The organism is Caenimonas terrae (assembly GCF_042655405.1).
In the GTDB taxonomy this organism is placed as follows: Bacteria; Pseudomonadota; Gammaproteobacteria; order Burkholderiales; family Burkholderiaceae_C; genus Ramlibacter; species Ramlibacter terrae_A.
Genome location: NZ_JBHSMF010000002.1, coordinates 220,567 through 273,965, shown reverse-complemented (window position 1 = coordinate 273,965; position 53,399 = coordinate 220,567). Strand labels below are relative to the sequence as shown.

Here is a 53,399-nt window from a genome sequence, read left to right as displayed (position 1 = left end):
CCGGAGTCGTCCACCCGGACCGTGCTGGCAGCGCGGGCGGCGGGGGCTGCGGGCAGCAGCAGTGCAGCCGTCGCGAGGGCCGCCAGGACCCGGCGGCGCGCTCCGATCCGCGGCGAGCCGGTCATGGCGCTGTCAGGGAGTACACCACTTGCTGGGTGTAGGTTCCCGCCGGAAGGACCGCTGCGTTCGCGTAGGTGAAGGTCAGGCAGCTCTCGAACCAGTAGTTTCGTGCGATGGTCAGCAGCGTTTGCGTGGTTCCCGCCGCGAACGTGCCGCTCGGAATCGTGGGTGTTGCATCACTCGCTCCGGCCGACACCCAGGAAATGGTATTGAATGACAGCGTGTTGGCTCCGCTGACCAGGTTGGCGGGCGACGTGACCGCCAGGGTCGCGCTCCCGGTGCCGCTGGAAGCGCGATAAAAGCCGCCGACGTAGACCGGAGCCGGGTAAGGACAGAACGCGTAGTTGTCCCAGGGACTGTTGACCACGATCACGTCGGGGGTCATACCACGAGGGCCGGTGCCCACGCTGGCAGCCGGTACGTTCACCGACACGGTGTTGACAGTCGCGTTGTTGCCTGGGGTGCCGCCGCTCTGGAAGGTGCCGCCGGTCATGGTGCCGGTGCCCACCTGCAGGAAGATCGACTTGGTGCCCGAAGTGATGGAAACCAGATAGGCGTGGCTGGAGACCGGGACGAGCAGCAGGAGGGGGGCTGCGAGGCAGGCGATGCGCTGGATCACGCGGCTGCCCGAGCGGGGGGACGGCTGAGGCGGCACAAGACACATGATGAGCTCGTATTGTCCACGCTGCGGAGGGGTTCGGAAACTGAAACAAGCGCCGGATGGCGCTTGTTGTTCCAACCCCACTGACTACGCCGGGAGTATTTCGGTTCGGATCAAAGGGCGGTGGCCGTGTAGGTGACGACGCCGTTCTTGGCAACGGTGCCGCCGTAGGTGCCGGCCGGGTAGGCACCGGTGTTGGCGTAGCTGAAGGTCCACTTGCCTTCCTGGCGAACGACCTTGCTGGCGGCAGTCAGGGTGACCAGGGTGCCAGCGCCGCCGGCGGCGCCGTTGTTGAACGCGGGGTGCGTGATGCCGGTGTTGGTGTAACCGGTGGTCGCGGTCGCCAGAGGTGCGGCTGCGACGGCGATGTCCGTCCACGGGATCGCGTCGCCGGCAGCATTGAGCATCTGGCCCGACGTGCTCGAATTCAGCGAAACGTTGCCGGTGGCTCCGCCGACGTTGCTGAAGACGCGAACGGTCACGGCGCCGGAGCCGATGTCGCCGCCGGTGGTAACAACCGACGTCGTGCCGGCGCCGATGCTGGCAGCGGGGACGGTGAAGAGCAGATTGTCGACGGTGGTGTTGGCGGCCATCGTGGTGTTCGTGCCCACTGCGAGATACAGCACCGAAGGAATGACGACGCTGAAGTTGAGGCGGGCCGTCACTGCGCTGCCGGTGACGGCCGCGGTGTTAACGTTGGATTCGGCGCGGGACAGAACGGGAGCGAGCAGCGCGGCCATTGAGACGGCGATGAGTAAAAGCTTTTTCATGATGGGTCCTTTCGGTGGAAAGAGGGGTTGGGTGGCTCGGTCTATGGAATTGAATGTAACCACTTGTGCGTACTGTTTCAAGTTGTTTCTTACGTATGTGGCAAGAAACATCTCGGTTTTTGACGCAAAACCGCAACAACCGTGAAGAACATCACGTAGAAAGCGTGGTGTCGGAGGGAATGGCTTAGGACGCCGGGCCGGAAGTGTGTTTCCGCAGATACAAAACCCGTCGCATTGCGCGGCAGGCCGGTCGGCCGCTCAGGGCCGACGGGGGCAAACGGGTCCCGCCGGGACGGGTTAGCGCTCTTCGAAGCCGCCCGCCAGCCGCTGGCGGGCATTGGCTGGGGCCGACAGCAGCTCCACCAGTGCTTGGGCAGCGGCGGGATTGGCCGCGCGGCTGCAGACCGCGGCCGTGTAGACCGTGGCCAGCTCGAATTCAGGGGGCAGAACCCCGACCAGCGTGACGCCGGGCGTGTAGAGGATCTCCGTCACCTGCGTGCAGCCCACCAGTCCGGTTCCGGGGGCGGCCGCCATCTCCCGCATCGCTGTCGCCCCGTTCGGGAACGGCCTCAGGCGTTCGGCAAGCTCCTGGTCCACGCCAAGGGCCTTGAGCACCTTCATGAAGTGGATGCCGGCCGTCGCCTTCACCGGGTCGGGGAAATAGATGCCCTTGGCACTGCGCAACAGCGCTTTCAGGGCGTCGGGCGTGGCCACGTCCGGCATGGGCTCACCGGCCTTGACCGCGACGCCGGTGCGCACGACGCCCAGCGGCCGGGCCGATCCGGGTTGCACGTGGCCCTGTTGTTCCAGCTCGGCGATCAGGGCCGCCGTGAGGATGATGACGTCGCAAGGCGCGCCAGCAAGCAGCTTGTCCTTCATCAGGCCGACCGCGCCGAAGGTGCCGTCGGGCTTCAGGCCATGGGCCGCGCTGAAGCTGTCGCTCAACTGGGCGACCAGGCCTTGCGCCGCGCCGCCGCTGATCACATGCAACGCCTTCATCACTCCGCCTTGATGTTTGCCGACTTGATGACCTTGGCCCACTTGGCGATGTCATCCTGCAGGTATTTGTCGAATGCGGCGGCGTTCATCACCATCGGCGTCGCGCCCTGCCTGCCCCACGCCTGCTTGACGTCGGGCTGGCTGGCGATGCGCGACACGGCCTCGTTCAGGCGCTCGACGATGGCCTTGGGCGTTCCCTTGGGCGCCATCAGGCCGAGCCAGATGGTGGCTTCGTAGTTGGGAACACCCGACTCGTTCACCGTCGGAACGTCAGGCAGCACGTCGGAGCGCTGGCGACCGGTGGTGGCGATCGCCTTCACCTTGCCCGACTTGATCTGGTCCACCATGGTGGTGACGGCGTCGAACATCATGTCCACCTGGCCGCCGATCACGTCGGTGCGTGCCCCCGAACTGCCCCGGTAGGGAATGTGGACCAGGTAGACGCCGGCCATGCTCTTGAACAGTTCGCCGGCCATGTGGTACGGCGTGCCGACGCCGGAGGATGCGTAGTTCAGCTTGCCGGGCTGGGCCTTGGCCAGCTTGAGCAGGTCCTTGATGCTCGACGCCTTCAGCGCCGGATTGGCCACCAGCACCAGGTCCGAATAGTTGATCGGCGCGATGCCGACGAAATCCCGCATCAGCGCGAACGGCTTGCCGGGAACCAGCGTTTCGTTGACGGTGTGGGTATTGGACATCAGCAGCAGCGTGTAGCCGTCCGGCGCCGCCTTGGCGACCACGTCGGTCCCGATCACCGAGCCGGCCCCCGGCTTGTCCTCCACCACGAACGGCTGGCCCATCGCCTCCTGCAGGCGCTGCGCGATGAAGCGCGCATAGATGTCGGCCGGGCCGCCGGCGGCGAAGGGCACGATGATCCGCACGGCCCGGGTCGGGTAGGCCTGCCCGAAGGCCGGCGCCGCCAGCAAAGCCCCCGCCAGGCCGAGCGCCAGCAGCAGGGAACGATTGAGATTGCGACGTGTTGCCATGATCACTCCACCCTGCCGATCTTCTTGACAACTTCGGCCATGCGGCGGGCGTCGGCCTGCACGTACTTGGCGAATTCCGGCGTGTCCTGGTAAAGGATCGGGCTGCCGGCGTTGAGGATCACGTCCTTCACCTTGGGATCCATGGCCGCGGTCCGGGCCGCCGCGCGCAGGCGCTGCGCGATCGGTTCCGGCGTCGCCGCCGGAATGAACAGGCCCGACCACTGCGCGTATTCGGCGTCGTAGCCGGCGGACTTGAGCGACGGAACGTCCGGCAGCGCATCCAGCCGGCTGGTGCCCCAGTGCGCCAGCACCCGCAGCTTGCCTGCCTTCACGTGCTGCAGCACCGTTGCCGGGCCGGACGACACGGCGTCGATCTGGCCGCTCAGCAGCGCGACGACGGCGGGACCCGCGCCGGTGAAAGGCACGTGGGTCATCTTGATGCCGGCGTTCTGGGACAGGATCTCCATCGGCACGTGCATCGTCCCGTAGTTGCCCGACGAGCCGAAGTTGATGGCGCCGGGCCGCTTCTTCGCGTCCTCGACGAAGTCCTTCACCGTCTTCCACGGGGCGTCCGCCCGCACGGCCAGCACCGTCGGGTCGGCGGTGAAGCGGGCGATCGGCCGCAGCGAATTGAGCGCGTACATCTGCTGGCGCCCCAGCACCACGTCGGCTTCCGGCAGCACCGTCAGCGAGGAAAGCGACATCAGCACCGTGTAGCCATCGGCGGGCGCCCGCGCCACGAAGGCCATGCCGATGCCGCCGCCGGCGCCGGAGCGGTTCTCCACGACCACCGGCTGGCCCAGCTCGCGCGACATCGCTTCGGCCACCGGCCTGGCGACGATGTCGGCCAGGCCGCCCGGGGGGAACGGAACGACCATGGTGATCGGCTTGGTGGGCCAGGCGGCCTGGGCGGCGGCCAGGCCAGCGGCGGTCAACAGGAAAGCTGCGGCGAGCGCGGAACGGCGAAGCATCGGGAATCCTCCTTTTTCGTTAGCATGCTAGATCAACCCCATAACGCGTAGAGCGTTTTCCCGGGGCGCTCAGGCCGAGAGCGGCGGCTGCGCCATCGCGTCGATCTGTTCCTCCAGCATCTGAACTTGACCCTGCCAGTAATCGCTGGTGCCGAACCAGGGAAAGGTCGGCGGAAACGCCGGGTCGTCCCAGCGCCGGGCCAGCCAGGCGCTGTAGTGGATCAGGCGCAGCGTCCGCAGCGGCTCGATCAGCGCCAGCTCGCGCCGGTCGAATTCGCGGAACTGCTCGTAGCCGTCCACCAGCGCGCCGAGCTGCTGGGTGCGCTCGCGCCGCTCGCCTGAGAGCAGCATCCACAGGTCCTGCACGGCGGGGCCGGTGCAGGCGTCGTCCAGGTCGACGAAGTGCGGGCCCCGGTCGGGCGTCCACAGGATGTTGCCGGGATGGCAGTCGCCGTGCAGGCGGATCCGCCGCACCGGATGCTCCAGCACCGCCGCCTCGATCATGGCGATCGCGGCGTCGCATTGCTTGAGCCAGCTGCCCTGCACGTCGAGCGGGATCGCGTTGTGGGACAGCAGCCAGTCGCGCGGCTCGAGGGCGAACGACTGCACGTCCAGCTGCGGCCGCGAGACGAAGGGCCGGGCGGCGCCGACGCTGTGGATCCGCGCCAGGAAGCGGCCGATCCATTCCAGCACCTCCACGTCATCGAGCTCGGGCCGGCGGCCGCCGCGGCGCGGGCTGACGCTGAAGCGGAAGCCGGCGTGCTCGTTGAGCGTGCGGCCGGCCAGCAGCAGCGGTCCGACTGCGGGGATCTCCGCCGCCATCAGTTCGGCCGAGAAGCTGTGCTCCTCCAGGATCTGCTCGTCGCTCCAGCGGCCGGGCCGGTAGAACTTGGCCACCACGCTGTCGTTGCCTTCGTACGGGTCTTCGAGCTGCACCTGGTAGACGCGGTTTTCGTACGAGCTCAGCGCCAGCAGCCGCCCGTCGCCGTGCAGGCCGACCGAGGACAGGGCGTCGAGCACGACGTCGGGCGTCAGGTGCTCATAGGGATGGGAAGACATGGGGCGATTGTCGCCCGGGGGAGGCAATCAGCTTCTGGACAGCGACAGGATGTGGCCGAGCGCGGGGTCGCCCTGGCCGGCCAGGACCTGCGCATAAGCGGCCTGGACCGCGGCGGCGCCGTCGTGGTGCACGGCGGCCAGCCACGGCGCGTCAGGGTTGCCCACGCGCGCCAGCAAGCGCTGCCAGTCCTGCGCCAGCCGTCGCCCCAGTTCCGCTGCGCCCCAGTCTCCCTGGCGCTTCTTCACCTGGGCCGGGGCGAAGAACAGCACCGGCCGCGGTCCGGCGAGGTCCTTGCCGCCGCCAAGCTGGTCCACATGCGTCCCGCCCACCGAGCAGCTGTATCCGAGTTTGGGAAAGCGGCGGTGGATGTCGCGCCGCAAGCCGGCGTTGCCGGCGAAATCGACATAGACCGCATGCAGGTCGGACGGCAGCTGGTCGAGTTCTTCATAGGCGAGCACCTTGCTGTAGCACCCCAGCCGCTGGCAGAACGCCTTGTGGCGCGCCGATGTCAGGCCGACCACCTGCAGGCCGGATCGCTGTGCCAGCTGGTTCGCCGTCCCGTACCCCGTCTTGCTCGACGCGCTGGACAGCAGCATGGTGTCGGCGCCGAAGAAGGCGTTGTCGGCCAGGAAGTCGTCGATCAGCCAGGAGGTGGTGAACAGCGGCCGCAGCAGCGCCTGCACATCCTCGCTGTCGGCGCTGTAGAACGGGTCGGCACTGCAACGCAGGTACTGGTTGTAGACGCCGTGCAGCTCGCGCCGGTGCGCCGCCGCGTCGCTGAAGCCGGCGACCGACAGGCGTGACGGCTCGAGCACGGCGTGGTCGGCCATCGGCCAGTAGCCGTACAGGCGCTCGCCTGCCGCGAGGCCGGGATGCAGCGACTGCACGACGTCGGCAAAGCCCCACACCGGCACCACGCCCCATCCCTCCTGCGCCGTGGGAAAGAACTTCCAGTAGTTCATCGCCTCGCCGAAGGCGGCGTAGGTGATGTTGTTGGACGTCAGCGCGAAGCGGTCGATGCGCACGCGCACCTGGCCATCGGCCAGCGGCAGGTCGGGGGTCTCGACGATCCGGGTCTGGTCGAGCCGGTCGCGGCGCACGAGAAGGGTGGTGGTGCTCATCGCGGCACCGTAAACCAAACGGCCCGCCCGTTCAACACGGGCGGGCCGCCTGGGCGACAGCCGCGGGGCCGTCAGACCACGTTGAGCGTCACGTCGATGTTGCCGCGCGTGGCGTTGGAGTAGGGGCAGACCTGGTGGGCGGCGTCGACCAGCTTGCGGGCGGCTTCGCGCTCCATGCCCGGCAGGCTGACGTTCAGTGTCGCGGCGATGCCGTAGGCCTGGCCGACCTTGCCCAGGTCGACGCTGGAGTCGATCGCCAGGTCCGCCGGCAGGGTGATCTTCTGCGTGCCGGCGACGGCCTTGAGCGCGCCGATGAAGCAGGCGGCATAGCCGGCGGCAAACAGTTGCTCGGGGTTGGTGCCGTTGCCGCTGGTGCCGGGCGACGACAGCTTGATGTCGAGACGGCCGTCGTCGGTGCGCGAGGCGCCGTCGCGGCCCCCGGTGGTGTGGGCCTTGGCGGTGTACAGGACTTTTTCGAGCTTGGCGGTCATGGTTGCTTTCCAGGTGGGGGTTGATGAATTCAGGAGGTGAGGCGCTCGCGCAGGGCTTGCACCTGCCGGGTGAGCGAAACGATGTCGGGCAGCGGGCACTGCACGGCCTCGACGATGCAGCCGGGCACCTTTGCTGCGCGGGCCTTGAGCTTGCGGCCGGCGGCAGTGAGCGTCACGTGCACCCGGCGCTCGTCGTCGAGCGCACGGATGCGGGCGATCAGGCCGGCGGCCTCCAGCCGCTTGAGCAGCGGCGTCAGCGTGCCGGAGTCGAGGAACAGCCGCTCGCCCAGTTCCGACACCGTCAGCCCGTCGCGCTCCCACAGCACCAGCATCGCCAGGTATTGGGGATAGGTGAGCCCGAGCTCGGACAGCAAGGGCTTGTACAGCTTGGTCATCGCCAGCGACGCCGAGTACAGGGCGAAGCAGAGCTGGTTATCCAGCCGGAGGAGCCGGTCTGCGGGGGGCGGATGCGATGCCATGCCGCAATTGTAGCGTGCAATTCAATTGTGTGCAATTCAATTGGTGCCGCGGCGGCGACGTGGCCGGCTGGCGGTCCTCAGGCCTGGGTCACGAGCACGGGAGGCGCCGGCTTGGACGTCAGCACGTCGTCGAGGATGGCGTCGAGCAGCAGCATGTCGCGGTAGATCCCCAGCGCGAGCTGCGGCGGGCCGCTGCTCTTCTGGCGCGACTGCGCGTCGCCCAGCATCCAGCGCAGGAAGAACAGGCGGGCCTCGCGCTGCGGCCATCTGCGCAGCAGATCGCCGCACAGCTGCCGGTCCTCGGCGATCTCCGCGCCGGCCGTGGACGGGGCATTCCACTGCGGAGCGTTCTGGCCGAAGCGCTGGCGGAAGGCGTCGCGCACCAGCTCCCACTCCTCGCGCTGGTCCAGTTGCTGGTGCAGCTCGCGCAGCTCCAGGAAGACCCATGGACTGGTGTAGCGGAAGTCGTACAGGTGCTGCTCGAGCAGCTCGGTCGCCGCCGGCATGTTGCGCCGCAGGTTCTTCAGCCGGGCGTTCAGGTCGTGCAGGTCGACCAGCGTCGCTTCGCGCCGCGACGGCGTGTCGCCGATCACGGAGACATAGACCGGGCGCGCCGCGTCGGTGATCTCGCCGTCTTCGGGGAAGGTCTCGTCGACGCCGGGCACGGCCGCGGCCGCAGTCGCCGGTTCGCGGCGCATCGCCGCGGGTGTCGGCCAGGCCTCGGGAGCGCGCTCCACGTCCAGCTGCAGCCGGCGGCGCCGTTCGTAGATCCAGCCCGCGCTGGCCGCCAGCGCCAGGCTGGCCAGCGACCAGGTGATTTCCGGCGGGGGCGCGGCGACCAGTTGGCGGGGCAGCGCCATCGCGGCCGGCAAGGCCGCGGTGTCGAACCGCGCCAGGCGACCCAGCGAGGCGGAAACGTCGGCGCGGACGAGGGCAGGTGAATTCGTGGCCGCGGAGGTTCCAGACGCAGCCGGATCGCGTTCCGGCGGAACCGTCTGCAGCTCCGAGCTCGACCGTAGCATCATCGCCGAGGCGTCGGGATCTGAATCCGGCGTCGGCGTGGCAACGGTCTCTAGAGTCAAGACGTCGAACCTCAAAAGGCTGTCGTGTGCGAATGTTACAAGGGGCTCAGCCGTTTGCCTAACGCACTGTGGCATCGATGCCTAAACGAATCCGGTGCAGCGGGCGCGTTTAAGGAGCGCCCTTCGTCCTCCACCACGCTGCCGATCGCCCGCATCGCGCTGGGCCGGTTGGCCAGGTCGCGCGAGCCGACGATCACCGACACCCCGCGCGCCATCAGTGCGAGGAGGTGGGGCGGCGCAGCCATTCAGCTCCTGAAGCGCCGGCGGGTGAGCGCTAGCGCCACCCAGAACGCGATGACCGCGTACAGGGCCAGCACCACGCCGTGGCGGACGGCGTGCTCGGGCCAGCGGTCCATGAACAGCGGCCGCACCAGCTCCACCGCATTGGTCAGCGGCAGCCAGTCCGACAGCCAGCGCAGCGCAGGCGGCAACTGGTCGCGCGGAAAAAACACGCCCGACAGGAACATCATCGGCGTCATGAACAGGGTGAAGTAGTAGGTGAAGAAATCGTAACCCTTGGCCAGCGCATTGAAGATCAGCGCTATGCAGGAGAACGTGATGCCCGCGGCGGCCAGCACCGGCCACGCCACCAGCAGCTTGGGGCTGTGGCTGATGTCCAGGGCCAGCATCACCGCCAGGATCGCCGTGACCGTGAAGGCCGCCTTGAAGGCGGCCCACAGCATCTCCGCCAGCACCACGCTGTCAAGGCTGATCGGCGCGTTCATGATGCCGTCCCATGTCTTCTGGACGTGCATGCGGGAAAAGGCGGAGTACAGCGCCTCGAACGAGGCGGCGTTCATCGCGCTCATGCAGATCGAGCCGCTGGCCAGGAACAGGATGTAGGGCACCTGCGCGGCGCCGCCCGCGCCTTGCACCGTCACCCGGCCCACCAGCGCGCCCATGCCGTAGCCGAAGGCGACCAGCCACATCAGCGGCTCGGCGATGTTGCCCACCAGGCTGGGGATGGCCAGCTTGCGCCACACCAGCAGGTTGCGCAGGAACACCGGCCACCAGCGCAGCGACAGGTCGGGAACGCGCCAGATGCTCTGGTTCATGGTCAGCCTTCTTCCCGGATCTGCCTGCCGGTCAGCTTGAGGAACAGGTCCTCCAGGTTGGCCGGCCGGTGCAGCGTGCGCAGTTTGGGATGGGTGGCGAGCGCGTCGAGCAGCGGTTTCGCCTGCTGCGTGTAGAAGAACACGGTCTCCCCGCTGACCTCGACCCGCGCCGCCAGCGCCTTCAGCGTCGACTGGGGCAGCGCCATCGCGCCCTCGCCGTAGGCCTCCACCACGTCCGGCTCCAGGTGCTCGGCGATCAGGTCGCGCGGCCTGCCCTCGGCGATCTTGCGGCCGTGGTCCAGCACCAGCAGGCGGGAGCACAGGCGCTCGGCTTCGTCCATGAAATGGGTCGTCAGCAGGATCGACTTGCCCTGCTGCAGCAGCAGTTGCAGCCGCTCCCACATCAGGTGGCGCGCCTGCGGATCGAGGCCCGTGGTCGGCTCGTCCAGCAGCAGCAGCTTCGGGTCGTTCACCAGCGCACGGGCCAGGCTCAGGCGCCGCCGCATGCCGCCCGAGAGCTCGCCCGGCTTGGCGTCGGCCTTGTGCGAGAGCGCCGCGAATTCCAGCAGCCGCGGAATGCGCTCCCGGACCTGCGCGTCCCTCATGCCGAAGTAGCGGCCGTACACCAGCAGGTTCTCGGCGCAGCTGAAGTCCGGGTCCAGCGTGTCGAACTGGGTCACCACGCCGACCTGCGCCTTGATCGCCAGCGCGTCGCGCGGCATCGACAGGCCCAGCGCCGCGATCTCGCCGCGGTCGGGCGCCGTCAGGCCCAGGCACATGCGGATGGTGGTGGTCTTGCCGGCGCCGTTGGGCCCGATCACGCCCAGGCATTCGCCCGCTGCGATCCCGAAAGAGAGGTCCTGCACCACGGCCGCATCGCCGTAGCGCTTGCTCAGGTGGCTGGCCTGGAACAGGAGCGTCATCGCCAGATTGTGTCGCAGCCCCGCGCAGGCGGCCCCGGTAGCCTAGAATTTTCGGTTCTGCAACTTCTGGTGAACGATGTGCCTGATCGCCTCGCGGTGACAACCCAATACCTGTTGCCAAAGAGGCTGCTCACCATGTTCGCCGGCGTTGTCGCCGGCTGGCACGGTGGCCCCGTGACGCAAGCCATCATCCGCAGGTTCGTCGACCATTACAGCGTCGACATGGCCGAAGCCGCCAACCCGGCGATCGACAGCTACGCGACCTTCAACGATTTCTTCACCCGTGCGTTGCGCGACGGCGCGCGCCCGATCGCCGACGTGCCGCTGGTGTGTCCGGTGGACGCCGCGATCAGCCAGTTCGGCCCGATCGAGCACGACCAGATCTTCCAGGCCAAGGGCCACAGCTACTCGACGCGGGCCCTGGTGGGCGGCGACCAGGCGCTGGCGCACCGGTTCGACCATGGCCACTTCGCCACGCTGTACCTGGCGCCCAAGGATTACCACCGCATCCACATGCCCTGCGAGGGACGGCTGACGCGGATGATCTACATTCCCGGCGACCTGTTCTCGGTCAACCCGGTGACGGCGCGCCATGTGCCCAGCCTGTTCGCGCGCAACGAACGCGTGGTCTGCGTGTTCGAGACGGCGTTCGGCCCGTTCGTCAACGTGCTGGTCGGCGCCACCATCGTCGGCAGCGTCGCCACCGTCTGGCACGGCGTGGTGAATCCGCCGCGCACCCGCGAGGTCCGCGAGTGGCGCTACGACGACCAGAACATCGTGCTGGCCAAGGGCGCCGAGATGGGGCGCTTCCTGCTCGGCTCCACGGTGGTGATGCTGTTCCCGAAGAACGTCGTCACCTTCACCTCCGACTGGGCGCCGACCCGGCCGGTGAAGCTGGGCGAGCCGATGGGAACGACCGCGTAGGCGCTACTGGAACGCCACTTCGTCGAAGCTGCGCAGCTTGCGGCTGTGCAGGCGCTGGCTGCCCTCGCGCCGCAGGATCTCGATGGCGCGCATGCCGATGCGCAGGTGCTGGTCGACCCGCTCGCGGTAGAACTGGTTGGCCATGCCGGGCAGCTTGATCTCGCCGTGCAGCGGCTTGTCGCTGACGCACAGCAGCGTGCCGTAGGGAACGCGGAAGCGGAACCCGTTGGCGGCGATGGTGGCGCTCTCCATGTCCAGCGCCACCGCCCGGCTCTGGCTGAAGCGGCGCTGCGGCATGTTGCCCGGCAGCAGTTCCCAGTTGCGGTTGTCGGTGGAGGCGACGGTGCCGGTGCGCATGATGCGCTTGAGGTCGGCGCCGTTGAAGCCGGTCACGTCCGCCACCGCCTGCTCCAGCGCCACCTGGATCTCGGCCAGCGCCGGGATCGGCACCCACAGCGGCAGTTCCTCGTCCAGCACGTGGTCCTCGCGCACGTAGGCGTGGGCCAGCACGTAGTCGCCCAGTTGCTGGCTGTTGCGCAGGCCGGCGCAGTGGCCCAGCATCATCCAGGCGTGCGGCCGCAGCACCGCGATGTGGTCGGTGATGGTCTTGGCGTTGGCCGGCCCGACGCCGATGTTGACCATGGTGATGCCGCCATGGCCCTGGCGAATCAGGTGATAGGCCGGCATCTGCGGCAGCCGCGGCGGCGCCGTGCCGGGCGCGGCTTCGGGCAGGGCGCCCAGCGGGTCCAGCGGGTGGCCTTCCATGCCAACCCGGCGCGTCACCACGTTGCCCGGCTCGACGAAGGCGATGTAGTCGCTGGACGGGTTGGCCATTTCCTCGTGGCCGAGCCGGATGAATTCGTCGATGTAGAACTGGTAATTGGTGAACAGCACGAAGTTCTGGAACCACTCGGGCGCCGTGCCGGTGTAATGGCGCAGCCGGTGGAGCGAGTAGTCCACCCGCGCCGCGGTGAACAGCGCCAGCGGCTGCGGCTCGCCCGGGTGATGCTCCCAGGTGCCGTTGGCGATGCCGTCGTCCATCGCGCCCAGGTCCGGCAGGTCGAACACGTCGCGCATCAGCGTGCGGCGCGCGGGACTGAGCGAGCCTTCGATGTAATCGTTCTCGGCGAACGAGAAGTGCACCGGGATCGGCTGGGTGCTGGTGCCCACTTCCAGCTCCACGCCGTGGTTTTCCCGCAGCAGCCGGAACTGCTCCAGGTAGTAGTTGGCATACAGGTCCGGCCGGGTCAGCGTGGTCTCGAAACGGCCGGCGCCGGCCACGAAGCCGTAGCTCAGGCCGGCGCTCTCCAGCTCGTTCTGCCGCACCACCGTGTCGGTGTGGATGCGAACGAACGGATAGCACGCCCGGACATGCCCGGGCAGGCTTTCCCCGTTGACGAAACGCTGCATTGCGTCGCGCAGGTGGCCGATCTGCTGGGCGTAGATCTCGCGCACTTGCGCCAGCGCGCTGGCGGGGTCGGAATGCCGGCTCGGTGCGATGAAAGGGGGCATGTAGGGCATGCGTCCTATTGTGCAACGCGCCCCGACAGGCGGCAAAAACGCCGGGTTGCGCGTGAGACAAAGTCCTACACGGTGTAACGAACTCACCTGACTCCTGCCGAGCTAGCCGGGTTTTTAAAGTTGACCCATCGAAACAAAGTCCACGGCTACAGGAGAAAGCGAATGAGAGCAGAAACGATGGCAGCCAATCCGTTTGAATTGATGATGGATCCGGAACGGGTGCGTCAGACGATTGCCAAATCGGAGTCGCTGAGCAAGTTGAGCCAGCGCCAGTGCCATCCGCTGGACCGCGCGGTGATCCGCAGCGCCAGCGCCGAACTCGCCGCCTACGATGCCAAGATCGACCGCACGACGATCTACCTGCCGCCGGAAGACCCGAAGCCGGCGCCGATCGTGCGCGCCTACGCCGAACCCCTGAACTGACCTGCGGCCGGGCCGGCGCTAGCCGGCCACGGCCGGATGCGCGACCGGCTCGCGCATCGTCACGAATTCCTCCGCAGCCGTCGGGTGGATCCCGATGGTGGCGTCGAACACGGCCTTGGTGGCCCCGGCCTTCAGTGCCACGGCAAAGCCCTGGACCACCTCGCCGGCATCCGGACCCACCATGTGCAGCCCGACCACCCGGTCGCTGGCGCTGTCCACCACCAGCTTCATCAGCGTGCGCTCCTTGCTGCCGCTCAACGTGTTCTTGAGCGGGCTGAATTCGCTGCGGAACACCGTCACCTTGCCGAACTTCTCGCGCGCCTGCGCCTCGGTCATTCCCACCGTCGCGATGTTGGGGTGCGTGAACACCGCCGTCGGGATGAAGTCGTAGCCCATCTTGCGCTTGCCGTCGCCGAACAGGTGGTCGACCAGCGCCATCGCCTCGCCCAGCGCCACCGGCGTCAGCTGCACCCGCGAGGTTACGTCGCCGATCGCGTGGATCGACGGGACCGACGTCCGGTACAACTCGTCGACCACGATCGCCCCGTCCTTGCCCTGCTTCACGCCGACCGCCTCCAGCCCCAGCCCGTTCACGTTCGGCACCCGGCCGGTGGCATACAGGACGGTATCCGCCAGCACCGTGCGGCCGTCGGTGAGGTGGGCGCGCAGGCCGTGCGCCGTCTTCTCGATCGACCGGACGTCGGCCGAGGTGTGCAGCTCGACCCCGTGCTTGCGCATCTCCTGCTCGATGAACACCCGGATGTCGTCGTCGAAGCCGCGCAGCACCCGTGCGCCGCGGTAAAGCTGCGTCACCTTGGCGCCCAGGCCATTGAAGATGGACGCGAATTCGCAGGCGATGTAGCCGCCGCCGACCACCAGCAGGCGCGCCGGGAACGGGTCGAGGTCGAACATGCTGTCGGAGCTGACCACCAGCTCGCAGCCGGGGAAGAAGGGCACGGTGGGCGTGCCCCCGGTGGCGACCAGGATGTGGCGCGCCTTGAACAGCCGGTCGCGGCTTTCGGTCGCCACCTTCACCTGGGTGGCGGCGACCGGCTCGGCCCAGCCCCGCACCAGCTCCACGCCGGCGCCCACCAGCAGCTTTTCATAGACGCCGTTCAGGCGCAGGATTTCCCTGGCCCGGTTGGCCTTGAGCCGGTCCCAGTCGAAGGCCGGTTCGGCGATGCTCCAGCCGAAACCGGCGGCGTCCTCGATCTCCTGCGCGAAATGGGCGGCGTAGCTGTATAGCTTCTTGGGGATGCAGCCGACGTTGACGCAGGTGCCGCCGAGCGCGGCCGCTTCCGCCAGCACCACGCGCGCGCCGCGCTGCGCCGCCATGCGGGCAGCGCGCACGCCTCCGCTGCCGCCGCCGATGACGAACAAATCGCATTCCGTGATTTCCATCGTTGCTCCTGCCCGCAGGGGCGTTGCGTTCCATTCTAGGAGCGAGCCCGCCGCTGCGTGCACGGCTATCATCGCGCGATGTCTTCCCCCGGCACCTGGACCCAGGCCCTCGCCAGCATCGGCGCGCTGCCGGTGCGCTGGCTGGCGGGCTGGTGGAAGATCGTCGAGTTCGGCGCCGTGGTGCTGGTGCTGGCGATATCGCCGTCGTCCTACCGGGCCGGCATCGGGCCGGCGCTGGCCCGCCACGTCTATCTGGACACGGTGCCGATCCTGGGCTGGTTCACCACGCTGTGCGCGCTGCTCACGCTGGTGATCACCCGCATCGTGGTGGTGACGGCCTACAGCTACGGCCTGTCGCAGTACGCGCTGGAGATGGTGATCCGGGTGCTGGTGCTGGAGCTGATTCCGCTGACCGCCGCCTTGTTCGTCGCGCTGCGCTGCACCATTCCCAACGGCGCGGCGCTGGGCGAGATGCGGCGGCTCGGCCGCTTCGAGGCCTTGCGCCGGCAGGGCCTGGACCCGGTGGCGCGCGAGGTGCTGCCGCGCGTGCTGGCCGGCATCTTTTCCGCCATCACGCTGGCGGCGCTCAGCTGCGTGGTGGCGCTGGTGCTGGCCTACCTGGCGGTGTATGGCACCACCACCGCCGGCATCGCCGGCTACACCCGGATGTTCGGCCACGTGTTCAATCCGGCGGTGGCGCTGATCTTCGTGCTCAAGACGCTGTTCTTCAGCCTGGCGGTGTCGGTGATCCCGATGGCGTCCGCGCTGTTCGACCTGGAGGGCGACGGCTCGCGCGAGAGCGCCGCGCTGCAGGGGCTGGTGCGCATGTTCGCGGTGCTGCTGCTGATCGAGTCGGTCTCCCTGGTGGGCAACTACTATTGATGCAATGAGCGCAGCCCCCGACCCGCAAGACACGCCGGTTCTGAATTCGGAACCGGTGGCCCACCAGGCCGTCCCCCACCTGGAATTGAAGGCGCGGCTGCTGCTGCTGTTCACCGCCTTGCTGATCGTCGCCGCCGCGCTCTACCTGCTGCATGCGCGCGGCGTGTTCGAGCCGACCCAGACCCTGGTGCTGGCCACCGACGATTCCGAAGGCGTGGTCGCCGGCATGGACCTGACCTTCTCGGGCTTTCCGATCGGCCGGGTGCGCCGGGTGGAGCTGGCGCCGGACGGCAACGTGCGCATCGTGGTCGACGTGGCCAGCAAGGACGCCCACTGGCTGCGCACCTCCAGCGTCTTCACCATGGTCCGCAGCGTGGTCGGCGGCACCAACCTGCGGGCCTTCTCCGGCATGCTGAACGATCCCCCGCTGCCCGATGGCGCGGAGCGGCAGGTCCTGCGCGGCGACGCGTCGGCCGAGATCCCCAAGGTCATCGCCCAGGCGCGGGAAGTGCTGGAGAACATCAACGCCATGACCGGGCAGGACGCGGCGCTGCGCAGCACGCTGGCCAGCGTGCAGGAGGTGGCGGAGCGGATGAAGGGGCCGCAGGGCGCCCTGCGCGTGCTGTTCGGCAACGAGGCCGACGCCAAGAAGCTGGTGACGGCGCTGGACCGCACCAACACCCTGCTGGCGCGCATGGACCAGCTCGCGGCGCGGGTCGACGGCCTGGCCGGCAAGGCGGACACGCAGGTGTTCGGCCAGGAGGGCCTGGTGCGTGACGCCCGCACCACCATGCGCCAGCTCGATGGCCTGCTGGCCGACACCCGGGCCAGCCTGAAGAAGGTGGATGCGGTGCTGGTCGAAGTGCAGGGCGTCGGCGCCAACGTCAAGGCCGCGACTGCCGACCTCGGGCCGCTGCGGGCCGACGTCGAAGCCAACCTGCGCAAGATCGAAGGCCTGATCAACGAGATCAACCGCAAGTGGCCGTTCGCCCGCGACACCCAGATCAAGCTGCCATGACCCGAAGTTCTTTCCTTGCGTTGACCGTCGCGGTGCTGCTGCTGGCCGGCTGCGCCAGCAAGCCGAAGGCGCCGGACTGGGAGCTGGAAGCCCACGGCTCGCTGGAGCGCTACGTCCAGGCCTTCATGGCCGCCGACGCGCGCGTCGAGTCGTCGGAGTTCCTGCGCGCGCGCGAGCAGCTCACGCGCACCGGCGACGCCGGCTTGGTGGCGCGGGCCGAACTCACCCGCTGCGCGCTCAGCGTGGCCAGCCTGGTGTTCGAGCCCTGCGTCGGCTTCGACGCCCTGCGGCCCGATGCCCCGGCGGCCGAGCGCGCCTATGGCGACTACCTGGCCGGCAAGGTGCTGCCGCCGGACGTGGCGCTGCTGCCTCCTGTGCATCGGGCCGTGGCGGCCGCCGGTGCCGATGCCGGCGCCATCCGCGCGATCGGCGATCCGCTGGCGCGCCTGGTGGCGGCGGGCGTGCTGTTCGAGACCGGCCGCGCCAGCCCCGAGGTGCTGCAGGTGGCCGTCGACACCGCGTCGGCGCAAGGCTGGCGGCGGCCCCTGCTGGCCTGGCTGGGCGCCCAGGCGCGGCGCGCCGAACTGGCCGGCGCCCAGCAGGAAGCCGAGCGGCTGCGGCGCCGGATTGCGCTGGTGCTGGGCGAGCTGAAATAGCTGTGCTTGCCGGCAGGCAATAATCGGCCATTGCCTTCAAGGAGATTCCTGTGCGATTGATCCTGTGCGCCGCGGCGCTGTCCCTCGTTGCCTGCGCCACCCCGGCCCAGGGCCCCGTCACCACCAAGAGCGGCCTCGTGTACCAGTCGATCAAGGAAGGCAGCGGCGCGCCGCCCGCGTCCACCGACACCGTCAAGGTCCACTACCGCGGCACCTTCCAGGACGGCAAGGAATTCGACAGCTCCTACAAGCGCGGCGAGCCCACCGAGTTTCCGCTCAACCGCGTCATTCCCTGCTGGACCGAAGGCGTGCAGATGATGAAGCCGGGCGGCAAGGCGCGCCTGACCTGCCCGCCGGCGATCGCTTACGGCGAGCGCGGCGCCGGCGGCGTGATCCCGCCGAACTCCACGCTCAACTTCGAGATCGAGCTGGTCTCCGTCAAGCGCTAAGCGCGCCGGCCCGCGGTCCTGAAGGTGACCGAATAGCGCAGCGCGCCGGTCGGCGCCACGCTGTGTTGCCAGGCCCAGCGCGCCGCTCCGCGCAGCAGGTAGATCGAGCGCGGCGCGACGGCCAGCTTGAGCACCTCGGCGCGCTTGCCGACCTGGTGCGGCCAGGGCCGGAACCGCAGCACGGCTTCGCCCAGCAGCGAGACGCCGACCACGTCCTCGAAATCGGGGACGTCGCGGTGCCAGCCCAGCGGCGTGCCCGCGCTGTACTGCGCCACCAGCACCTGGGTGAATTCCTGCGGCGCCAGGCCCAGCCAGCCGGCGACCTTCGCCCGCAGCGGCTGCAGCTGCGCGGGGATGGGAAGCCCCTCGCGCAGCCGGTTGGCGTCGAAGTCGTACTTGCCGCCGAAACTCAGCACCCGGCGCCGCGCCGTGTAGGCCTTGTAGCGCATCGCTTCCAGCGGCCAACCCTCGATCAGCGCGAGCAGCAACCGCTCTTCGCCGGCCGACAGGAAGTCGGGCTGGTAGACCATGCCGGGCGGCAACGCCGGCGCTTGCGGCGGCGGTTGTTCGAACAGGCTGGCCTGCGCCTGCCGGTCTTGCTCGCGTCCCATGGTCAGGGCGCCGCCATGGCGTCTTGCATGCCGGCGTTGTTGGCCAAGCCGGACAGCCGGATCCCAAGCAGATCCGGGCGGCGCTCGGTGCGGCACAGGCTCAGCGGGTGGTCCGGCAGGTCGCGGTGCGGAGTCATTGGAGTGGGCGAGGGCGTTCCCGGTGATTTTGCGACCTGGCGCGGCGGCCGTGGTCCCGGGGTGACAAATTCCGGCCTTGTCCCGGCTGGGCCAGCCGTTGGGCCAAAGAAAAAGCCCGGCACCTTTCGGTGCCGGGCTTGAGTAGCGTGAACGCTACTGCTGTCCTCAGGGCTTGCTGGCCGTCGGAAAAGGCCAGGCCGCCTGCGGGTTCAGAGTGGTCTGAGCCGCAGGCGCAGCGGTGACGGCAGGAGCCGCCTTCGCTACGGGCCGGGGGGCAGCAGGCTTTTTCGCTGCTTTCTTGGCAGCGGGCTTCTTCGCTGCCTTTTTCGCGGCCGGGCGCTTCTTGGCGGCCGGCTTCTTGGCCGCGGCCTTCTTCGCCGTGGCCTTCTTCGCCGTGGTCTTCTTCGCAGCTGCCTTCTTCGCAGGCGCCTTCTTTGCTGCGGCCTTCTTCGCCGGTGCCTTCTTCGCAGCCGACTTCTTCGCAGCCGGACGCTTGGCAGCGGCCTTCTTCGCCGGTGCCTTCTTGGCTGCTGCCTTCTTCGCAGGAGCCTTCTTCGCAGCGGACTTCTTCGCTGCCGGACGCTTCGCCGTGGCTTTCTTAGCCGTAGCTTTTTTCGCAGTTGCCATTTCTATTCTCCTTGATCAAGTTGATCAACATCAACTAAAGAAGCACTCCATGCTTGTTGGTTGCATGAAGCGATCCATGGAGTTGGGCTCGTGCCCAGCTCCATGAACACCGGTGTCCGGACCGTCTCCCGCTCTTGCGGCGTGGTCGTCGGTCCAGACGAATCTCGGGCTCATCCCGTCTTGTCGATCTAGTCCCAGCTCAGCGCGCCGCCGGACTGGTACTCGATCACGCGGGTTTCGAAGAAATTGCGCTCTTTCTTCAGGTCAATCATTTCGCTCATCCAGGGAAACGGGTTCTCCTCGTTGGGGAACAGCGCTTCCAGGCCGATCTGCGTGGCGCGCCGGTTGGCGATGTAGCGCAGGTAGCCCTTGAACATGGACGCGTTCATGCCCAGCACGCCGCGGGGCATGGTGTCTTCGGCATATTTGTATTCGAGCTCCACGGCTTTCTGGAACAGCTCCTTGATCTCGGCCTTGAAGTCGGCCGTCCACAGGTGCGGGTTCTCGAGCTTGAGCTGGTTGATCAGGTCGATGCCGAAATTGCAGTGCATCGATTCGTCGCGCAGGATGTACTGGTACTGCTCGGCGGCGCCGGTCATCTTGTTCTGCCGGCCCAGCGCCAGGATCTGGGTGAAGCCGACGTAGAAGAACAGGCCTTCCATCAGGCAGGCGAACACGATCAGCGACTTGAGCAGCGTCTGGTCGTTCTGCGGCGTCCCGGTGTGGAAGTTGGGGTCCATGATCGCCTCGATGAAGGGGATCAGGAACTGGTCCTTGTCGCGGATCGACTGCACCTCGTTGTAGGCGTTGAAGATCTCCGCCTCGTCCAGGCCGAGCGATTCCACGATGTACTGGTAGGCGTGGGTGTGGATCGCTTCCTCGAAGGCCTGGCGCAGCAGGAACTGGCGGCACTCCGGGGCCGTGATGTGGCGGTAGGTGCCCAGCACGATGTTGTTGGCGGCCAGCGAATCGGCCGTCACGAAGAAGCCAAGGTTGCGCTTGATGATGCGGCGCTCGTCCTCGGTCAGACCGTTCGGGTCTTTCCACAGGGCGATGTCGCGGTTCATGTTCACTTCCTGCGGCATCCAGTGGTTGGCGCAGGTGGCCAGGTACTTTTCCCAGGCCCACTTGTACTTGAACGGCACCAGCTGGTTGACGTCGGTCTGGCCGTTGATGATGCGCTTGTCGGCGGCGTTGACGCGCCGGTGCGCGGTGGCTTGCACGACGCGCGCCGCGACGCTGCCGGCGGCCGGGCGCGCTGCGCCGTCGTCGAGGGTGCGCGTGACAGCAGGGGAAATTTCGGAGGGAGCTTGAGAAAGAGGTGAATGGCTCACCTCGCGGCTCTGAATGAAGCCGCTGTTCAATTGCGTTGGCGGTGTGGGCTTGACTTCTTCGTCCCAGGTCAACATAAGTTTTCCAATGCTCGGATGATATGAGCAGTGATGCGGAATGAAAAGTGTTCGTTCACATCACTGCCCGATTGTGTTGCTCAATTGCATCGGTGTTTTGTCAGAGAACACCGACACTTTTCTCACTGGCAGGCTTCGCAGCCCGGATCGTCGATCGCACAGAACTTGATGTCGGTCGCCGGCGATGCATCGAGCTGCGCACGCGCCGCGACTGCAGCGGCATCCAGCGCGCTTATGCCGCCCTGCGCCTGTCCGCCCGAGGACACCGCGTTCAGCCGGCCCGAGGTCACCGTCGACTTTTCGGTCTGCGTCGCGCTGATCGTGCGCAGGTAATACGTGGTCTTCAGGCCGCGGATCCACGCCAGCTTGTAGGTGTCGTCCAGCTTCTTGCCGGACACGCCGGACATGTAGATGTTGAGCGACTGCGCCTGGTCGATCCACTTCTGCCGGCGGGCCGCCGCTTCCACCAGCCAGGTGGTTTCCACCTCGAAGGCCGTCGCGTACAGCTGCTTGACTTCCTGCGGCACGCGGTCGATCGGACGCAGCGAACCGTCGAAGTGCTTCAGGTCCATGACCATCACGTCGTCCCACAGGCCCAGGCGCTTCAGGTCGCGCACCAGGTAGTGGTTGATGACGGTGAATTCGCCCGACAGGTTGGACTTGACCGACAGGTTGCCGAAGCACGGCTCGATCGAGGCGTCGACGCCGATGATGTTGGAGATGGTCGCCGTCGGGGCGATGGCCACGCAGTTGGAATTGCGCATGCCGTCCTGGGCGATCTTCTTGCGCAGGGCGTCCCAGTCCAGGCTCGTCGAGCGGTCCACCTCGACGTAGCCGCCGCGCTGCTGCTGCAGCAGGTCCAGCGTGTCCAGCGGCAGGATGCCCTTGTCCCACAGCGAGCCCTTGTAGCTGGAGTACTTGCCGCGCTCGCGGGCCAGCTCGGTCGACGCCCAGTAGGCGTGGTAGCAGACCGCTTCCATCGAGCGGTCGGCGAACTCCACCGCCTGCTCCGAGGAGTAGGGGATGCGCAGTTCGTACAGCGCGTCCTGGAAGCCCATCACGCCCAGGCCCACCGGCCGATGCCGCAGGTTGGAGTCGCGGGCCTTCTTGACGGCGTAGTAGTTGATGTCGATCACGTTGTCGAGCATGCGCATCGCCGTCGTGATGGTCTTCTTGAGCTTCTCCTGGTCCATCGCCCCGTCCTTCAGGTGCTGGAGCAGGTTGACGGAGCCGAGGTTGCAGACCGCGGTCTCGGTGTCCGAGGTGTTGAGCGTGATCTCGGTGCACAGGTTCGACGAATGGACCACGCCGGCGTGCTGCTGGGGCGAGCGCACGTTGCAGGCATCCTTGAAGGTGATCCAGGGATGGCCGGTCTCGAACAGCATCGTCAGCATCTTGCGCCACATGTCGGCGGCCTGGACCGTCTTGCTCGGCTTGATCTCGCCGCGCTTGGCCTTCTCTTCATAGGCGACGTAGGCCTTCTCGAAGGCGATGCCGAACTTGTCGTGCAGGTCAGGCACGCTGGACGGCGAGAACAGGGTCCACTCGCCCTTTTCCATCACCCGGCGCATGAACAGGTCCGGGATCCAGTTGGCGGTGTTCATGTCGTGGGTGCGGCGGCGGTCGTCGCCGGTGTTCTTGCGCAGCTCCAGGAACTCCTCGATGTCCAGGTGCCAGCTTTCCAGGTAGGTGCAGACCGCGCCCTTGCGCTTGCCGCCCTGGTTCACCGCCACGGCGGTGTCGTTGACCACCTTCAGGAACGGCACCACGCCCTGCGATTCGCCGTTGGTGCCCTTGATGTGCGAGCCGAGCGCGCGCACCCGGGTCCAGTCGTTGCCCAGGCCGCCGGCGAACTTGGACAGCAGCGCGTTTTCCTTGATCGATTCGTAGATGCCGTCCAGGTCGTCCGGCACGGTGGTCAGGTAGCAGGAGGACAGCTGCGAGCGCAGGGTGCCGGCGTTGAACAGCGTCGGCGTGCTGGACATGAAGTCGAAGCTGGAGAGCACTTCGTAGAACTCGATGGCGCGGGCTTCGCGGTCGATCTCGTTGAGCGACAGGCCCATGGCCACGCGCATGAAGAAGGCCTGCGGCAGCTCGATGCGGGTCTTGCGCTCGTGCAGGAAGTAGCGGTCATACAGCGTCTGCAGGCCCAGGTAGTCGAACTTCAGGTCGCGTTCGGCCTTCAGCGCGCCGCCCAGCTTCTTCAGGTCGAATTGCAGCAGCTTCTCGTCCAGCAGTTCGGCATCGACGCCGCGCTTGATGAAGCCGGGGAAGTAGTCGGCGTAGCTGCCCGCCATGTCGGCCGGCGGCAGGTCGCGGCCCAGCACCTCCTTGAAGATGGTGTGCAGCAGCAGGCGGGCGGTGGCGTAGGTGTAGTCGGGATCCTTCTCGATCAGCGTGCGGGCCGCCAGGATCGAGGCCTTGTAGACCTCGTCCATCGGGACGCCGTCGTACAGGTTGCGCATGGTCTCGGCCATGATCGGGTCCGGCTTGACGTCGGCGCCCAGGTTCTGGCAGGCCGAATTGATCAGGCCCTTGAGGTGCTCCAGGTCCAGCGGGATGCGCTCGCCGCCGTCCAGCACGTGGATGATGGGGGCCTTGGCGGCGGCCGGGGCGGCCTGCTTGGCGCGCTCCTGGGTGCGGCGCTCGCGGTACAGCACATAGGCGCGGGCGATCTCGTGGTGGCCGCCGCGCATCAGGCCCAGCTCCACCTGGTCCTGCACGTCTTCGATGTGGAAGGTGCCGCCGCCCGGGCGCGAACGCACCATGGCGCGGATCACCGCCTGGGTCAGGCCGTCGACGGTTTCGCGCACGCTGGCCGAAGCCGCGCCCTGGGTGCCGTGCACCGCCAGGAAGGCCTTCATCATCGCGATCGCGATCTTGTTCGGCTCGAACGGGACGACGGCGCCGTTGCGGCGGATGATCTGGTAGTGGGCCAGCGGATTGGCGGCGGCGCCGGCCGCGTTGTCGTTGGCCGGGCCGGCGGCAAAGCCTCCGGCGCTGGAAATGGATTGGGTGTTTACAGCGGTTTGCATGGTTCCTCGTGACGCGTTCTTGGGGTTGCTCCAGCCCTCGTGGGTCCCGGATAAAGCTTTTTTCCTGCGCTTGCGGACACTATATCTAGTGCTTTTCGCCTTTACAAGCACTATAGGTAGTGGTTTGCCGGTGGGCAGGCAGTGCAGATGCTGTGGAAAAACTGTTGACGGCCGCATTGAAGAGCGATGGCCCGCGTGCGGCCGTGGGGCGCATTCGCAGTGCGAGCAGCGGCGCGGGTTTGTGCGCCCTTTGGTCCCGGCTGCGGCGCCAGCGTTGACGCACATCGCAGCAGCGCTCTCTGGTCGCCCGCAGTTGCCGATCGCAATTTACCGTGCCCACCGGAGCGAAATCCGCTTCACCGTTGCCGCACCGCAACTCCCCGATGCGCTATATGTGGGGGTTCCTCCCCCGAAAACCACTACCTATAGCGTATTTTGCACCGCCGCCGGGAAGCGCCCGCCGGCCCATCCGAGGGCGTTGCGCAGCGCCCTCCAGTCGAAGCCGGCGCCGGGATCGAGCTTGCGTCCGGGCGCGACGTGCTCGTGCCCGGCCAGGTGTTCGATCGGGTAATGCTGCGCGACGGCGGCGCACAGGCCGGCCAGGGTCTCGTATTGCGCAGGCTCGAACGGCTCGCCCTCCAGGCCCTCGAGTTCGATGCCGATCGAGTCGTCGTTGCAGTTGTCGCGGCCGCGGTAGTGCGAGGTCCCGGCATGCCAGGCGCGATCGTCGCAGCTGACGAACTGCCACAGCTCGCCGTTGCGGCGGACGTAGAAGTGCGCCGAGACCTGCAGGCCCTCGATCTGCTTGAAATAGGGATGGGCGTTCCAGTCCAGCGTGTTGGTGAACAGCTGCTGCACTTCCTGGCCGCCGAACTGCCCGGGCGGCAGGCTGATCGAGTGCACCACCACCAGGTCGACCAGCGCGCCGGCCGGCCGGGGGCCGAAATTGGGCGACTGCAGGCGGCGCGCGTAGCCGTACCAGCCGGCGTGCCAGAGTGCGCCTGCGGGCCCGGCCTCAGGCGCGCTCATCTTGCGGCTCGTCCCCGCCCGGCGCGGCGATCGCCAGCCGCGCGATGCGGTAGCGGATCTGCCGCAGGCTCAGGCCCAGCCGCTGTGCGGCGGCCGTGCGGTTGAAGCCGCTTTCCTGCAGCGCCTTGACCAGGATCTCGCGCTCCTGTTGGTCCAGGTACGCCTGGAGGTCGCCCGGCATCACGTTGGCCGGCGCGGCGGGCCGCGCCGCGGCCGGCTCCGGCGCACTGGCTGCGGGGGCCGCCGGCGGCACCGACTGGGTCGGGGCGAAGTCCACCTGCAGTTCCTCGCCGTCGCTCAGGGCCACCGCCCGGTGCAGCAGGTTCTCCAGTTCGCGCACGTTGCCGCCCAGCGGATGGGCGCACAGCTGCGCCAGCACCGACGGCGAGAGCACCGGCACCGGCATCCCGGAATCCTGCGCGATCCGCGCCAGCAGCGCTTCGCACAGCACCGGCAGGTCGTCGCGGCGTTCGCGCAGCGGCGGCACCAGAATCTCGATCACGTTCAGGCGGTAGTACAGGTCCTGCCGGAACCGGCCTGCCAGCACGTCGGCCGCCAGGTCCTTGTGGGTGGCGCTGACGATCCGCACGTCCACCGCGTCTTCCTGGGTCGAGCCGAGCGATCGCACCTGGCGCTCCTGGATCGCCCGCAGCAGCTTGGACTGCATCGCCAGCGGCAGGTCGCCGATCTCGTCGAGGAACAATGTGCCGCCGCGCGCGGCCTGGAAATAGCCTTCCCGATCGGCCGTCGCGCCGGTGTACGAGCCCTTGCGCGCGCCGAAGAACTCCGCCTCCAGCAACTGCTCGGGAATGGCGCTGCAGTTGACGGCGACGAAGGGGCCGTCGGCCCGGTGGCTGCAGGCGTGCACGGCGCGGGCGACCAGTTCCTTGCCGGTGCCCGACTCGCCGCGCACCAGCACCGGCGCCATGCTTCGCGCCACCTTGGCGATCCGTTCCTTGACCTGCTGCATCACCGCCGAATCGCCCACCAGCCGGTCCAGCGCGGCCCGGCCGGCGGCCGGGCGGTCGCCGCCGCCCGGCGAGCGTGCCGGCGCGGCCCGGCCGGTGCGCTGGGGCGACTCCTGGATGGCCGCAGCGACCACGTTGCGGAACTGCTTGAGGTCCACCGGCTTGGTCAGGTAGTCGAAGGCGCCGGCCTTGAGCGCCTCCACCGCGTTTTCGGCCGAGCCGTAGGCGGTCATCACGATGCAGCGCTCGGGCCGCTGCTGTTCCAGCATGCCGTGCAGCAGCTCCAGCCCCAGGCCGTCGGGCAGCCGCATGTCGGTGATGACGGCGTCGAAGCGATGCGCCTGCAGCTGCTGCCGGGCTTCGGCCAGCGTGCCGGCCGCCTCCACACGATAGCCTTCTCGCAGCAGCGTGAGCTCGTACAGCGTTCGCAGGTCGGGCTCGTCGTCGACCACGAGCACGTGCGCGGCGGATGCGGATGCGGAAGGTGCGGCCATCAGGCGGCTATTGTGTCAAATGGGGAATTGCCCGCAAGCGCCGGCCCCTGGGGGCGGAACACCACGAAGAATTCGTTGCCGGGGCGCGGCGCGCCGCCGGGCCCGGTGCTGCGCCGGTAGCCGATCTGGGCGCCGTGCCGCTCGCACAGTTCGCGGCAGATGTACAGGCCCAGCCCGCTGGAACGGCTTTCCGAGGAGAAGAACGGCTCGAACAGGTGCTGGCGCACGGCGGCCTCCAGCGGCGCGCCGTCGCTCCACACCCGCAGCGTGGACTCGTTGCCGATCCGCTGGGTCAGCACCCGGATCGAGGCCGGCTCCTTGCTCGCGTAGCGCTGCGCGTTGTCCAGCAGGTTGATCAGGATGCGGCGCAGGTGGTCCGACTCGAACTCCACCGGCACCGCGCCGCCGGCCAGCGACAGTTGGAGCCGCTCGCCCACGCCGCTCTGGCGGGCCCAGTCGGTGCAGGCTTCGGTCACCGACTCGTCCAGCGCCAGCCGCGGGGCGTTGCTGTGGGGACCCTGGTGCTGCACCCGCGAGATGTTCAGAATCTCCTCGACGATGCCGGCCAGCCGCTGCGCGTTCTGCCGCACCAGCGCGCTGAGCTGGCGCTGGCCGGGGTCCACCAGGTCTTCCTCCAGCAGGGCGTTGGCCTGGGCGATGGCCGCCAGCGGGTTGCGGATCTCGTGCGCCACGGCGGCCGACATCCGGCCCATCGCCGCCAGCTTCTCGGTGCGCAGGCGCGCCTCCAGCTCGCGCAGGTCCTGCAGGAACATCACGCACAGGCTGTGCGCCAGGTCGTCCTGGGCGGCCGTGAGCCTGGTGCGCACCTGCATCCGGCGCGGGCTGCCGACGCCGTCGTCGATCGCCACGTCGGCGCGCTGGGACAGCTCGGTGGTGAAGGTCAGCCGCGCCAGCTCCGCCAGCGGCTGCCACGGTGCGTGGGCGGTCAGCATCAGGGGCTGGTCGCCGGCCGTGGCCACGCTTCCCAGCTGCTTGCGGGCGGCCGGATTGGCGGCCCGGACGCGGCCGTCGGCGTCCACCACCAGCACGCCGTCGCCCAGGTTCTCGATCACCAGCTCGTTGACCTGGGCCTGCACCCGCGCCATCTGCCGGCTGTTGCGCGCGGCGGCCTCCTCGCGCGCGAGGCGGGCGGCCAGCTGGTTGACCAGCACGGCCACGGCGAAGTAGCCCATGCCCGTCAGGCCGGCCTGCAGGAAGCGGGTCGCCAGCTCCTGCGGCAGCTGCAGCACCATCACCCAGGCTTCGGCCAGCAGCAGCAGCGTGACCCCGGCCGCCGTGCCCAGGGCCAGCAGGCTGGAGCCCAGCACCGCCGCCATCAGCACCGGCAGCGCGAACAGCGGGCTGTAGTTGATGTTGCCGGCCTGCAGCAGCTGCAGGGTGGAGAAGGCGACCAGGTCGACGCCGATGGTGGACACCCACTGCGGGTCGAAGGCGCTGCCGGGTGGCTGCGGCTTGGCCAGCAGGCGCACCGCCAGCGTCGCCACCAGGTAGGTGGCTGCCAGTCCGACCAGCCAGTCGCTGATGCCCAGCACCCCGCCCATCATGTAGAGGGTCGACAGCAGCCCCAGCAGCACCAGGGCGATGGTCACCCGCGCCGTCATGAAGCCGCGCCACAGCCGGTCGAAGGGCGTGTCGCCCATCAACTCGAGCGTCGACTCGGCCCAAGGGATCGAGATCGTGTTGGCCATCAGCTGCCGGCGCGCAGCCGGTGTTCCTGGCAGCAGTAGAGCCGGCCGTCCGGCCCCGGCAGGGCGTCGGTGCGTGGCAGGTGCACCGAGCACACCGGGCAGCGCACCATGTCCTGCGCTTGCGGCAGCGGCGTCTTTTTCGCGGCCGCGTGCCCGTCCCTTTCCTCGCGCCGGTTGTTGCGCCACACCCAGACCGCGATCAGCACGACGGCCAGGACCAGCAGGTACTTCACGGCGCCCTCCGCAGCACCACTTCCAGCACGAAGCGCGAGCCGACGTAGGACAGCAGCAGCAGCAGCGCGCCGATATAAAGGAAGCGCACCGCCTTGCGGCCGCGCCAGCCGAAGCGCGAGCGGCCCACCAGCAGCAGCGCGAAGGCGATCCAGGACAGCACGGAGAACACCGTCTTGTGGTCCCACTTCCAGACCTTGCCCTGGCCGTACAGCGTTTCGGTGAACAGGAAGCCGGCCGCCAGGGTGGCCGACAGCAGCACGAAGCCGGCGCCGACGAAGCGGAAGGTGAGCCGCTCCAGCGTCAGCAGCGGCACGCCGGCATGGGGCTGCGCCGCCTGGCGGATCTCGCGTTCGGCCCGCGTCATCAGCCAGGCATGCACCACGGCCACCGCGAACAGCCCGTACGAGGCGATCCCCAGCGCCAGGTGCAGGGGCAGCCAGGGCGAATCGGCCGCATGCAGCGGCGTGCCGGGAAACAGCAGCGCCAGCAGCACCGCGGCGGCCCCGAGGCCGGCCAGCGCCCAGCGCGCCTGCAGCTGCGGGAAGAACTGCTGCTCCACCGCGTACACCGTCAGCACCAGCCAGGCGGTGACCGAGATCGCCGGCGCGAAGCCGAAGCGCGGCGGGTTCCCCAGCAGCCCCAGTCCCAGCACGATGGCGTGCAGCAGCCAAGCGGCCAGCAGGGCCAGCCGGGCCGCATGGTCGTCGAGGAAGCGGGCGGCCGCCGCTGGTGCCGCATAGGCTGCGGCGGCGGCCAGTGCCAGCAACATGCTCACCGGAGAGGCACTGGCTAGAATCATGGTTCACAGTTTAGCCCCTCGCTTCGGCCCCTCGAAGCACCACTGGCAGCGCCGAAGTACCCTTTCCCCATGGCCTCCGCTCTCTCCGACAAACTCTCCCGCCTGGTCAAGGAAATGCGCGGCCAGGCCCGCATCACCGAAGACAACGTCCAGGACATGCTGCGCGAAGTGCGCATGGCGCTGCTGGAAGCCGACGTCGCCCTGCCGGTGGTGCGCGACTTCATCGCCCGCGTCAAGGACAAGGCGATGGGCCAGGAGGTGCTGGGTTCGCTGTCGCCGGGCCAGGCGCTGGTGGGCATCGTCAGCCGCGAGCTGGCCGCCACCATGGGGCAGGGCATCAGCGACATCAACCTGCAGGCGCAGCCGCCGGCGGTGATCCTGATGGCCGGCCTGCAGGGCGCCGGCAAGACCACCACCACGGCCAAGCTGGCCAAGCACCTGATCGAGAAGCGCAAGAAGAAGGTGCTGACGGTCTCGGGCGACGTCTACCGGCCGGCCGCCATCGAGCAGCTCAAGACGGTGACCAAGCAGGCCGGCGCCGAATGGTTCCCGAGCACGCCCGACCAGAAGCCGGCCGACATCGCCCGCGCCGCGCTGGACTACGCCAAGCGCCAGTACTTCGACGTCCTGCTGGTGGACACCGCCGGCCGGCTGGCGATCGACGAAGTGCTGATGCGCGAGATCAAGGAGCTGCACGCCATCCTGAACCCGGTGGAGACACTGTTCGTGGTCGATGCGATGCAGGGCCAGGACGCGGTCAACACCGCCAAGGCCTTCAAGGAGGCGCTGCCGCTCACCGGCATCATCCTGACCAAGCTCGATGGCGACTCGCGCGGCGGCGCGGCGCTGTCGGTGCGGCAGATCACCGGCGCGCCGATCAAGTTCGCCGGCGTCAGCGAGAAGATCGACGGCCTGGAGGTGTTCGACGCCGAGCGCCACGCCGGCCGCATCCTGGGCATGGGTGACATCGTCGCCCTGGTGGAGCAGGTTACCGCCGGCGTCGACATGCAGGCGGCGCAGAAGCTGGCCGCCAAGATCAAGAGCGGCGACGGCTTCGACCTGAACGACTTCCTGTCGCAGATCCAGCAGATGAAGAGCATGGGCGGGCTGTCGCAGCTGATGGACAAGCTGCCGGCGCAGATGCAGGCCAAGGCCGGCCAGGTCGACATGGGCAAGGCCGAAAAGGACATCCGGCGCAAGGAAGGGATCATCCAGAGCATGACGCCGCTGGAGCGCCGCAAGCCCGAGCTGATCAAGGCCACCCGCAAGCGCCGCATCGCCACCGGCGCCGGCGTGCAGGTCCAGGAAGTGAACCGGCTGCTCAACGAGTTCGAGCAGATGCAGACCATGATGAAGAAGTTCAAGGGCGGCGGCCTGATGAAGATGATGAAGCGCATGGGCGGCGGCAAGGGCGGCATGCCCAAGATGCCGTTCTGAACGGCGCGCCCTTCGCGTTGGTCAGTCCGAAGACCGTCTATCAAGAAGAGGGCGATCCAAGACTTCTGCGTTCTGACCGCTGACTGGCGCGAGGCGGCGCCGGCAACTGCAAGCCAGGCCCCTGATTTCTTGATCAACCGGCTGTTTTCAGCCCTGCGCTCAGGCGGCCGTCACTTCAGCGGTCAGCACTTCCCCGCGCAGCGAATGCGGGTTCGCTTCGGTGATGCGCACGTCGATCATCTGGCCGACCAGCCGCTGCGGCCCGCTGAAGTTGACCATGCGGTTGCATTCGGCACGGCCGGCCAGCTCCGCCGCGTTCTTGCGCGACGGCCCCTCCACCAGCACTTTCTGCACGGTGCCGACGCGGCTGGCGCTGATGCTGCGGATGTTGGCCTCGATCACCGCCTGCAGCTGCTGCAGCCTGGCCAGCTTCACCGCATGCGGCGTCTCGTCGTGCAGCGCGGCGGCCGGCGTGCCGGGGCGCGGGCTGAAGATGAAGCTGAAGCTGTTGTCGAAGCCGACGTCGTCGATCAGCTTCATCATCTTGCCGAAGTCCTCGTCGGTCTCGCCCGGAAAGCCGACGATGAAGTCGCTGGACATCGCCATTTCCGGGCGGATCGCGCGCAGCTTGCGCACCGTGCTCTTGTATTCCATCGCCGTGTAGCCGCGCTTCATCGCCATCAGGATCCGGTCGCTGCCGTGCTGCACCGGCAGGTGCAGGTGGCTCACCAGCTTGGGGATCTTTTCGTAGGCCTCCACCAGCCGCTGGGTGAATTCGTTCGGATGGCTGGTGGTGTAGCGGATGCGCTCGATGCCCGGGATCTCGGCGACGTATTCCAGCAGCAGCGCGAAGTCCGCGATCTGCGCCGTGTCGCCCATCGCGCCGCGGTAGGCGTTGACGTTCTGCCCGAGCAACGTGACCTCTTTCACGCCCTGCTCGGCCAGGCCGGCCACTTCGACCAGCACGTCGTCGAACGGCCGCGACACTTCTTCCCCGCGGGTGTAGGGGACGACGCAATAGCTGCAGTACTTGCTGCAGCCTTCCATGATGCTGACGAAGGCGGTGCAGCCGTCCACCCGTGCCGGGGGCAGGTTGTCGAACTTCTCGATCTCGGGAAAGCTGATGTCCACCTGCGCCCGGTTCAGCCGCGCGCGCTGTTCCAGCAGCTGCGGCAGCCGGTGCAGCGTCTGCGGGCCGAACACCACGTCGACGTAGGGCGCGCGCTCGATGATGGCGGCGCCTTCCTGGCTGGCCACGCAGCCGCCGACGCCGATCAGCACGCCCTTGCTCTTGAGGTGCTTGACGCGGCCGAGGTCGGAGAAGACTTTCTCCTGCGCCTTCTCGCGCACCGAGCAGGTGTTGAACAGGATCAGGTCGGCCTGCTCCACGTCCTGGGTCGGCTCGTAGCCCTGCGCCGCATGCATCACGTCCGCCATCTTGTCCGAGTCGTACTCGTTCATCTGGCAGCCGAACGTCTTGATGAAGACCTTCTTGCTCATCGCGCGCTCCGCATCAGGGGCGGGAGCCGAAGATCAGGGCCAGCAGCTGGTTGAAGCGCAGGTAGCCGGTGGCGCTGTCGGAGCCGGAGAGCTTGTCGTATTCGGCCGGCGTCAGCACCCACGCTTCGTGGATCAGGCCGGCGGCGTCGCGCCGGTACACGACCGGCAGGTCCTGGCCGACGACGCTGCCGGACAGCACCAGCAGGTTGTTGAGGCCGCGGATGCGCGCGCCGGGAGACAGGCGGTCGGGCTTGCCGTCCAGCGTCACTTGCGGCGGCGCCGTCACCACCAGGCGGCCGAGGACGACGTCCTTGGGCGCTTCGCGCACGAAGCCCTGCGCCGATGCGTGATGGAGGGGGAAGATCGCCAGGCTGCCCAGCAGCGCGCATGCAAGCAGCGCTGCCCGGCCCCGGCTTTCGATGCAGCGGTTCATGGTGTTCATCCAGAGGCTGTGAAAGATGCGGCGTCGCGGCGAACCGCGGGCCTTCGAGGTGGCGGCCAGTGTACCAAAGCACCAGCGCGCGATGCGCCAGTGGCGGGCCGCAGGGCAGCGCCCCCTAGGTCCGCCACCCTAGGCGGCTGCTCCCGGCGCGCCGGCCCGGCCCGGCGGCCCCTGGGCCTCGTGGTGCTCGATCACCAGCCGCATCATCCGCATGAACTCCCTGCGCTCGCCGGCCGACAGCGGTTCCAGGATGCGCTGCTGCGTGCGCTGCATGGAGGGCGTCAGCCGGTCCAGCAGCTCCTGGCCGTCCGGCGTCAGTTCGAGCAGGCGCACCCGGCGGTCTCCGGCGTGCTGGCTGCGGCTGACCAGGCCGCGTGCTTCCAGCCGGTCGACCACGCCGCCGATGGTCGACGTGTCGAAGCTCACGGCGCCGGCCAGCGTGCGCTGGTCGATGCCGGCCTGCCCGGCAAGCGTCTGGAGCACGGCGAACTGCACCGGCGTCACGCCGCCGGCCTGCGACTCGTGCATGAAGATGCCCACCGCGATCTGCTGGAGCCGGCGGATGCAGTGGCCCGGCAGCGCGCCCAGGTCGACCGCGGCGCGGCGGGGAGAAGTCTTGCGGGTCGATGCGCTGGCCATGGTGCAACCTCGGGATGGACAGGGATTCTCTCACAAACAATCAGTATGCTGATAATATGCATACATTCTTGTTCTGGCCGATCCCAGGCCGTCCGGAGGTGACACATGCAATTCCATCTGAACGGCTTCAGGCCCGGCGATCCTCGCATCGCGCAAGCCGCGCCAGCGGCCATGGAGCACACGGACGCGGCGCCGGCACAGGTCGACGTGCTGATCGTGGGCTGCGGGCCCGCCGGCCTGACGCTGGCGGCGCAGCTGGCGGCGTTTCCCGACATCCGGACCTGCATCGTGGAGCAGAAGGACGGCCCGCTGGAGCTGGGGCAGGCCGATGGGATCGCCTGCCGGACGATGGAGATGTTCGAGGCCTTCGGCTTCAGCCAGCGGGTGCTGGAGGAAGCCTGCTGGATCAACGAAGTGACGTTCTGGAAGCCCGACGACGCGCGGCCCGGCAACATCGTGCGCCACGGCCGGGTGCAGGACACGGAAGACGGCCTGTCGGAGTTTCCGCACGTGGTGCTCAACCAGGCCCGGGTGCACGACTTCTACCTGGAGGCCATGCGCAATTCGCCCAGCCGGCTGGAGCCGCACTATGGCCGCCGGTTCCTTGGCCTGGAGGTGCACCCCGACGGCGGGGACCATCCGGTCACCGTGCGCCTGGAGCGGACGGACCCGGCGCATGCCGGCCAGGTGGAGACGATCCGGGCGCGTTATGTGGTCGGCTGCGACGGCGCGCGCAGCGGCGTGCGCAAGTCGATCGGGCGCCAGCTGGTGGGCGATTCGGCCAACCATGCGTGGGGCGTGATGGACCTGCTGGCCGTCACCGACTTCCCCGACATCCGCTACAAGGCGGCGGTGCAGTCGACCAGCGGCAACCTGCTGGTGATCCCGCGCGAGGGCGGCTACCTGGTGCGCCTGTACGTGGAGCTGGACAAGCTGGGCGAGGACGAGCGGGTCGCGAACCGCAACATCACGGTGGACGCGCTCATCGCCGCCGCGCAGCGCATCCTGCACCCGCACACGCTGGAAGTGAAGGAGGTGCCCTGGTGGTCGGTCTACGAGATCGGCCAGCGCATCTGCGACCGCTACGACGACGTCTCCGCGCCGGCCGCAGGCGGGCAGTTGCCGCGCGTCTTCATCGCCGGCGACGCCTGCCACACCCACAGCCCGAAGGCGGGGCAGGGCATGAACTTCTCGATGCAGGACACCTTCAACCTCGGCTGGAAACTGGCCTCGGTCCTGCGCGGGCAGTGCGCCCCGGAATTGCTGCACAGCTATTCGGCCGAGCGCCAGGTCGTCGCCCAGGAGCTGATCGACTTCGACCGCGAGTGGTCCAGGATGTTCAGCGACCGGCCCAAGGAGAGTGCCGGTGCCCAGGCGCAAGGCGTTGACCCCAAGGAATTCCAGAAGTATTTCGAGCAGCACGGCCGCTTCACCGCCGGGATGGGCACCCACTATCGCCCCAGCCTGATCTGCGGCGAGCCGGCGCACCAGCAGCTGGCCTCGGGCTACGTGATCGGCACCCGCTTCCACTCGGCGCCGGTGGTGCGCGCGGCGGATGCCAGGCCGTTCCAGCTGGGGCATGCCGGCAAGGCCGACGGCCGCTGGCGGCTCTACGCCTTTGCCGGCGCCGGCGACCACCTGGAGCGCCAGGGCGGCGGCGTCCGGGCGCTGTGCCGCTTCCTGGAGGAATCGGCCGACTCGCCGCTGCGCAGGTACACAAGGGCCGGCCAGGACGTCGACGCAGTGTTCGACCTGCGGGCCATCTTCCAGCAATCGCACCGCGAGCTGGCCATCGAATCGCTGCCGGCGCTGCTGCTGCCAGCCAAGGGGCGCCTCGGCCTGCGCGATTACGAGAAGGTGTTCTGCCCCGACCTGAAGGACGGGCCCGACATTTTCGAGCTGCGCGGCATCGACCGCGCGCGCGGCGCGCTGGTGGTGGTGCGGCCCGATCAATATGTGGCGCACGTGCTGCCGCTGGAGGCGCACCAGGCGCTGGCCGCCTTCTTTGCCGGCTTCATGCTGCCGGGCTGACCCGGCCGGCCGTTCGCCAGGGGCAGCAACAGAAAAGGCTTAGCGGCGGTTGCCGCTAAGCCTTGCTGGATCTGGTGGCGCTTCACGGATTCGAACCGCGGACCTGTGGATTATGATTCCATCGCTCTAACCGACTGAGCTAAAGCGCCGAGCCGACGATTATATCCGAGTCCCGCCGCCCCTACATCATCCCCAGCGTCTTGGGCAGCCACAGCGACAGGGCCGGCACGTAGGTCACCAGCACCAGGAACGCCAGCATCGCCAGCAGCCACGGCCACACCGCGATGGTCAGTTCGGTGATGCCCATCTTGGTGATGCCGCTGGCCACGTAGAGGTTCAGCCCGACCGGCGGGTGGCACATGCCCACCTCCATGTTGACCGTCATCAGGATCCCGAAATGCACCGGGTCGATCCCCAGCTTGAGGGCCACCGGGAACAGGATGGGCGCCGTGATCAGCACGATCGACGAGGGCTCCATCACGTTGCCCGCCAGCAGCAGCAGCAGGTTGACCGCCAGCAGGAAGGCGATCGGGCCCAGCCCGGCGCCGACCAGCCAGTCCACCATGGCCTGGGGGATCTGCTCGGACGTCATCAGGAACGAGAACAGCACCGCGTTGGTGATGATGTACAGCAGCATCGCGCTCATGTTGGCCGAGTCCAGCAGCACCTTGGGCACCTGCTTCAGGCCCATGTCCTTGTAGACGAAGACGGCCACCACGAAGGCATAGACGGCGCTCATCGCCGCCGCCTCGGTGGGGGTGAACACGCCGCTGTAGATGCCGCCCAGCACCACCAGGATCAGCAGCAGCCCCCAGGCGCTGTCGCGGAACGCCTTCAGCCGCTCGCCCCAGCCGGCGCGGGCCATGCGCGGGTAGCCGAACTTCCAGGCCCGGTACCACGTCACCAGCCCCAGCAGCGCCGCCAGCGTCAGCCCCGGAACGACGCCGGCCATGAACAGCGCGCCGACCGAGGTGTTGGTGGAGACCGAGTACATCACCATCACGATCGACGGTGGAATCAGGATGCCGAGCGCGCCCGAAGTGGTGATCACGCCGGCGCCGAAGCGCCTGGGAAAGCCCGCCTTGAGCATGGCCGGCAGGATGATGGAGCCGATCGCCACCACCGTGGCCGGGCTCGAGCCCGACACGGCGGCGAAGAGGGCGCAGGCCATCACGCCGGCCAGCGCCAGCCCGCCGTGCCAGTGGCCGACCATCGAGGTGGCGAACTTGATCATCCGCCGCGCCACCCCGCCGTGGGTGAGGAAGTTGCCGGCCAGGATGAAGAACGGGATCGCCATGATCTCGAACTTCTCGATGCCGGTGAACAGCTTCAGCGCCACCGACTCGATCGGCACGGTGGTCATGGTGAACAGGAAGGTCAGCACCGTCAGCCCGAGGGAGATCGACACCGGCATGCCGGTCAGCATCAGGGCGAACAGCAGCACGAAGATGATCAGGCCGTTCATCGCTGCCCCTCTTGCGGCGCGGGGTCGGGCTCCGGCTCCTGCAGTTCCTCGATGCCCTCGACGTGGCCGTGCTCGTGGCGCGGCAGCGCGCCGGTGCGCAGGAAGCTCCAGGCCACCTGCAGGAAGCGAAAGCACATCAGGGATGAGCCGAGGGGCACGGCGAGGAACACGATCCACATCGGCAGTTCCAGGTCGGGCGAAACCTGGTCGGTGTGGGCGATCTCCCAGACGAAGCGCGCGCCCAGGGTGCCGACGACCGCCGTGAAGAAGGCGCCGGCCAGCAGCCCGAACAGCACGAAGGCGGCCCGCTTGCGCTCGCCGAGCCGGTTGATCAGCACGTCGACGCCGACGTGGATGCCGGTGCGCACGCCGTAGGCGGCGCCGAACTTGGCCATCCAGATGAACATGTAGATGCACAGCTCCTGGGCCCAGCTCATGTTGACGGTGAGCAGCCAGTCCTGGAGCCGCGGCCAGGGAATGCCCGACGCGTAGCGGTGCACCACCGCGGTGAAGATGACCAGCGTGGCCGCGCCCATCAGGAAGGCGATCAGCCACTCCTCCAGGTGGTTCAGGACGCTGTTGGCCCGGGCCAGCACGGTGTTCAATCAGCCGGCCGTCGCGGCGTTCACAGCTTGTCCGGGTCGAACCCTGTTTCCTTGTAGATCTCCCGGATCACGTCCTTGCCGATCTGCGCCTCGTGGTCCCGGTGGACCTTGAGCAGGGCCTTCTTCCAGGCCTTCTTCTCGTCGGCCGTGAGCGTGATGATCTGGGTCTTGCCCGAGGCCCTGACCTTGGCCAGCGCATCCTCGTTCTCCTGCCTGGCGATGTCGTCGGCGTACTTGGTCGCCTCCTTCATCGCGCTGTCGAGGCCCGCGCGGATGTCCGGCGGCAGGCCGTCCCAGAACTTCTTGTTGACCACCACCGCGTACTCGATCACGCCGTGGTCGGACAGCGTGAGGTACTTCTGCACCTCGTGCATCTTCTGCGTGTACAGGTTGGACGGCGGGTTCTCGGTGCCGTCGACCACGCCGGTCTGCAGCGCCTGGTAGACCTCGGAGAAGGCCATCACCTGCGGCGTCGCGCCGAGCGCGCGCATCTGCGAGTCGAGCACCTTGGACGACTGGATGCGCAGCTTCTGGCCGCGGAAGTCGGCCGGCGTGCGCAATGGCTTGTTCGAGCTCATCTCCTTGAAGCCGTTGTCCCAGAACGCCAGCCCCAGGATGCCCTTGCTCTCGAGTTTCTTCAGCAGCGACTGGCCGATGGGGCCCTGCGTGACCTTGTGCAGTTCGTCGTAGTTGTCGAACAGGTAGGGCAGGTCGAACAGCTCGAACTCGCGCGCGCCCAGCGGGCCGAACTTGGACACCGAGGGCGCCAGCATCTGCACCGAGCCCAGCTGCAGCATCTGCAGTTCCTCGCCGTCCTTGTACAGCTGGCTGTTCGGATAGACCTCGACCCTGACCTTGCCGCCGGTGTTCTTCTCGGCCAGTTCCTTGAACCTGAGCGCGCCCTTGCCCTTGGGCGTGTCGGCCGCCACCACGTGGCTGAACTTCAGGACGATGGGTTGCTGGGCCTGGGCCCGCAGGCCCACCGGCAGCAGCGCCACTGCGGCGGCTGCCATCGCGCTACGACGTTTCATGGTGGCTCCTCGCCGGTCGGGGCCGGGTCGGCCCCAGCCCAATATAGGCAAGGCCGGCCGGCGCCACTTGATCCAGGTCAAGCTTGCTGGCGGGCCCGGCAGGAGCGGCGCCGCGCTACTGGTGGCGGAATTGCGCCTTGCGCTTGTTGACGAAGGCGTCCATGCCTTCCTTCTGGTCGGTGGTCGCGAAGGTGGCGTGGAACATGCGCCGCTCGAACATCACGCCGTCGCTCAGGCTGCTCTCGAACGAGCGGTTGATCGATTCCTTGGCGGCCATCACCGCGATCTGCGAGAACTCGCAGATCGTCAGCGCCGCCGCCAGCGCCTCGTCCATCAGCTTGTCCGGCGCGACGACGCGGCTGACCAGCCCCGAGCGCTCGGCCTCGGCCGCGTCCATCATGCGGGCGGTCAGCGCCATGTCCATCGCCTTGGACTTGCCGACCGCGCGCGGCAGCCGCTGGGTGCCGCCGGCGCCGGGGATGATGCCCAGCTTGATCTCGGGCTGGCCGAACTTGGCGTTGTCGGCCGCGATGATGAAGTCGCACATCATCGCCAGCTCGCAGCCGCCGCCCAGCGCGAAGCCGCTCACGGCCGCGATCACCGGCTTGCGGATGCTGCGGATCGTCTCCCAGTTGCGGGTGATGTAGTCGCCCTTGTAGACGTCGGCGAAGCTGTAGCTGGCCATGGCGCCGATGTCGGCGCCGGCGGCGAAGGCCTTCTCGCTGCCGGTGACGATCATGCAGCCGATCGCTGCGTCGGCGTCGAAGGCCTTCAGCGCGGCGCCAAGCTCGTCCATCAATTCGTTGTTCAGGGCGTTGAGCTGCTTGGGCCGATTGAGCTGGACGATCCCGACCTTGCCCGCTTCGGTGCGCACTTCGATGTTGACGTAGGCCATGGCCGCTCCTGGAATTGCTGTTGCTGTCCATCGACTATACCGAGGCGGAACATTCGCCGACCGACCGGTTTGCCAATGTTAGAGTGCCTGCTCAGGAGACCGCCATGACCGATCGAACCGTCCTGTATTCCACCGAAGGCGCCGTGGCGCTGGTCACGCTGAACCGGCCGCAGGCGCTCAACAGCTTCACCCGCCAGATGCACCGCGAGCTGTGGGAGGCGCTGGACCGGATCGAGGCCGACAAGTCGATCCGCGCCTGCGTGCTGACCGGCGCGGGACGGGGCTTTTGCGCCGGCGCCGACCTGGCCGAGTTCGATTTCGCGCCGGGCCCGGACCTGGTGCAGCGCGCCGACCCCGGGCCGGTGATCGACCAGGCCTTCAATCCCACCGTGCGCAAGCTGCAGGCGCTGCGCGTGCCGACGGTGGCCGCGGTCAACGGCGTGGCGGCCGGCGCCGGCGCCTCGCTGGCGATGACCTGCGACCTGGCGGTGGCCGCGCCCGGCGCCAGCTTCATCCAGGCCTTCAGCAAGATCGGCCTGATCCCGGACGCCGGCGGCACCTGGTTCCTGATCAAGCGGCTGGGGCTGGCGCGTGCGCTCGGCGCGGCGATGCTGGGCGACAAGATGAGCGCCAGGGACGCCAAGGACTACGGAATGATCTGGGACGTCGCCGCCGAAGGCGAGGACTGCGTGCAGGCCGCGATGAAGCTGGCGACGCGGCTGGCGGCCATGCCGACCAGGGCGCTGGTCGCGACCCGCCACGCGCTGCGCGCCGCGGCGTCCAACGACCTGGACCAGCAGCTGGACCTGGAACGCGACACGCAGTCGGCGCTGGGCAAGACCCACGACTACATCGAGGGCGTGATGGCCTTCCGCGAGAAGCGCGCCCCGGCGTTCAAGGGCGAATGATGGATGCGCACCAACTGGCAGCCGCCTGCGGCGCATCGATGTTCGCAGTGGACCGCGCCAGCAAGGACTTCATGCAGATGGAGCTGCTGTCCTGCGAGCCGGGCCGGGCAGTGATGCGGATGGTCGTGCGCGAGGAGATGCTCAACGGCCACCAGATCTGCCACGGCGGCTTCATCTTCACGCTGGCCGACTCCACCTTCGCCTTCGCCTGCAACAGCCGCAACTTCGCCACGGTGGCATCGGGCGCCAGCATCGAGTTCCTGCGGCCGGCGCAGCTGGGCGACGTGCTCAGCTGCGAGGGCGTCGAGCAGCTGGTGCAGGGCCGCCATGGCATCTTCGACATGAAGGTGAGCAACCAGCGCGGCGAAACGGTGGCGATGTTCCGCGGCAAGAGCGCCCAGCTCAAGGGCACGGTGCTGCCGGCCGGAGCGCCGCAATGACGGCCTTCCCGCTGGAGCCGATCGAGACCGCAAGCCTGGACGAACTGCGCGCCTTGCAGCTCGCGCGGCTGCAGGCGACGCTGCAGCACGCCTATGCCAATTCGCCCGCCTACCGCGTCAAGTTCAACGCGGCCGGCGTGCGTCCCGAGGATTGCCGCACGCTGGCCGACCTGGCGAAGTTCCCCTTCACCAGCAAGGCCGACCTGCGCGACGCCTATCCGTTCGGCATGTTCGCCGTGCCGCGCCAGCAGTGCGCGCGCATCCACGCCTCCAGCGGTACCACCGGCAAGGCCACGGTGGTCGGCTACACGAAGAACGACATCGAGACCTGGTCGCAGGTGATGGCGCGCAGCATCCGCGCCAGCGGCGCCCGGCCCGGCGACATGGTGCACGTGAGCTACGGCTACGGCCTGTTCACCGGCGGCCTGGGCGCCCACTATGGGGCCGAGAAGCTGGGGCTGACGGTGGTGCCGTTCGGCGGCGGCCAGACCGAGCGCCAGGTGCAGTTGATCAACGACTTCCGCCCCGACATCATCATGGTCACGCCCAGCTACATGCTGGCGATCGCCGACGAATTCGAGCGCCAGGGGCTCGACCCCTCGCGCTGCAGCCTGCGGCTGGGCATCTTCGGCGCCGAGCCCTGGACCAACGACATGCGCATGGCGATCGAGCAGCGGCTGGGCATCGACGCCGTCGACATCTACGGCCTGTCGGAAGTGATGGGCCCGGGCGTGGCCAACGAGTGCGTCGAGACCAAGGACGGCCCCACCATCTGGGAAGACCACTTCTATCCCGAGATCATCGACCCCGACAGCGGCGGGCCGGTGGCCGATGGCGAGTTCGGCGAACTGGTCTTCACCAGCCTGACCAAGGAGGCGCTGCCCATCATCCGCTACCGCACGCGCGACCTGACGCGGCTGCTGCCCGGCACGGCGCGCACCATGCGCCGGATGGAGAAGATCACCGGCCGCAGCGACGACATGATGATCGTGCGCGGCGTCAACGTGTTCCCGACCCAGATCGAGGAGCTGATCCTGCGGCGCGGCGAGCTGGCGCCGCACTACCAGTGCATCCTCACCCGCGACGGCCCGCTGGACTGCCTCACGGTGGCGGTTGAAACGCGGCCCGGGACGGCGCCGGATTCGCAGGAGGCGCAGCGCGCGGCGCAACTGCTGCAGCACGAGATCAAGAGCTTCATCGGCACCACCGCGCGGGTGGAGCTGCGCGCCGAGGGCGGGGTCGAGCGCAGCGCCGGCAAGGCCCGGCGGGTCCTCGACCAGCGGCCGCGAACCTGACCGATCCGGTCAGGGCAATCACAGCCGAATGACAGTTCGGTGGCGTACGCTAGCGCTCTTCCAGGAGACAACCAATGATCAACCGCCGCATCCTCTTGCAGTCCGTCGCCGCCACGGTCGCCGTCCCCGGCGTGTCGTGGGCCCAGGACAAATATCCTTCCCGGCCCATCATGTGGATCTGCCCGTACGCGGCCGGCGGCAACGCCGACAACCGCTCGCGCCAGGTCGCCCGCGTGATGTCCCCGCTGCTGGGCGCCACGATCCTGATCGAGAACAAGGCCGGCGCCGGCGGCAACATCGGCACCGAGATGATCGCGCGCGCCAAGCCGGACGGCTACACGCTGGGCATGGGCAACTTCGCGCCGCTGGCGGTCAACAAGGCGCTGTTCAAGAAGCTCAACTTCGACCCGCTGACCGACCTGGTGCCGATCGGCCTGATCGAGCGCGGCCCGCTGATCCTGATGGTGCGCAACGACTCGCCCTACAAGTCGGTCAAGGACATCGTCGCGGCCGCCAAGGCGGCGCCGGGCAAGCTCAGTTACGCCTCGGGCGGCATCGGCGGCACGCACCACCTGAGCGGCGCGCTGTTCGAACACGCGGCCGGCATCGACATGATCCACGCGCCCTACAAGAGCGGTTCGGCCGGCGCCATCGACCTGATGGGCGGCCAGGTGGCGATGATGTTCGAGCAGATGTACGCGGCCATGCCGTCGATCAAGGGCGGCAAGCTGCGCGCGCTGGCGATCACCAGCAAGGCTCGTTCGCCGCTGGCGCCGGAGATCCCGACCATGGCGGAACAGGGCTTCCCGGAAGTGGAGGTGCTCAACTGGCAGGGGCTGATCGGCCCCAAGGGGCTGCCGGCGGACATGGTGAAGCTGCTCAACACCACGCTGAACAAGGCGCTGCAGGACCCGGGCCTGCGCGAGATCATCCTGGGCCAGGGCAACGAGGTCGGCGGCGGCACGCCGGAGCAGTTCGCCGCCCTGATCAGGGCCGAAGCACCGCGCTGGGCCAAGGTCGTCCACGACGCGAAGATCGAACCGGAATGAAGCGCGCGGCCTAGCGCTGCTCGATCTTGTCGATCGACAGGTCCAGGTTCGCGTCGCCCGAGGTGACTCGGATGCGGATCGGCAGGTACTGCAGCGTGGGCGCGAACCAGATCTCGGCCATGATGTTGCCGCGCGGATTCTGCGGCTTGCGCGGCTTGAGGTGGAACGCTTCCACCGGCCCGAGGAAGGGCGTCGGCAGCGACTCCTTGTCCGTGACGTCGTAGGTCCAGTAGTCCAGGCCGCCGGGGCGGGCCAGCCAGAAGCTGACCGAGCGGCCCACCTCCAGCGGCTGCTGGCCGCTGGAAAACATGTGGCTCAATTCGATGAACTGGCTGGCCGTGTCCTGCAGGCCGTCGGGCCGGTCCACCTGGCTGCCGTCGTTGAGCACCACCTTGTCCTGGATGGAGACCGTGCGCCGCTTGCCCAGGCCCGACTCCTCATAGGCGGAGGGCCGCAATTCCTTGTCGCGCACCTGGCCCTGGCTGGTCATCATCACGCTGATCGGGCCGAGGCTGATGTCCACCCGCGTCTGGTAGCGCTCGCCATCGCGCAGCCATTCGACGCGGGCGTTGCCGTGCAGCTCGCCGCGGTAATAGCCGCCGACCTGGTAGCTCAGGCGGGTGTCGATCGGCCAGCCGTCGGCCGTCACGCCGACGGAATCGGTGGTCGGCGGAACCGACGCGTCTGCAGTGGGCGATGCGGTGGCCGCGTCCGGCGCGTCGGCCGTGGCTACGGCGGTCGGGGTTGCGGCGGCCGGCTCGCTCGCCACCGGTTCCGGCGCGGGCGGCGCCGGTTCCACCACCGGTTCGGGCGCCGCCGCGGTGACCGTCGCTTCGGCCGGCACCGAGGGCACGACCGATTGCATCGCTGCGGCGGGTGCCTTGCGCCGCGCCCTGGCGGTCCTGACCGGCTGCGGCACCGGCGCCGGCGCGGCCTGCTGCTGCAGCATCCGGGTCAGCATGGGCGCGGCCATCAGCCGCAGGGCCGACGGCTCGCGCACCTGCCAGGCCAGCCACTGCAGCACCAGTGCATGCCCCAGCAGCACCGCCAGCAGCAGCGCCGCGATCAGTGCGTTGCGGCGAGCCACGGCTGGGCCTGCGCGGCGTCGCGCAGGACCAGCCGCCATGTGGTGACAGCGGCCGGCAAAGCCAGTTCGAGCCGCAACAGGCGGCGGTCGCGGGCGACCACCGCGGTGACTTTCCGGTGCGCGCCGGCGTACAGCGTCAGGTCGTCCAGCTTGGTCATGCGCCAGCCGTTGCCCGCCACCTCCACGCCGACCCACTCGTCGTTGGCGGCGATGCCGGCCGCCTCGGCGGCGCCGCCGCGCAGCACCTGCTTGACCTGCACGCCGCTGGTTTCGGTCACCCGCAGGCCGAGGCGCTGCGCCAGCTGCGCCGGCTCCTCCAGCACGCCGACGCCATGCATGGCCAGCAGCTCCTCCAGCGGCAACTCCCTGGTGCCATGGACCCAGGCCGCCAGCTCGCGGCTGTAGGCGCGGCCGCCCAGTTCGCGCAGCACCGCCGCGAAGTCGGCTTCGCTCATCGGACCGGCCTTGCAGCGCACCCACAGCGCCCGCATCACGTCGTCCAGCGTGGCCTGGCCCTCGGCGCGCAGCGTCAGGTCGAAGCACAGGGCGATCAGCGAACCCTTGGTGTAGTAGCTGACCGTGGCGTTGGCCGTGTTCTCGTCCTGCCGGTAGTACTTGACCCAGGCGTCGAAGCTGGCCTGCGCCGCCGATTGCAGCTCGCGGCCCGGCGTCTGCAGCACCTGGTTGATGGTCTTGTTCAGCAGCTTGAGGTAGGCGGCGTCGTCGATCAGGCCGGCACGCCGCAGCAGCAGGTCGTCGTAGTAGCTGGTGAACCCTTCGAAGAACCACAGCAGCTGCGTGTAGTTCTCGCTGCCGTAGTCATAGTGGGTGAACTCCGCCGGCCGCAGGCGCTTGACGTTCCAGGTGTGGAAGTACTCGTGGCTGATCAGGCCCAGCAGCGTGATGTAGCCGTCGGTCTGGCGGCTCTCGCCCAGGCGCGGCAGGTCGCGGCGCGACGCGATCAGCGCGGTGGAATTGCGGTGCTCCAGCCCGCCATAGCCGTCGTCCACCACGTTCAGCATGAACAGGTAGCTCTTGAACGGCGGCCGCTTGCCGGGGCGGCCGTGCCACAGGCGCATTTCCGCCTCGCAGATCTTCTGCGTGTCGGCCAGCAGGCGGGCAGTGTCGCACGATTCGGCGGCGCCGGCGATCACCAGCCGGTGCGGCACGCCGCCGGCCTTGAAGTCGCCGCTCCAGAACGCGCCGAGCTCCACCGGGCAGTCCACCAGTTCGTCGTAGTCGGCCGCCAGGTAGGTGCCGAAGCCGCGCTTGTTGACCTTGTACGGCGCCAGGCCGGTGGCCAGCTGCCAGTGGCCGGTGCTGCGGGCGCTGAGGATCTCCAGGGCATGGACCCGGCTTTCCTGGCCGTGCACCTTCAGGCACAGGCTGGTGCCGTTGAAGAAGCCCCGGCTGGCATCGAGCCATGCGGTGCGCACCGAGTTGTCGAAGGCGTAGACCTCGTAGCTGAGGACCAGCGGGCTGCTGGGGACGCACTCCACCTGCCAGTGGGCCTTGTCCAGCTGCTGCACCGCGATCGCCCGGCCCTGCTGGCGGGCGCCGAGCCGCTGCAGGTTCTTGGAGAACTCGCGCACCAGGTAGCTGCCCGGGATCCACACCGGCAGCGACACCTGCTGCAGCACCTCCGGCTGGGCGATGGTCAGCGTGACGCGGAACAGGTGGGCGTGCAGGTCGGCGGCTTCGACCTGGTAGTGAAGGCTGGCGCTGCGCTGGGACGGCGTGGGCATGCTCCGGGTTTACTTCGCGTCGGCCAGGTACTTCTCGACCTGGGCCGCGCTCACCGCGCCCGGAACCCGCGCGCCGTCGCTGAAGAACAGGGTGGGCGTGCCGCTGATGCGGTGCTTCTTGCCGAACTCCAGGTTGCGCGCGATCGCGCTGGTGTCGCAGCTGGCATTGGCCGGCGTCTGGTCGCGCACCATGTGGTCCTGCCAGGTCTTGCCCTTGTCCTTGGCGCACCACACGTTGCGCGATTTTTCCGGCGAGTCGCCGCCCAGGATCGGGTACAGGAACATGTGGACGGTGATGTTGTCCACCTTCTGCAGGTCGCGCTCGAAGCGCTTGCAGTAGCTGCAGTTCGGATCCTCGAACACCGCCAGCTTGCGCTTGCCGTTGCCGCGCACGATGGTGAAGGCGTCCTTCACCGGCAGCGCGTCGAAGTCGATCGCCGACAGCTTTTCCACCCGCTCCTCGGTCAGGTTGCGCCGCTGCTTGGCGTCGATCAGGCTGCCCTGGATCAGGTAGTTGCCCTCCGAGTCGGTGTACAGGATGTCGGTGCCCACCCGCACCTCCCACAGGCCGTTGATCGGGGTGCGGGTGATCTCGTCGATCTTCTGCAGCTGGGGGATGCGCTCGCCCAGGTTCTTGCGGATGGTGGCCTCCTGCGCCAGGGCCGGCGCGGCCAGCATGGCCAGCGCCGCGGCCGCGAGCAGTGCCGCCAGCGTGGTCTTGATCGGATTCATCTTCATTCCTGTCGGTTTTTGAAATTCACAACGCGCTAGGGCCGGCCCATGGCCCGCCGCGCCACCCAATGCTTGACCGGTCCGCTGTAGTCGAAGCCGCGCATGCCCCAGTTGCGCAGCAGCGCCCACGGCCCCTGCGGCTGCGCGAACAGCTGCTGCAGGCCGTCGGTGGCGGCGCCCATCGCCAGCACGTCCGCCTTGCGCGAGCGCTCGTAGCGCCGCAGCAGCTTCAGGTCGCCGACGCCCCGCCAGTACTCCCTCTCGCGCAGCACGCCGGCCAGCGCGCTGGCGTCCGCCAGCCCCAGGTTCAGCCCCTGGCCGGCCAGCGGGTGCACGTTATGGGCCGCGTCCCCGGCCAGCGCCCAGCCCGGTCCGCACCAGTGCCCGGCCCGCGCCAGCTGCAGCGGCCAGGCGGCCCGCTCGGTGGCCAGCGTCATGGCGCCCAGCGCCCGGCCGCAGGCTTTTTCCACTTCGAGGGCGAATGCCGCCGGCTCCAGCGCCAGCAGCGCGTCCGCGCGCTCCTCCCGGACAGACCACACCAGCGCCACCAAGTTCCCCTGGGCGCCGCCCATCGGCAACAAAGCCAGCACTTCGCCGTCGGCGAACCACTGGCGCGCCACCAGGCCATGCGGCAATTCGCAGGTCAGGCGGGCGGCGATGGCGCGCTGGGGATAGGCGGTGACCTCGAATTGCACCCCGAACTCGGCCCGGGTGGCGCTGGCGCGCCCTTCGCACACCACCGTCAGCGTCGCCGGCGCCGGTGCCGACAGCCGCTCCACCAGCGGCTGGTAGCGCAGCGCCTCGCCGAGCCGGTCCTGCAGCGCCGGTACGTCCACGATCCACGCCAGGGCCGGCACGCCCTGGTCGGCCGCATCGAAACCGAGCTCGCCGCCGTCGTCGCCGTGCACCTGCATCGCGGCCACCGGCGTCGCGTGGGCCTCGTCGGGCCAGGCGCGCAGCATCTCCAGCAGCGCGCGCGATGCCGGGTTCAGCGCATAGGCGCGCACGTCGCTGTGGCCGGCGCCGGCCACCGGCGGCTGGTCCACCAGGCCCACGCGCAGGCGTTCGCGCGCCAGCAGCAGGGCCAGGGTGCGGCCGACAATGCCGGCGCCACGGATGCAGACATCGAATGCGGTCGCCATGGGGTCATTGTAGGAGCCGGGCACAATGCCGGCTGCCCTGTGCCCCCGCCCCGCCCCGGAGAAATGCCTTGAGTGCTCACGATCTGTCCGCCCGCATCGAACGGCTGTTCGTCTATCCGGTCAAGTCCTGCGCCGGCGTCGAGCTGGGCCAGGCCCTGCTGACCGAGACCGGCTTTGACCTGGACCGCGCCTGGATGGTGGTGGACGAGGCCGGCGAATTCGTCACCCAGCGCGAGCTGCCGCGGATGGCGCTGGTGCGGCCCCAGCTCAAGGTCCATGAAGTGGTGCTGCGGGCGCCCGGCATGCTGGCGCTGCACCTGCAGATCGACGCGGTGGAGGAGCCGGCGCGCGTGCGCATCTGGGGCGACGAGGTCGGGGCCTACGACATGGGCCCGGTGGCGGCGCAGTGGTTCAGCGACTTCCTGGGACGACGGCTCAGGCTGGTGCGCTTCGACCCCGAGCGGCGCCGCCTGTCGAGCCGCCAGTGGACCGGCGAGCTGGAGGCGCCGAACCAGTTCAGCGACGGCTTCCCGCTGCTGGTGGCGGGCCAGGGATCGCTGGACTTGCTGAACCAGAAACTGGCGGCACAGGGCCATGCGCCGGTGACGATGGAGCGCTTCCGCCCCAACATCGTGCTGGCGGGCCTGGAGGCGCACGACGAGGACCGGGTGGCGATGCTGGAGATCGCCGCCGAGCAGCCGGTGCGGCTGCAGCCGGTCAAGCCCTGCGGCCGCTGCCCGATCCCGGACATCGACCCGCTGACGGCGCAGATCGATCCGGCGATCGGGGCGATGCTGCGGACCTGCCGCAGCAACGAGCTGCTCAAGGGTGCGATCAGCTTCGGCATGAACCTGGTGATCGTCCAGGGCGTCGACCAGACCCTGAAGGTCGGCCAGCAGGTGAGCGCCAGCTACCAGTTCTAGGCCGACGCCGGGCCCTCGGACAGCGGGATGCCGTCCTCGCCGTGCGCCAGCGGCGGCAGCGGCTCGGTGGCGACTTCGCCGACGAAGCGGATCGGCCGCCGGGTGGTGGCGGGAATCGAATCCAGCAGCGTGGCCAGCGCCGCTTCCAGCTCCGGCGTGTCCATCTCCACTTCGTCCAGCAGCGCCGCGGCCACGTGGAACTGCAGCGGCACGTCCGGCTTGGTGCCCTTGGCCGGCATCTTGCCGGCCGCGACCACCCGGGCGGCGCGGTCCATCACGGTGACCCGGGTGCCGGCGCGCTCCAGGATCAATCCGAACCGGGCCTCGCCGATGCGGCTCAGGGTGTCGGTCTCGCGCAGCAGGCGGCGCAGCTTGATGACGCTGCGCAGCAGGCTCTGCTCCGCCACCGCCGAACCGTGCTGCTGCTTGATCCGCGCGCAGTTGGCCAGGTCGATGAACAGCACCGCGGCGTTCTCGCCGTGGCGCCGGTGCCGCACCACCAGCTGGCGCAGCCGGTCGTGGAACAGGTGAGGCGCCAGCAGGCCGGTCAGCGCGTCCTGGCTGGACAGGGCCAGCTCGCGGATGACGGCGCCGTGGCGCTCGCGCGAATGGATGCTGAGCGCCACCAGCAGCAGCGGCACCTGCAGCGCCATGGCCGCGACCAGGCCGTACTGGTTGGCCCACGAGGCCGGCGACAGGCCGAAGATCCGTTCCAGCGTCAGCACCACCGCCACGCCCATCGGCAGGTAGGCCAGCAGGACCCAGAAACTGGGCCTGTCGCCGCGCCGCCATGCGCGCCAGGCAATGACCAGGTTGAGCGCGCAGGCCAGGAACAGGTAGCCGCCCAGGACCACCGTGCCGATCGGCCGGTCCACCAGCACGTAGGCGGCCAGCAGCAGCGGCACCAGCAAGCCGGTCCAGCGTGCGAACGCGGCCAGCCGCGGCGAGCGCGCCGCGATGCCGCTGAGGTCGCGCACGAACAGGATCGCCGCGGCCGCGGACAGCAGGCCCAGCCCGCCCTGCGCCGCATCGGCGACGGTGCCCGAATGCGGCCACAGGAAGTGCGCGGCCGCGCCGGTGAAGGCGGCCATCGCCAGCGCGATCGTGCTGGCGTAGGCGGCGTAGCCGAGGAACGCCCGGTCGCGGTAGAGCCAGCTCTGGGCCAGGCAGGCGGCGATCACCAGCACCAGGCCGCCGAACACCAGCCCCAGGCCCAGGTAGGCCAGCTGCATGCGCTGGCCGTAGTTGGTGGCCGACGCGATGCGCAGCGGGATGTCGGAGCGGGCGTTGTGCGTGACGCGCAGGTAGACGTCGCGCGCCTCGCCCGGGGGCACCTCGAGCCGGAACACCGGGTAGCGCCCGCGCTCCGGCCAGGAGGCCACCGCGATCCGGTCGCCGGCCGACTGGCCGTGCCAGCTGCCGGCCGGATCCTGCTGGTACAGCGTGACGGCGTCCAGCGGCGGCAGCGGCAGCTCGATCATCCACTCGGAATGCGAGGAGGTCGGCCGCACCAGCCGCAGCTGCAGCCAGAGCACGCCGCTGGTGCCCAGCACGTGGATGCGCTCCGGTTGCCGCGGCTGGAACCCGCCTTGCCCGGCCACCACCTGCGCCAGCGTCGCCTGGCCCTGCGGATCGGTCCACTCGAGGGCCGGCGCCGGGTCCAGCAGCGGGCTGCGTGCGTCGTCCAGGATGACCGGCGGCGGATGCCGGGCCGCCAGCGCGATCTGCGCCTGCGCCGCCGGCCCGCCGCACCACAGCAGCAGCGTGAACGCGGCGGCCCACGCGCCAAAAGCGGCTTTGCAGCGCGCCAGCGGATGCGAGGCGAGCCATCGCATACACTTTCCGCCTTGATTTTCTGGAACTGACATGAGCTTGAAGTGCGGCATTGTAGGGCTGCCCAACGTCGGGAAGTCCACCTTGTTCAATGCGTTGACCAAGGCCGGCATCGCCGCCGAGAACTATCCCTTCTGCACCATCGAACCCAATGTGGGCGTGGTGGAACTGCCGGATCCGCGGCTGGACCAGCTGGCGGCGATCGTGAAACCCGAGCGGGTGGTGCCGGCGATCGTCGAATTCGTCGACATCGCCGGCCTGGTGGCGGGCGCGAGCAAGGGCGAGGGGCTGGGCAACCAGTTCCTGGCCCATATCCGCGAAACCGACGCCACCGTCAACGTGGTGCGCTGCTTCGACGACGAGAACGTGATCCACGTCGCCGGCAAGGTGGACCCGGTGAGCGACATCGAGGTGATCCAGACCGAGCTGTGCCTGGCCGACCTCGGCACGGTGGAAAAGGCGCTGCACCGCCACAACAAGACGGCGCGCTCGGGCGACAAGGAGGCGGCCAAGATCGTCGCCATCCTGGAGCGCTGCCAGGCCGCCCTGAACCAGGGCATCCCGGTGCGCGCGCTGGAATTCAGCAGGGAAGACCAGCCGCTGGTCAAGCCGCTGTGCCTGATCACCGCCAAGCCGGCGATGTTCGTGGCCAACGTGGCGGAGGACGGGTTCGACAACAACCCCTACCTGGACCGGCTGCGCGAATATGCCGCCAAGCAGAACGCCCCCGTCGTCGCGATCTGCGCCAAGATGGAAGCCGAGATGGCCGACATGAGCGACGAGGACAAGAAGATGTTCCTGTCCGAGATCGGCCAGGACGAGCCGGGCCTGAACCGCCTGATCCGTGCCGCCTTCAAGCTGCTGGGGCTGCAGACCTACTTCACCGCCGGCGTGAAGGAAGTGCGGGCCTGGACCGTGGCGGTGGGCGCGACCGGGCCGCAGGCCGCCGGCGTGATCCACACCGACTTCGAACGCGGCTACATCCGCGCCCAGACCATCGCCTTCGACGACTTCATCGCCTTCAAGGGCGAGCAGGGCGCCAAGGACGCGGGCAAGATGCGCAGCGAAGGCAAGGAATACGTCGTCAAGGACGGCGACGTCATGAACTTCCTGTTCAACGTCTAGCCGCCGCCGCGCAACCCCTACCCGCATGGGCTATGCGGGCTTACCCATCCCGGTAATAGACGCTGTCCCCGCCATCTCCGCTAATAGCGGTATCGGCGGCGCATGCCCGCGCGGGAGACATCGATGCATTTCGACAAGGAATTCGACGCCTCGGGCCTGAGCTGCCCGATGCCGATCGTGCGGACCAAGAAGTCGCTGCGCGACATGGCCACCGGCCAGGTGCTGCGCGTGGTGGCCACCGACCCCGGCTCGGTCTGCGACATGGCGGCCTTCGCCGAGGAAACCGGCAACACGCTGCTGGCGTCCACCACCGAGGCCAGCCGCTTCGTCTTCTTCCTGCGCAAGGCCTGAGCGCCGCGCCCCCGGGAGTCATTCATGGCAAAAAAAATGGCGCTGATCGCCACCAAGGGCACGCTCGACATGGCGTACCCGCCCCTGATCCTGGCCTCGACCGCGGCCTCGATGGGCTGGGACGTGAAGATCTTCTTCACCTTCTACGGCCTGCAGCTGCTGCGCAAGGACCTCGGCGACATCGCCATCAGCCCGCTGGCCAATCCGGCCATGCCGATGCCGATGCCGATGCCGGTGGTGGTATCGATGCTGCCCGGCATGGAAGCCATGGCCACCTCCATGATGAAGGCCAAGATCAAGAAGAAGGGCGTGGCCTCGCTGGAGGAACTGCGCTCGGCCTGCCTGGAAGCCGACGTCGGCTTCATCGCCTGCCAGATGACGGTGGACCTGTTCGAGTTCTCCAAGGACCAGTTCATCGACAACATCGAGTACGGCGGCGCCGCGACCTTCCTGCGCTTCGCGGGCGACACCGACGTCTGCCTGTTCATCTAGGCTCAGTCGTCGCCGTCCGGCGGCGCCGGCCGCACCTGCAGCAGCAGGTCCTCGGCGGCCAGCGGATCGTCGGCGAAGATGATCTTGATGCGCCGGCCGGCCGGCGGCTCCGCGGCGCGCAGGGCCCGCGCCTGGACCGAGGCCTCGGGAAAGGTGGCGCACTGGCCCAGCTGCTCGAGCTGGGCGAACGGCTTCACGCCGAAGACGTAGTAGGGCATGTCAGAGATAGCTCCTGGTGAGTCGCCGCCGTCCGGGGACGGCTTGCTGGATGATCACGCCGTGGACGGCGGACAGGTCGGGCAGCGGCAGGTCGGGCAGGTCCGTCCGTGCCGGATTGAGCGCGTGCAGCAGCCAGCCTTCGCCGCGCCGCAGCAGCTGGCGGAAGGTCCACTCGCCCTCGTGCATGGCCAGCACGTAGCTGCCGTCGCGCAACGCGCCGTCGGGTTCGATGACGATGATGTTGCCGTCGGCGAATTCCGGCGCCATGGCGTCGCCGAGCACGCGCAGCACGAAGGATTCGCCGCCGCTGCAGCCGGCGTCGGAAGGGGCGGGCGCGGGGGCCGAACAACTGCAGCTCATGGCGTCACCTCGGTGTGGATCTGGGCGGCCGGCACGCCGGCCGCATGCAGCTCGGTGGCCAGCGTGTCGACGAAGCGGCCGGGCCCGGCGAGGTAGAAGGCGCAGTCGATGTGGAACAGGTCGGCGCGCAGGGAGCGGGCGATCTGCGCGGCGCCTTCCGCGGCGTCGGCATGCGTCACCAGCGTCGACTCGAACTGGTCCAGCGCCGCCGACCACGCGCGGCACTGGTTGGCCAGGAAATGGCCGTCCGGCCGGGTGGCCAGCCAGAACAGCGTGATCGACGGCGCCGCGTCCAGCGACAGCGCGTGCTCGATCAGGCTCTTGACCGGGGCGAAGCCGGTGTCGCAGGCCACGAACACCAGCGGCAGCGCGCCGTCGGCCAGGCTGAACTCGCCCACCGGTCCCCACAGCGTGACCGGATCGCCGCGCTGGACCGCGCCGCCGAACAGGCGGGTGGCGACCGGATCGTCGGCGTTGCGCGGGATGAGGAAATGCAGGTTGCGGTCGTCGCACGGGCAGCTGGCGATCGGATGCTCGGCCCGGCAGCCCTCCGCCGCGGCCAGGCCGAGCGTGACCGACTGGCCGGCCAGGAAGCGCAGCCGCTGGCTGCG

Annotated in this window: 55 protein-coding genes and 1 tRNA gene (2 of these 56 only partly in view); 16 read left to right on the top strand and 40 right to left on the bottom strand. The window is 68.6% G+C overall.

Features of this window, described 5'->3' with window-relative positions:
• From ACFPOE_RS01370 to ACFPOE_RS01310, 13 genes are all read right to left on the bottom strand, one after another.
• Window positions 1-125 carry the beginning of a hypothetical protein gene (locus ACFPOE_RS01370; protein WP_376848201.1) on the bottom strand. 370 nt of this gene lie to the left of the window's left edge, so the window shows 125 of its 495 coding nt (coding positions 1-125); the start codon lies at window positions 123-125; its stop codon lies beyond the left edge, outside the window.
• Complete coding sequence (locus ACFPOE_RS01365; protein ID WP_376848200.1) at window positions 122-739, bottom strand: hypothetical protein; 618 nt, start codon at window positions 737-739, stop codon at window positions 122-124. The genes ACFPOE_RS01370 and ACFPOE_RS01365 overlap by 4 nt, the downstream gene beginning before the upstream one ends.
• Before the next feature lie 155 nt (window positions 740-894).
• A complete protein-coding gene (locus ACFPOE_RS01360; RefSeq protein WP_376848199.1) occupies window positions 895-1,551 on the bottom strand; it encodes a hypothetical protein in 657 nt (218 codons plus the stop codon).
• A 297-nt stretch (window positions 1,552-1,848) separates the two neighbouring features.
• Window positions 1,849-2,550 (bottom strand): molybdate ABC transporter substrate-binding protein, encoded by a 702-nt coding sequence (locus ACFPOE_RS01355; RefSeq protein ID WP_376848198.1) that lies wholly within the window; start codon window positions 2,548-2,550, stop codon window positions 1,849-1,851.
• Window positions 2,550-3,533, bottom strand: coding sequence for a tripartite tricarboxylate transporter substrate binding protein (locus ACFPOE_RS01350; protein WP_376848197.1), 984 nt, complete (start codon window positions 3,531-3,533; stop codon window positions 2,550-2,552). Before ACFPOE_RS01350 ends, ACFPOE_RS01355 begins: the two co-directional genes overlap by 1 nt.
• A gap of 2 nt (window positions 3,534-3,535) precedes the next feature.
• Window positions 3,536-4,504 carry a tripartite tricarboxylate transporter substrate binding protein gene (locus ACFPOE_RS01345; protein ID WP_376848196.1) on the bottom strand — a complete coding sequence of 323 codons (969 nt, stop codon included), beginning with the start codon at window positions 4,502-4,504 and terminating at the stop codon, window positions 3,536-3,538.
• 69 nt (window positions 4,505-4,573) lie between these two features.
• The gene (locus ACFPOE_RS01340) at window positions 4,574-5,563 is read right to left on the bottom strand and encodes a serine/threonine protein kinase (RefSeq protein WP_376848195.1); all 990 of its coding nucleotides are present in this window, start codon (window positions 5,561-5,563) and stop codon (window positions 4,574-4,576) included.
• A gap of 27 nt (window positions 5,564-5,590) precedes the next feature.
• Window positions 5,591-6,685, bottom strand: coding sequence for a DUF2855 family protein (locus ACFPOE_RS01335; RefSeq protein ID WP_376848194.1), 1,095 nt, complete (start codon window positions 6,683-6,685; stop codon window positions 5,591-5,593).
• 71 nt (window positions 6,686-6,756) lie between these two features.
• Complete coding sequence (locus ACFPOE_RS01330) at window positions 6,757-7,176, bottom strand: organic hydroperoxide resistance protein (RefSeq protein ID WP_376848193.1); 420 nt, start codon at window positions 7,174-7,176, stop codon at window positions 6,757-6,759.
• A 29-nt stretch (window positions 7,177-7,205) separates the two neighbouring features.
• Window positions 7,206-7,655: a MarR family winged helix-turn-helix transcriptional regulator gene (locus tag ACFPOE_RS01325; RefSeq protein ID WP_376848192.1), complete on the bottom strand. Its 450-nt coding sequence runs from the start codon at window positions 7,653-7,655 to the stop codon at window positions 7,206-7,208.
• 77 nt (window positions 7,656-7,732) lie between these two features.
• On the bottom strand, window positions 7,733-8,515 hold the full coding sequence (locus ACFPOE_RS01320) for a hypothetical protein (protein WP_376848191.1): 783 nt from the start codon (window positions 8,513-8,515) through the stop codon (window positions 7,733-7,735).
• Window positions 8,516-8,982: 467 nt separating this feature from the next.
• Window positions 8,983-9,792 carry an ABC transporter permease gene (locus ACFPOE_RS01315; RefSeq protein WP_376848190.1) on the bottom strand — a complete coding sequence of 270 codons (810 nt, stop codon included), beginning with the start codon at window positions 9,790-9,792 and terminating at the stop codon, window positions 8,983-8,985.
• A gap of 2 nt (window positions 9,793-9,794) precedes the next feature.
• Window positions 9,795-10,715 carry an ATP-binding cassette domain-containing protein gene (locus ACFPOE_RS01310; protein WP_376848189.1) on the bottom strand — a complete coding sequence of 307 codons (921 nt, stop codon included), beginning with the start codon at window positions 10,713-10,715 and terminating at the stop codon, window positions 9,795-9,797.
• Window positions 10,716-10,793: 78 nt separating this feature from the next.
• Between ACFPOE_RS01310 and asd the strand changes: the two genes are divergently transcribed.
• On the top strand, window positions 10,794-11,639 hold the full coding sequence (gene asd / locus ACFPOE_RS01305) for an archaetidylserine decarboxylase (RefSeq protein ID WP_376848188.1): 846 nt from the start codon (window positions 10,794-10,796) through the stop codon (window positions 11,637-11,639).
• 3 nt (window positions 11,640-11,642) lie between these two features.
• Here the strand turns inward: asd and ACFPOE_RS01300 are convergent, their stop codons facing one another.
• Window positions 11,643-13,160 carry an AMP nucleosidase gene (locus ACFPOE_RS01300; protein WP_376848187.1) on the bottom strand — a complete coding sequence of 506 codons (1,518 nt, stop codon included), beginning with the start codon at window positions 13,158-13,160 and terminating at the stop codon, window positions 11,643-11,645.
• A gap of 177 nt (window positions 13,161-13,337) precedes the next feature.
• On the opposite strand from ACFPOE_RS01300, the gene ACFPOE_RS01295 reads away from it, so the two are divergent.
• Entirely contained in the window at window positions 13,338-13,583 is a 246-nt protein-coding gene (locus ACFPOE_RS01295) for a hypothetical protein (protein ID WP_376848186.1), read from the top strand.
• 18 nt (window positions 13,584-13,601) lie between these two features.
• On the opposite strand, the gene gorA is transcribed toward ACFPOE_RS01295, so the two are convergent.
• The gene (gene gorA / locus ACFPOE_RS01290; RefSeq protein ID WP_376848185.1) at window positions 13,602-14,984 is read right to left on the bottom strand and encodes a glutathione-disulfide reductase; all 1,383 of its coding nucleotides are present in this window, start codon (window positions 14,982-14,984) and stop codon (window positions 13,602-13,604) included.
• 78 nt (window positions 14,985-15,062) lie between these two features.
• Here gorA and ACFPOE_RS01285 point away from each other — a divergent pair, with 78 nt between their 5' ends.
• From ACFPOE_RS01285 to ACFPOE_RS01270, 4 genes are read left to right on the top strand one after another with little or no spacing between them, the layout of a single operon-like run.
• Complete coding sequence (locus tag ACFPOE_RS01285; RefSeq protein ID WP_376848184.1) at window positions 15,063-15,866, top strand: MlaE family ABC transporter permease; 804 nt, start codon at window positions 15,063-15,065, stop codon at window positions 15,864-15,866.
• Window positions 15,867-15,870: 4 nt separating this feature from the next.
• Window positions 15,871-16,884 carry an MlaD family protein gene (locus ACFPOE_RS01280; protein ID WP_376848183.1) on the top strand — a complete coding sequence of 338 codons (1,014 nt, stop codon included), beginning with the start codon at window positions 15,871-15,873 and terminating at the stop codon, window positions 16,882-16,884.
• Entirely contained in the window at window positions 16,881-17,540 is a 660-nt protein-coding gene (locus tag ACFPOE_RS01275) for a hypothetical protein (protein WP_376848182.1), read from the top strand. Before ACFPOE_RS01280 ends, ACFPOE_RS01275 begins: the two co-directional genes overlap by 4 nt.
• Window positions 17,541-17,590: 50 nt before the next feature.
• On the top strand, window positions 17,591-17,989 hold the full coding sequence (locus ACFPOE_RS01270; protein WP_376848181.1) for an FKBP-type peptidyl-prolyl cis-trans isomerase: 399 nt from the start codon (window positions 17,591-17,593) through the stop codon (window positions 17,987-17,989).
• Here the strand turns inward: ACFPOE_RS01270 and ACFPOE_RS01265 are convergent.
• The 9 genes from ACFPOE_RS01265 to ACFPOE_RS01225 all read right to left on the bottom strand — a co-directional run bounded on the left by ACFPOE_RS01265 (window position 17,986) and on the right by ACFPOE_RS01225 (window position 29,042).
• Window positions 17,986-18,600 (bottom strand): alpha-ketoglutarate-dependent dioxygenase AlkB, encoded by a 615-nt coding sequence (locus tag ACFPOE_RS01265; protein WP_376848180.1) that lies wholly within the window; start codon window positions 18,598-18,600, stop codon window positions 17,986-17,988. The genes ACFPOE_RS01270 and ACFPOE_RS01265 overlap by 4 nt on opposite strands.
• Window positions 18,601-18,903: 303 nt before the next feature.
• On the bottom strand, window positions 18,904-19,365 hold the full coding sequence (locus ACFPOE_RS01260; RefSeq protein WP_376848179.1) for a histone H1-like DNA-binding protein: 462 nt from the start codon (window positions 19,363-19,365) through the stop codon (window positions 18,904-18,906).
• Window positions 19,366-19,553: 188 nt separating this feature from the next.
• A complete protein-coding gene (locus ACFPOE_RS01255; protein WP_376848178.1) occupies window positions 19,554-20,774 on the bottom strand; it encodes a ribonucleotide-diphosphate reductase subunit beta in 1,221 nt (406 codons plus the stop codon).
• Window positions 20,775-20,896: 122 nt separating this feature from the next.
• A complete protein-coding gene (locus ACFPOE_RS01250; RefSeq protein ID WP_376848177.1) occupies window positions 20,897-23,809 on the bottom strand; it encodes a ribonucleoside-diphosphate reductase subunit alpha in 2,913 nt (970 codons plus the stop codon).
• A 423-nt stretch (window positions 23,810-24,232) separates the two neighbouring features.
• The gene (ampD, locus tag ACFPOE_RS01245) at window positions 24,233-24,838 is read right to left on the bottom strand and encodes a 1,6-anhydro-N-acetylmuramyl-L-alanine amidase AmpD (protein ID WP_376848176.1); all 606 of its coding nucleotides are present in this window, start codon (window positions 24,836-24,838) and stop codon (window positions 24,233-24,235) included.
• Window positions 24,825-26,300, bottom strand: a complete 1,476-nt coding sequence (locus tag ACFPOE_RS01240) for a sigma-54-dependent transcriptional regulator (RefSeq protein WP_376848175.1) — start codon at window positions 26,298-26,300, stop codon at window positions 24,825-24,827. Before ACFPOE_RS01240 ends, ampD begins: the two co-directional genes overlap by 14 nt.
• A complete protein-coding gene (locus ACFPOE_RS01235; protein WP_376848174.1) occupies window positions 26,300-28,009 on the bottom strand; it encodes a sensor histidine kinase in 1,710 nt (569 codons plus the stop codon). The genes ACFPOE_RS01240 and ACFPOE_RS01235 overlap by 1 nt, the downstream gene beginning before the upstream one ends.
• Window positions 28,009-28,242, bottom strand: coding sequence for a PP0621 family protein (locus tag ACFPOE_RS01230; protein WP_376848173.1), 234 nt, complete (start codon window positions 28,240-28,242; stop codon window positions 28,009-28,011). Before ACFPOE_RS01230 ends, ACFPOE_RS01235 begins: the two co-directional genes overlap by 1 nt.
• Window positions 28,239-29,042: a cytochrome C assembly family protein gene (locus ACFPOE_RS01225; RefSeq protein ID WP_376848172.1), complete on the bottom strand. Its 804-nt coding sequence runs from the start codon at window positions 29,040-29,042 to the stop codon at window positions 28,239-28,241. Before ACFPOE_RS01225 ends, ACFPOE_RS01230 begins: the two co-directional genes overlap by 4 nt.
• A gap of 69 nt (window positions 29,043-29,111) precedes the next feature.
• Here ACFPOE_RS01225 and ffh point away from each other — a divergent pair, with 69 nt between their 5' ends.
• Window positions 29,112-30,479: a signal recognition particle protein gene (ffh, locus tag ACFPOE_RS01220; RefSeq protein ID WP_376848171.1), complete on the top strand. Its 1,368-nt coding sequence runs from the start codon at window positions 29,112-29,114 to the stop codon at window positions 30,477-30,479.
• Window positions 30,480-30,638: 159 nt separating this feature from the next.
• Here ffh and miaB read toward each other — a convergent pair whose 3' ends face one another.
• The 3 genes from miaB to ACFPOE_RS01205 all read right to left on the bottom strand — a co-directional run bounded on the left by miaB (window position 30,639) and on the right by ACFPOE_RS01205 (window position 33,060).
• Entirely contained in the window at window positions 30,639-31,979 is a 1,341-nt protein-coding gene (miaB, locus tag ACFPOE_RS01215; protein ID WP_376848170.1) for a tRNA (N6-isopentenyl adenosine(37)-C2)-methylthiotransferase MiaB, read from the bottom strand.
• Between the two features lie 13 nt (window positions 31,980-31,992).
• Complete coding sequence (locus ACFPOE_RS01210; RefSeq protein WP_376848169.1) at window positions 31,993-32,412, bottom strand: hypothetical protein; 420 nt, start codon at window positions 32,410-32,412, stop codon at window positions 31,993-31,995.
• Between the two features lie 138 nt (window positions 32,413-32,550).
• Window positions 32,551-33,060: a MarR family winged helix-turn-helix transcriptional regulator gene (locus ACFPOE_RS01205; RefSeq protein ID WP_376848168.1), complete on the bottom strand. Its 510-nt coding sequence runs from the start codon at window positions 33,058-33,060 to the stop codon at window positions 32,551-32,553.
• A 105-nt stretch (window positions 33,061-33,165) separates the two neighbouring features.
• Here ACFPOE_RS01205 and ACFPOE_RS01200 point away from each other — a divergent pair, with 105 nt between their 5' ends.
• On the top strand, window positions 33,166-35,091 hold the full coding sequence (locus ACFPOE_RS01200; RefSeq protein ID WP_376848167.1) for an FAD-binding monooxygenase: 1,926 nt from the start codon (window positions 33,166-33,168) through the stop codon (window positions 35,089-35,091).
• Between the two features lie 72 nt (window positions 35,092-35,163).
• Here ACFPOE_RS01200 and ACFPOE_RS01195 read toward each other — a convergent pair.
• From ACFPOE_RS01195 to ACFPOE_RS01175, 5 genes are all read right to left on the bottom strand, one after another.
• Window positions 35,164-35,240 (bottom strand) — tRNA-Met (locus tag ACFPOE_RS01195).
• A 32-nt stretch (window positions 35,241-35,272) separates the two neighbouring features.
• Window positions 35,273-36,556 (bottom strand): TRAP transporter large permease, encoded by a 1,284-nt coding sequence (locus ACFPOE_RS01190; protein WP_376848166.1) that lies wholly within the window; start codon window positions 36,554-36,556, stop codon window positions 35,273-35,275.
• Complete coding sequence (locus ACFPOE_RS01185) at window positions 36,553-37,092, bottom strand: TRAP transporter small permease (RefSeq protein ID WP_376848782.1); 540 nt, start codon at window positions 37,090-37,092, stop codon at window positions 36,553-36,555. The genes ACFPOE_RS01190 and ACFPOE_RS01185 overlap by 4 nt, the downstream gene beginning before the upstream one ends.
• Window positions 37,093-37,181: 89 nt before the next feature.
• Window positions 37,182-38,192: a TRAP transporter substrate-binding protein gene (locus tag ACFPOE_RS01180; protein WP_376848165.1), complete on the bottom strand. Its 1,011-nt coding sequence runs from the start codon at window positions 38,190-38,192 to the stop codon at window positions 37,182-37,184.
• Window positions 38,193-38,307: 115 nt separating this feature from the next.
• Window positions 38,308-39,087 carry an enoyl-CoA hydratase gene (locus ACFPOE_RS01175; protein WP_376848164.1) on the bottom strand — a complete coding sequence of 260 codons (780 nt, stop codon included), beginning with the start codon at window positions 39,085-39,087 and terminating at the stop codon, window positions 38,308-38,310.
• 104 nt (window positions 39,088-39,191) lie between these two features.
• Here ACFPOE_RS01175 and ACFPOE_RS01170 point away from each other — a divergent pair, with 104 nt between their 5' ends.
• The 4 genes from ACFPOE_RS01170 (at window position 39,192) to ACFPOE_RS01155 (ending at window position 42,779) form a co-directional block, all read left to right on the top strand.
• Window positions 39,192-39,995, top strand: a complete 804-nt coding sequence (locus ACFPOE_RS01170) for an enoyl-CoA hydratase-related protein (RefSeq protein ID WP_376848163.1) — start codon at window positions 39,192-39,194, stop codon at window positions 39,993-39,995.
• Window positions 39,995-40,435 carry a hydroxyphenylacetyl-CoA thioesterase PaaI gene (paaI, locus tag ACFPOE_RS01165; protein ID WP_376848162.1) on the top strand — a complete coding sequence of 147 codons (441 nt, stop codon included), beginning with the start codon at window positions 39,995-39,997 and terminating at the stop codon, window positions 40,433-40,435. The genes ACFPOE_RS01170 and paaI overlap by 1 nt, the downstream gene beginning before the upstream one ends.
• Complete coding sequence (gene paaK / locus ACFPOE_RS01160) at window positions 40,432-41,730, top strand: phenylacetate--CoA ligase PaaK (RefSeq protein WP_376848161.1); 1,299 nt, start codon at window positions 40,432-40,434, stop codon at window positions 41,728-41,730. Before paaI ends, paaK begins: the two co-directional genes overlap by 4 nt.
• Before the next feature lie 74 nt (window positions 41,731-41,804).
• Complete coding sequence (locus tag ACFPOE_RS01155) at window positions 41,805-42,779, top strand: Bug family tripartite tricarboxylate transporter substrate binding protein (RefSeq protein WP_376848160.1); 975 nt, start codon at window positions 41,805-41,807, stop codon at window positions 42,777-42,779.
• Window positions 42,780-42,789: 10 nt separating this feature from the next.
• On the opposite strand, the gene ACFPOE_RS01150 is transcribed toward ACFPOE_RS01155, so the two are convergent.
• From ACFPOE_RS01150 to ACFPOE_RS01135, 4 genes are read right to left on the bottom strand one after another with little or no spacing between them, the layout of a single operon-like run.
• A complete protein-coding gene (locus ACFPOE_RS01150) occupies window positions 42,790-43,866 on the bottom strand; it encodes a DUF3108 domain-containing protein (protein WP_376848159.1) in 1,077 nt (358 codons plus the stop codon).
• Window positions 43,845-45,611 (bottom strand): M61 family metallopeptidase, encoded by a 1,767-nt coding sequence (locus tag ACFPOE_RS01145; protein WP_376848158.1) that lies wholly within the window; start codon window positions 45,609-45,611, stop codon window positions 43,845-43,847. Before ACFPOE_RS01145 ends, ACFPOE_RS01150 begins: the two co-directional genes overlap by 22 nt.
• A 9-nt stretch (window positions 45,612-45,620) precedes the next feature.
• On the bottom strand, window positions 45,621-46,343 hold the full coding sequence (locus tag ACFPOE_RS01140; protein WP_376848157.1) for a DsbC family protein: 723 nt from the start codon (window positions 46,341-46,343) through the stop codon (window positions 45,621-45,623).
• A gap of 35 nt (window positions 46,344-46,378) precedes the next feature.
• Window positions 46,379-47,485, bottom strand: coding sequence for an FAD-dependent monooxygenase (locus ACFPOE_RS01135; protein WP_376848156.1), 1,107 nt, complete (start codon window positions 47,483-47,485; stop codon window positions 46,379-46,381).
• A 68-nt stretch (window positions 47,486-47,553) separates the two neighbouring features.
• On the opposite strand from ACFPOE_RS01135, the gene ACFPOE_RS01130 reads away from it, so the two are divergent.
• Window positions 47,554-48,408: an MOSC domain-containing protein gene (locus ACFPOE_RS01130; RefSeq protein ID WP_376848155.1), complete on the top strand. Its 855-nt coding sequence runs from the start codon at window positions 47,554-47,556 to the stop codon at window positions 48,406-48,408.
• Here ACFPOE_RS01130 and ACFPOE_RS01125 read toward each other — a convergent pair.
• Window positions 48,405-50,243 (bottom strand): sensor domain-containing diguanylate cyclase, encoded by a 1,839-nt coding sequence (locus tag ACFPOE_RS01125; protein ID WP_376848154.1) that lies wholly within the window; start codon window positions 50,241-50,243, stop codon window positions 48,405-48,407. The genes ACFPOE_RS01130 and ACFPOE_RS01125 overlap by 4 nt on opposite strands.
• A gap of 31 nt (window positions 50,244-50,274) precedes the next feature.
• Here ACFPOE_RS01125 and ychF point away from each other — a divergent pair, with 31 nt between their 5' ends.
• The 3 genes from ychF to dsrE2 all read left to right on the top strand — a co-directional run bounded on the left by ychF (window position 50,275) and on the right by dsrE2 (window position 52,209).
• On the top strand, window positions 50,275-51,366 hold the full coding sequence (gene ychF, locus ACFPOE_RS01120; protein WP_376848153.1) for a redox-regulated ATPase YchF: 1,092 nt from the start codon (window positions 50,275-50,277) through the stop codon (window positions 51,364-51,366).
• Between the two features lie 123 nt (window positions 51,367-51,489).
• The gene (locus ACFPOE_RS01115) at window positions 51,490-51,717 is read left to right on the top strand and encodes a sulfurtransferase TusA family protein (protein ID WP_376848152.1); all 228 of its coding nucleotides are present in this window, start codon (window positions 51,490-51,492) and stop codon (window positions 51,715-51,717) included.
• Between the two features lie 24 nt (window positions 51,718-51,741).
• A complete protein-coding gene (gene dsrE2, locus ACFPOE_RS01110; protein ID WP_376848151.1) occupies window positions 51,742-52,209 on the top strand; it encodes a sulfur carrier protein DsrE2 in 468 nt (155 codons plus the stop codon).
• Window positions 52,210-52,211: 2 nt separating this feature from the next.
• Here dsrE2 and ACFPOE_RS01105 read toward each other — a convergent pair whose 3' ends face one another.
• The 3 genes in view from ACFPOE_RS01105 to ACFPOE_RS01095 are tightly spaced (at most 1 nt apart) and all read right to left on the bottom strand, a layout consistent with a single transcriptional unit that may run on beyond the window.
• Entirely contained in the window at window positions 52,212-52,427 is a 216-nt protein-coding gene (locus ACFPOE_RS01105) for a hypothetical protein (RefSeq protein WP_376848150.1), read from the bottom strand.
• Window position 52,428: 1 nt separating this feature from the next.
• Window positions 52,429-52,788, bottom strand: coding sequence for a S24 family peptidase (locus ACFPOE_RS01100; protein WP_376848149.1), 360 nt, complete (start codon window positions 52,786-52,788; stop codon window positions 52,429-52,431).
• Window positions 52,785-53,399: the end of a 2Fe-2S iron-sulfur cluster-binding protein gene (locus tag ACFPOE_RS01095; RefSeq protein WP_376848148.1), read on the bottom strand. Its footprint extends 858 nt past the window's final position; the window shows 615 of its 1,473 coding nt (coding positions 859-1,473); the start codon falls outside the window, past its right edge; it ends in the stop codon at window positions 52,785-52,787. Before ACFPOE_RS01095 ends, ACFPOE_RS01100 begins: the two co-directional genes overlap by 4 nt.

What these genes read in the sequence shown, in the direction of transcription:
- ACFPOE_RS01225 (WP_376848172.1), bottom strand. Translation starts at nt 29,042, where the DNA reads ATGATTCTAGCCAGTGCCTCTCCGGTGAGCATGTTGCTGGCACTGGCC.
- ACFPOE_RS01280 (WP_376848183.1), top strand. Translation starts at nt 15,871, where the DNA reads ATGAGCGCAGCCCCCGACCCGCAAGACACGCCGGTTCTGAATTCGGAA.
- ACFPOE_RS01295 (WP_376848186.1), top strand. Translation starts at nt 13,338, where the DNA reads ATGGCAGCCAATCCGTTTGAATTGATGATGGATCCGGAACGGGTGCGT.
- ACFPOE_RS01335 (WP_376848194.1), bottom strand. Translation starts at nt 6,685, where the DNA reads ATGAGCACCACCACCCTTCTCGTGCGCCGCGACCGGCTCGACCAGACC.
- ffh (WP_376848171.1), top strand. Translation starts at nt 29,112, where the DNA reads ATGGCCTCCGCTCTCTCCGACAAACTCTCCCGCCTGGTCAAGGAAATG.
- ACFPOE_RS01180 (WP_376848165.1), bottom strand. Translation starts at nt 38,192, where the DNA reads ATGAAACGTCGTAGCGCGATGGCAGCCGCCGCAGTGGCGCTGCTGCCG.
- ACFPOE_RS01360 (WP_376848199.1), bottom strand. Translation starts at nt 1,551, where the DNA reads ATGAAAAAGCTTTTACTCATCGCCGTCTCAATGGCCGCGCTGCTCGCT.
- ACFPOE_RS01155 (WP_376848160.1), top strand. Translation starts at nt 41,805, where the DNA reads ATGATCAACCGCCGCATCCTCTTGCAGTCCGTCGCCGCCACGGTCGCC.
- ACFPOE_RS01350 (WP_376848197.1), bottom strand. Translation starts at nt 3,533, where the DNA reads ATGGCAACACGTCGCAATCTCAATCGTTCCCTGCTGCTGGCGCTCGGC.
- ACFPOE_RS01255 (WP_376848178.1), bottom strand. Translation starts at nt 20,774, where the DNA reads ATGTTGACCTGGGACGAAGAAGTCAAGCCCACACCGCCAACGCAATTG.
- ACFPOE_RS01205 (WP_376848168.1), bottom strand. Translation starts at nt 33,060, where the DNA reads ATGGCCAGCGCATCGACCCGCAAGACTTCTCCCCGCCGCGCCGCGGTC.
- ACFPOE_RS01345 (WP_376848196.1), bottom strand. Translation starts at nt 4,504, where the DNA reads ATGCTTCGCCGTTCCGCGCTCGCCGCAGCTTTCCTGTTGACCGCCGCT.
- ACFPOE_RS01320 (WP_376848191.1), bottom strand. Translation starts at nt 8,515, where the DNA reads ATGGCGCTGCCCCGCCAACTGGTCGCCGCGCCCCCGCCGGAAATCACC.
- ACFPOE_RS01250 (WP_376848177.1), bottom strand. Translation starts at nt 23,809, where the DNA reads ATGCAAACCGCTGTAAACACCCAATCCATTTCCAGCGCCGGAGGCTTT.
- ACFPOE_RS01285 (WP_376848184.1), top strand. Translation starts at nt 15,063, where the DNA reads ATGTCTTCCCCCGGCACCTGGACCCAGGCCCTCGCCAGCATCGGCGCG.
- ACFPOE_RS01140 (WP_376848157.1), bottom strand. Translation starts at nt 46,343, where the DNA reads ATGAATCCGATCAAGACCACGCTGGCGGCACTGCTCGCGGCCGCGGCG.
- ACFPOE_RS01100 (WP_376848149.1), bottom strand. Translation starts at nt 52,788, where the DNA reads ATGAGCTGCAGTTGTTCGGCCCCCGCGCCCGCCCCTTCCGACGCCGGC.
- ychF (WP_376848153.1), top strand. Translation starts at nt 50,275, where the DNA reads ATGAGCTTGAAGTGCGGCATTGTAGGGCTGCCCAACGTCGGGAAGTCC.
- ACFPOE_RS01105 (WP_376848150.1), bottom strand. Translation starts at nt 52,427, where the DNA reads ATGCCCTACTACGTCTTCGGCGTGAAGCCGTTCGCCCAGCTCGAGCAG.
- ACFPOE_RS01240 (WP_376848175.1), bottom strand. Translation starts at nt 26,300, where the DNA reads ATGGCCGCACCTTCCGCATCCGCATCCGCCGCGCACGTGCTCGTGGTC.
- ACFPOE_RS01210 (WP_376848169.1), bottom strand. Translation starts at nt 32,412, where the DNA reads ATGAACCGCTGCATCGAAAGCCGGGGCCGGGCAGCGCTGCTTGCATGC.
- dsrE2 (WP_376848151.1), top strand. Translation starts at nt 51,742, where the DNA reads ATGGCAAAAAAAATGGCGCTGATCGCCACCAAGGGCACGCTCGACATG.
- paaK (WP_376848161.1), top strand. Translation starts at nt 40,432, where the DNA reads ATGACGGCCTTCCCGCTGGAGCCGATCGAGACCGCAAGCCTGGACGAA.
- ACFPOE_RS01265 (WP_376848180.1), bottom strand. Translation starts at nt 18,600, where the DNA reads ATGGGACGCGAGCAAGACCGGCAGGCGCAGGCCAGCCTGTTCGAACAA.
- ampD (WP_376848176.1), bottom strand. Translation starts at nt 24,838, where the DNA reads ATGAGCGCGCCTGAGGCCGGGCCCGCAGGCGCACTCTGGCACGCCGGC.
- gorA (WP_376848185.1), bottom strand. Translation starts at nt 14,984, where the DNA reads ATGGAAATCACGGAATGCGATTTGTTCGTCATCGGCGGCGGCAGCGGA.
- ACFPOE_RS01125 (WP_376848154.1), bottom strand. Translation starts at nt 50,243, where the DNA reads ATGCGATGGCTCGCCTCGCATCCGCTGGCGCGCTGCAAAGCCGCTTTT.
- ACFPOE_RS01200 (WP_376848167.1), top strand. Translation starts at nt 33,166, where the DNA reads ATGCAATTCCATCTGAACGGCTTCAGGCCCGGCGATCCTCGCATCGCG.
- ACFPOE_RS01260 (WP_376848179.1), bottom strand. Translation starts at nt 19,365, where the DNA reads ATGGCAACTGCGAAAAAAGCTACGGCTAAGAAAGCCACGGCGAAGCGT.
- ACFPOE_RS01175 (WP_376848164.1), bottom strand. Translation starts at nt 39,087, where the DNA reads ATGGCCTACGTCAACATCGAAGTGCGCACCGAAGCGGGCAAGGTCGGG.
- ACFPOE_RS01145 (WP_376848158.1), bottom strand. Translation starts at nt 45,611, where the DNA reads ATGCCCACGCCGTCCCAGCGCAGCGCCAGCCTTCACTACCAGGTCGAA.
- ACFPOE_RS01275 (WP_376848182.1), top strand. Translation starts at nt 16,881, where the DNA reads ATGACCCGAAGTTCTTTCCTTGCGTTGACCGTCGCGGTGCTGCTGCTG.
- ACFPOE_RS01355 (WP_376848198.1), bottom strand. Translation starts at nt 2,550, where the DNA reads ATGAAGGCGTTGCATGTGATCAGCGGCGGCGCGGCGCAAGGCCTGGTC.
- ACFPOE_RS01185 (WP_376848782.1), bottom strand. Translation starts at nt 37,092, where the DNA reads ATGGGCGCGGCCACGCTGGTCATCTTCACCGCGGTGGTGCACCGCTAC.
- miaB (WP_376848170.1), bottom strand. Translation starts at nt 31,979, where the DNA reads ATGAGCAAGAAGGTCTTCATCAAGACGTTCGGCTGCCAGATGAACGAG.
- ACFPOE_RS01300 (WP_376848187.1), bottom strand. Translation starts at nt 13,160, where the DNA reads ATGCCCTACATGCCCCCTTTCATCGCACCGAGCCGGCATTCCGACCCC.
- ACFPOE_RS01330 (WP_376848193.1), bottom strand. Translation starts at nt 7,176, where the DNA reads ATGACCGCCAAGCTCGAAAAAGTCCTGTACACCGCCAAGGCCCACACC.
- ACFPOE_RS01325 (WP_376848192.1), bottom strand. Translation starts at nt 7,655, where the DNA reads ATGGCATCGCATCCGCCCCCCGCAGACCGGCTCCTCCGGCTGGATAAC.
- ACFPOE_RS01190 (WP_376848166.1), bottom strand. Translation starts at nt 36,556, where the DNA reads ATGAACGGCCTGATCATCTTCGTGCTGCTGTTCGCCCTGATGCTGACC.
- ACFPOE_RS01235 (WP_376848174.1), bottom strand. Translation starts at nt 28,009, where the DNA reads ATGGCCAACACGATCTCGATCCCTTGGGCCGAGTCGACGCTCGAGTTG.
- ACFPOE_RS01310 (WP_376848189.1), bottom strand. Translation starts at nt 10,715, where the DNA reads ATGACGCTCCTGTTCCAGGCCAGCCACCTGAGCAAGCGCTACGGCGAT.
- ACFPOE_RS01315 (WP_376848190.1), bottom strand. Translation starts at nt 9,792, where the DNA reads ATGAACCAGAGCATCTGGCGCGTTCCCGACCTGTCGCTGCGCTGGTGG.
- ACFPOE_RS01135 (WP_376848156.1), bottom strand. Translation starts at nt 47,485, where the DNA reads ATGGCGACCGCATTCGATGTCTGCATCCGTGGCGCCGGCATTGTCGGC.
- paaI (WP_376848162.1), top strand. Translation starts at nt 39,995, where the DNA reads ATGGATGCGCACCAACTGGCAGCCGCCTGCGGCGCATCGATGTTCGCA.
- ACFPOE_RS01115 (WP_376848152.1), top strand. Translation starts at nt 51,490, where the DNA reads ATGCATTTCGACAAGGAATTCGACGCCTCGGGCCTGAGCTGCCCGATG.
- ACFPOE_RS01170 (WP_376848163.1), top strand. Translation starts at nt 39,192, where the DNA reads ATGACCGATCGAACCGTCCTGTATTCCACCGAAGGCGCCGTGGCGCTG.
- ACFPOE_RS01340 (WP_376848195.1), bottom strand. Translation starts at nt 5,563, where the DNA reads ATGTCTTCCCATCCCTATGAGCACCTGACGCCCGACGTCGTGCTCGAC.